28 protein-coding genes, 1 tRNA gene and 2 pseudogenes are annotated in these 40,897 nt (G+C 45.2%); 14 read left to right on the forward strand and 17 right to left on the reverse strand.

What is annotated here, in order from left to right:
• Window positions 1-57: 57 nt before the first annotated feature.
• Genes ACLGGO_RS24385 through ACLGGO_RS24400 form a run of 4 tightly spaced genes read right to left on the reverse strand, consistent with a single transcriptional unit; the run spans window position 58 to window position 3,530 of the window.
• Window positions 58-1,218 (reverse strand): restriction endonuclease subunit S, encoded by a 1,161-nt coding sequence (locus tag ACLGGO_RS24385; protein WP_446421235.1) that lies wholly within the window; start codon window positions 1,216-1,218, stop codon window positions 58-60.
• Between the two features lie 3 nt (window positions 1,219-1,221).
• The gene (locus ACLGGO_RS24390; RefSeq protein ID WP_446421236.1) at window positions 1,222-1,665 is read right to left on the reverse strand and encodes a PIN domain-containing protein; all 444 of its coding nucleotides are present in this window, start codon (window positions 1,663-1,665) and stop codon (window positions 1,222-1,224) included.
• Window positions 1,658-1,870, reverse strand: a complete 213-nt coding sequence (locus ACLGGO_RS24395) for a hypothetical protein (protein ID WP_446334223.1) — start codon at window positions 1,868-1,870, stop codon at window positions 1,658-1,660. The genes ACLGGO_RS24390 and ACLGGO_RS24395 overlap by 8 nt, the downstream gene beginning before the upstream one ends.
• Before the next feature lie 46 nt (window positions 1,871-1,916).
• Window positions 1,917-3,530, reverse strand: coding sequence for a type I restriction-modification system subunit M (locus tag ACLGGO_RS24400; protein ID WP_446421237.1), 1,614 nt, complete (start codon window positions 3,528-3,530; stop codon window positions 1,917-1,919).
• Window positions 3,531-3,700: 170 nt separating this feature from the next.
• Here ACLGGO_RS24400 and ACLGGO_RS24405 point away from each other — a divergent pair.
• Window positions 3,701-3,835: pseudogene (locus ACLGGO_RS24405) on the forward strand (phage integrase N-terminal SAM-like domain-containing protein); the annotation flags it as partial.
• A gap of 89 nt (window positions 3,836-3,924) precedes the next feature.
• Here ACLGGO_RS24405 and ACLGGO_RS24410 read toward each other — a convergent pair.
• The 4 genes from ACLGGO_RS24410 to ACLGGO_RS24425 all read right to left on the reverse strand — a co-directional run bounded on the left by ACLGGO_RS24410 (window position 3,925) and on the right by ACLGGO_RS24425 (window position 7,142).
• Window positions 3,925-3,997, reverse strand: a tRNA-Ala gene (locus ACLGGO_RS24410).
• A 41-nt stretch (window positions 3,998-4,038) separates the two neighbouring features.
• The gene (locus tag ACLGGO_RS24415) at window positions 4,039-4,746 is read right to left on the reverse strand and encodes an HAD family hydrolase (RefSeq protein WP_446334241.1); all 708 of its coding nucleotides are present in this window, start codon (window positions 4,744-4,746) and stop codon (window positions 4,039-4,041) included.
• Between the two features lie 148 nt (window positions 4,747-4,894).
• Window positions 4,895-6,115, reverse strand: coding sequence for an RNA-guided endonuclease InsQ/TnpB family protein (locus tag ACLGGO_RS24420; protein WP_446334224.1), 1,221 nt, complete (start codon window positions 6,113-6,115; stop codon window positions 4,895-4,897).
• A 148-nt stretch (window positions 6,116-6,263) separates the two neighbouring features.
• Complete coding sequence (locus ACLGGO_RS24425) at window positions 6,264-7,142, reverse strand: class I SAM-dependent methyltransferase (protein ID WP_446421238.1); 879 nt, start codon at window positions 7,140-7,142, stop codon at window positions 6,264-6,266.
• 583 nt (window positions 7,143-7,725) lie between these two features.
• On the opposite strand from ACLGGO_RS24425, the gene ACLGGO_RS24430 reads away from it, so the two are divergent.
• On the forward strand, window positions 7,726-7,977 hold the full coding sequence (locus ACLGGO_RS24430) for a hypothetical protein (RefSeq protein WP_446421239.1): 252 nt from the start codon (window positions 7,726-7,728) through the stop codon (window positions 7,975-7,977).
• A 67-nt stretch (window positions 7,978-8,044) separates the two neighbouring features.
• Here ACLGGO_RS24430 and ACLGGO_RS24435 read toward each other — a convergent pair whose 3' ends face one another.
• Window positions 8,045-8,227: a CheR family methyltransferase gene (locus ACLGGO_RS24435; RefSeq protein ID WP_446421240.1), complete on the reverse strand. Its 183-nt coding sequence runs from the start codon at window positions 8,225-8,227 to the stop codon at window positions 8,045-8,047.
• Between the two features lie 189 nt (window positions 8,228-8,416).
• On the opposite strand from ACLGGO_RS24435, the gene ACLGGO_RS24440 reads away from it, so the two are divergent.
• The 7 genes from ACLGGO_RS24440 to ACLGGO_RS24470 all read left to right on the forward strand — a co-directional run bounded on the left by ACLGGO_RS24440 (window position 8,417) and on the right by ACLGGO_RS24470 (window position 16,606).
• Window positions 8,417-8,776, forward strand: coding sequence for a helix-turn-helix domain-containing protein (locus tag ACLGGO_RS24440; RefSeq protein WP_446421241.1), 360 nt, complete (start codon window positions 8,417-8,419; stop codon window positions 8,774-8,776).
• 11 nt (window positions 8,777-8,787) lie between these two features.
• The gene (locus ACLGGO_RS24445; RefSeq protein ID WP_446421242.1) at window positions 8,788-10,095 is read left to right on the forward strand and encodes a hypothetical protein; all 1,308 of its coding nucleotides are present in this window, start codon (window positions 8,788-8,790) and stop codon (window positions 10,093-10,095) included.
• Window positions 10,083-10,526, forward strand: coding sequence for a type II toxin-antitoxin system VapC family toxin (locus ACLGGO_RS24450; protein ID WP_446421243.1), 444 nt, complete (start codon window positions 10,083-10,085; stop codon window positions 10,524-10,526). The genes ACLGGO_RS24445 and ACLGGO_RS24450 overlap by 13 nt, the downstream gene beginning before the upstream one ends.
• 362 nt (window positions 10,527-10,888) lie before the next feature.
• Window positions 10,889-13,237 carry a phosphoribosylformylglycinamidine synthase subunit PurL gene (gene purL / locus ACLGGO_RS24455; protein ID WP_446421244.1) on the forward strand — a complete coding sequence of 783 codons (2,349 nt, stop codon included), beginning with the start codon at window positions 10,889-10,891 and terminating at the stop codon, window positions 13,235-13,237.
• A 48-nt stretch (window positions 13,238-13,285) separates the two neighbouring features.
• On the forward strand, window positions 13,286-13,459 hold the full coding sequence (locus tag ACLGGO_RS24460; RefSeq protein ID WP_446334229.1) for a hypothetical protein: 174 nt from the start codon (window positions 13,286-13,288) through the stop codon (window positions 13,457-13,459).
• A complete protein-coding gene (gene purF / locus ACLGGO_RS24465) occupies window positions 13,410-14,903 on the forward strand; it encodes an amidophosphoribosyltransferase (protein WP_446334230.1) in 1,494 nt (497 codons plus the stop codon). Before ACLGGO_RS24460 ends, purF begins: the two co-directional genes overlap by 50 nt.
• 473 nt (window positions 14,904-15,376) lie before the next feature.
• Complete coding sequence (locus tag ACLGGO_RS24470; protein ID WP_446421245.1) at window positions 15,377-16,606, forward strand: hypothetical protein; 1,230 nt, start codon at window positions 15,377-15,379, stop codon at window positions 16,604-16,606.
• Window positions 16,607-17,003: 397 nt separating this feature from the next.
• On the opposite strand, the gene ACLGGO_RS24475 is transcribed toward ACLGGO_RS24470, so the two are convergent.
• The 8 genes and pseudogenes from ACLGGO_RS24475 to ACLGGO_RS24510 all read right to left on the reverse strand — a co-directional run.
• Window positions 17,004-17,519: a peptidoglycan-binding domain-containing protein gene (locus tag ACLGGO_RS24475; RefSeq protein ID WP_446421246.1), complete on the reverse strand. Its 516-nt coding sequence runs from the start codon at window positions 17,517-17,519 to the stop codon at window positions 17,004-17,006.
• Between the two features lie 231 nt (window positions 17,520-17,750).
• The gene (locus ACLGGO_RS24480; RefSeq protein WP_446421247.1) at window positions 17,751-21,800 is read right to left on the reverse strand and encodes an amino acid adenylation domain-containing protein; all 4,050 of its coding nucleotides are present in this window, start codon (window positions 21,798-21,800) and stop codon (window positions 17,751-17,753) included.
• Window positions 21,801-22,021: 221 nt separating this feature from the next.
• Window positions 22,022-23,422, reverse strand: coding sequence for a sodium/proline symporter (locus ACLGGO_RS24485; protein ID WP_446421248.1), 1,401 nt, complete (start codon window positions 23,420-23,422; stop codon window positions 22,022-22,024).
• 170 nt (window positions 23,423-23,592) lie between these two features.
• The gene (locus ACLGGO_RS24490; protein ID WP_446421249.1) at window positions 23,593-24,939 is read right to left on the reverse strand and encodes an ATP-grasp domain-containing protein; all 1,347 of its coding nucleotides are present in this window, start codon (window positions 24,937-24,939) and stop codon (window positions 23,593-23,595) included.
• Between the two features lie 149 nt (window positions 24,940-25,088).
• Entirely contained in the window at window positions 25,089-25,916 is an 828-nt protein-coding gene (locus tag ACLGGO_RS24495; RefSeq protein ID WP_446421250.1) for an O-methyltransferase, read from the reverse strand.
• A 76-nt stretch (window positions 25,917-25,992) separates the two neighbouring features.
• Window positions 25,993-27,354 carry a sedoheptulose 7-phosphate cyclase gene (locus tag ACLGGO_RS24500; RefSeq protein WP_446334237.1) on the reverse strand — a complete coding sequence of 454 codons (1,362 nt, stop codon included), beginning with the start codon at window positions 27,352-27,354 and terminating at the stop codon, window positions 25,993-25,995.
• A 146-nt stretch (window positions 27,355-27,500) separates the two neighbouring features.
• On the reverse strand, window positions 27,501-27,668 hold the full coding sequence (locus ACLGGO_RS24505; RefSeq protein ID WP_446421251.1) for a hypothetical protein: 168 nt from the start codon (window positions 27,666-27,668) through the stop codon (window positions 27,501-27,503).
• 792 nt (window positions 27,669-28,460) lie between these two features.
• Window positions 28,461-28,559: pseudogene (locus ACLGGO_RS24510) on the reverse strand (alpha-amylase family glycosyl hydrolase); the annotation flags it as partial.
• Window positions 28,560-28,902: 343 nt separating this feature from the next.
• Here ACLGGO_RS24510 and ACLGGO_RS24515 point away from each other — a divergent pair.
• From ACLGGO_RS24515 to ACLGGO_RS24535, 5 genes are all read left to right on the forward strand, one after another.
• Window positions 28,903-30,864: an alpha-1,4-glucan--maltose-1-phosphate maltosyltransferase gene (locus ACLGGO_RS24515; RefSeq protein ID WP_446421252.1), complete on the forward strand. Its 1,962-nt coding sequence runs from the start codon at window positions 28,903-28,905 to the stop codon at window positions 30,862-30,864.
• Window positions 30,865-30,978: 114 nt separating this feature from the next.
• Window positions 30,979-34,365: a maltose alpha-D-glucosyltransferase gene (treS, locus tag ACLGGO_RS24520; protein ID WP_446334242.1), complete on the forward strand. Its 3,387-nt coding sequence runs from the start codon at window positions 30,979-30,981 to the stop codon at window positions 34,363-34,365.
• 204 nt (window positions 34,366-34,569) lie between these two features.
• Complete coding sequence (locus ACLGGO_RS24525) at window positions 34,570-37,335, forward strand: CHAT domain-containing protein (protein ID WP_446421253.1); 2,766 nt, start codon at window positions 34,570-34,572, stop codon at window positions 37,333-37,335.
• Window positions 37,336-38,135: 800 nt separating this feature from the next.
• A complete protein-coding gene (locus ACLGGO_RS24530) occupies window positions 38,136-39,005 on the forward strand; it encodes a DUF928 domain-containing protein (protein WP_446421254.1) in 870 nt (289 codons plus the stop codon).
• Between the two features lie 476 nt (window positions 39,006-39,481).
• Window positions 39,482-40,897 (forward strand): filamentous hemagglutinin N-terminal domain-containing protein (locus ACLGGO_RS24535; protein WP_446421255.1); only part of this gene is annotated, 1,416 nt, incomplete at its 3' end.

The raw sequence follows: 40,897 nt of genomic DNA on the forward strand, positions 1-40,897 counted from the left end.
ATGGTTTCAAACCGATGAACCCTCTGAGAGCAAAAGTCCTACCCTAAATGTACCTCATCAGCGTGGGAAACGCTGTATAAGATTAATTTTCTGATTTAATGCCGCAATTTTTTTGTCAATTTTATTCAGAAAGGAAACAACTTTTAATTGTTCCGCTGGAGTAGGGAAGGGCAAAGGTAAAGCCATAAAGTTAGATGTTGATATATTCATGCGGTCATACCTTGCTCCGTAATTTGCAACGCTGCACATGTACTTGTGCCATAGCGACGTCTGAAAAAAGTATTCATAAAATATATTGTCTCTACTCTTGAAGCGAAATACTGTATATAGGGGAGACATTACGCCTTGCCCAAGATTATTTTTCTTGACCGGACCAACAGGTGCGCTTACCGAAATTCGAGGATTGTAAACATAATCACCCAGCTCAAGAATATAGTAGCCAGCTAAGTTTTCAGAATTAGCAATATCCTTATTAAAATATTCTTTTTGATCCACAATTCCTTGTGAGGCTGAGTTCGTTAAGACCCGAGTTATAGATTGATCGTCGTTTTTCCTGGTTTGTCTAGTTGCAAGTTGTCCTAACTTTTTCTTTTCCCAGTCAGGGAAGGGGGAGCCGTCGTCTTGTTTGAAGCGGATTTTTTTGCAAAAGAGTTTTTGCATTACGCCCCGTTTATAGGTTTGTAATAGCTCGTGCTTGCGGCGGAGTTGGTCTAGTCGAGTGGCGATCGCCCCCAAAAAACTAGCAATCTTTTCTTGTTCTTCAATTTTTGGAATTCTGACAATTATTTTTTTACACACATCTGCATTCAACTTAGGTTGTGCAGTACCAGTGTTATAGCTTTCATATCTCAGATTTTCCAGATATTCTGCAAGAAAAGAATCAGACTCTCTCGACTTAAGAACATGTGCGTGATTGTTTACCCAAAATTTTCCCTCAGCAAGGAAGGCAATCGGTGTACTTCTGTTAAGAATGTTTGCGCCATCTTCCGCTAAAAGAATATATACTCCATCAAAAATATATTCATTTATATAATCAATGATTCCTGATGCGCCATAGTAAGGATAAATACCTTGTTTTTGCTGTCTTTCTTCAAAACTCAAGGGTATCCTGGATTTATCATAAAAGATACTGACTTTTCCTAAGGTTGATTCCGTCCAATCACCCTCAAACTCAGGAAACCGCAACTCAGGCACTCTTTTCTTTACTTTCTTACTCATTCCCTAATTCCCCAGTTCTACAAACGGATTGAGAATAGTTAAGCTATCTCCAATCAACAAACCGTGTTGCATATCTTCTGAATACAGAACCTTAGCCTGAGACTTTAGAGCAGTCGCAATTATCAGACTATCCCAATAATAAAAATAATAGTTTGATCTTAACAGACAAGCTTTTTTAATCTCAGCAGTTGTCAAATTGACAATTTCACACTGGGCTTCAAATTCTTCAACCAACTCTAAAATGTCCTGATCAATAATGTTGGTTTTCCTTTTTAGCACAGCACAAGTTTCAGTAATCACTTGGGTGCTAATCACAAGACTACCATCGACAGGTTGAGTTAAACTAATCGCCATGAGCCTTTTTGACTCATATTGTTGAGGATCTACTTTGGGATCGATGAGAAACCGATAAAGCCAAATATTAGAGTCAATGAATTTTTTATCCATTGCCTCGCTCATGAATCTCATCTCTTGACAAATCACGCCAGCCCACTGCTATTAAAGGTTGCTCGGCAAGACGATCCATCAGTCGAGATGACTTAGGCTTGATAGTTACTTCAACTACATCGTTGCCAACTATACCCATATATTCATCAGGAATAACGATTTTGCCTTGCACCACTTTAGCGGTAAATTGAATCATTGCATTCATTAATTAAATCTCCTTTAGGGAATGCCTTTATTATATTTCCCATCCCCTAAAACGGTGCCTCAATCCCCAACTCCTTACAAAACCCCCGAATCAGTCGATCCGTCCCCGCCATTTCCTTGTCAACTGCCCGGATCTCCTGCACCACCGCATCTAAATCAATCGGCTCCTCCTCCTCAAACGTATCCACATAGCGCGGAATATTTAAATTAAAATCATTCTCCGCAATCTCCGCCAGCGGTGCCCGATAACTATACTTGTCCTCCTCCAACCGTCGCCGATAGGTCAATATAATCTTATCAACATCCCCATCCCGCAAATAGTTCTGGTTCTTCGCCTTCTCAAAATAGGCACTCGCATCAATAAACAGCACATCTTCCGGCTGCTCTCGACACTTCTTAAACACCAAAACGCACGTCGGAATACTCGTCCCATAAAAAATATTCGCAGGCAACCCAATCACCGCATCCAACCAATTGCGCTCCTTGATCACATACTGACGAATCGCCCCCTCCGCCCCGCCGCGAAACAACACCCCATGGGGCAACACCACCGCCATCGCCCCGTTTTCATCCAGGTGATGCAGCATGTGCTGCACAAAGGCAAAATCCGCCTTTGATGACGGAGCCAGCCGCCCATACTGACTAAAGCGGTCATCGGACTCAAACAGCTTATTCGCACTCCACTTCGCCGAAAACGGCGGATTCGCCACCACCGCCTCAAACCGCCTCCCCTCATGCTGCGGATGCTCCAGCGTATCCTCTTGCCGCAAATCAAAATTGCGATAATGCACCCCATGCAAAATCATATTCATCCGCGCCAGGTTATAGGTGGTGCGGTTCATCTCTTGCCCATAAAAATCCCCCACCGACTCCACTTCTCGCGCCACCCGCAGCAGCAAAGAGCCAGAACCACAGGTGGGGTCATACACCGACTTCAGCCGCTCCTTCCCCGTCGTCACAATTTTCGCCAACACCTTACTCACCTGCTGCGGCGTGTAAAATTCCCCTGCCTTCTTGCCCGCACCACTAGCAAACTGCCCAATCAGATACTCGTAGGCATCCCCCAGCACATCGCTCTCGGTGTCCTCTAACCGAAAATCAATTTTATCCAGATGCACCAAAATCTTAGCGATTAGCGCATTCTTCGCCTTTGGGGTGCGACCTAGCTTCGTGGAAGTTAGATCCAGATCCTCAAACAGGCGATCAAAATCCTCCTCGCTTTCCTTACCCATAGTGGAGCGCTCAATGCTATTGAGTACCTGGGTCAGGTCATCCAAAATGAATACAGAACTTTTTTCTAGCTCCTCGTCGCTAATTTCTTCGCCATTTTCTTCAGCTTTCTTATTGCCCGGTGCCCGCTTCGCTAACGAACTAAACAATTCAGACGGCTTGAGGAAATACCCTAACTGAGCAATGGACTCCTCTTTGAGAGCCTCTAAATATTCCTGCCCGTCTTCCGAGTCTTCGTCAATGTCTAGAAAATCTATTTCATCCTCAGCCAAGATTTCATTGGCGTAAAGGTGCTGACGCTCAGAGAGGTACTTATAGAAAATAAATCCTAGACAATAATCCCGAAACTCATCGGCATTCATCTTGCCCCGTAGCTGGTCGGCAATATTCCACAACTGAGTTTCGAGCTTTTTCTTCTGATCGTTTGTCATTCGATAGCCTATATCCAGACAATAGCCGTTATCATCGACAGTCTTTAATCATAACTAAACATTTAGCGAGTCGCTAGTGCAACGTTAAAGCAAAAAATTAGGATCAAGATTTTCTGGAAGGCATAGCCAATAATGCCTCCCAAAGAGGGCAAACCTAAAATCTAGTCTTGTATATCTTTTACCATACCAAAAAGCATCCCCGTGAGATGGGGGTGCTGGAAATTCAAGATTTTTTAACCCATCTTGCCGTTGATCGTCAAGTTGCAGCTTCTACTCAAAATCAAGCCTTGAGTGCTTTGCTATTTTCGCCACTCATTGCAGTTAAATGACATTCAATTTGTCAAGATGACACTAATCTGACAACAATGACAAATAATGTGGCAATCGACAAAAATGGAGAATACCGGATTTGAACCGGTGACCTCTGCGGTGCGATCGCAGCGCTCTACCAACTGAGCTAATTCCCCAGACTACATTTACTTATTTTAACACTTATGGCTCATGGTTACTAACCCACAACTTGAGCATAGACTTCCTGCACGCGCTCAAGTTCAAGCTGATGGAGATAATCAACCGTCCAGTCAGCTTGACGCTGAAGCATGTGGAAAGGATAGGTATTAGCAACGCCGACGACTTCCATCCCAGCTCGTTTTGCCGCTTCAATGCCAGCAGGTGTATCCTCTATGGCAAGACAATCCGAGGATTTTGCATTAAGTTCTGGAAACTGCTGATTGAGGCGTTCCACAGCTAACAGATAGCCATCCGGTTCAGGTTTACTCACCTTAATGTCATCACCTGCCACAATAACCGGAAAATATTGCAATAGTTTAGCCCGATCCAAGACTAACTCAACTTCCGATCGCAAAGCACCACTCACCACTCCCATGGGTAACTGAGCCACGCGGATTTTGTAAATTAAATCTTCGACTCCCGGATATATGGGTAATTTAGATAGAGTTTCCAGTTGACGGCGGTAGGCGTCGGCTTTTCGGGAGATCAAACGGGTTAAGTAGTCATCATCAACCATCCGACCTCGCTTTTCCAATAATACTTTTAGACAGGCGCGATCGCTACGCCCCAAACAATCCTCCCAGTAATCCGCCGCCGAGGAACGCAGATTTTCGCCCAGCATAATTTCTTCGATGAGTTGCTGGTGAATCGACTCATCGTTAATAATCACGCCGTTGAAATCAAACAGAACTGCCTTTAAACTCATAAGCTGTTCAGTATTTAGATTAGGATACTTAAATTCCGCAAAGGGAATGGGGAACAGGTAATAACCCATTTAAACGCACATTAGCTGACCCCATTCGTCACTATGCTGGAGATGGAATAGTTCCTAATTTTGCGGAAAAACGCGGAAATTAGTTTGTCAGAGTAATCTTGACTGGGTGAACTACTACACCCTCTATCCCATTGCCAAAAGCATCTGGGACTACTTTGCGAATGATGTTGTAACTGCCGTTGATGTCGGCGTTGAATTTGATGCCGATTTTTGATTTGTACAACCCACGCTTAACACGACGACCGCTAAATTTTACGGCTTTAGCCTCTGGGCTTCCGTGAACAGGAATAAAATCTCCATCCAGGAAACTAGCAACCGACGTATAAGATTCTTCGGTGATGATGACTTTTATACCAACCCGTTCAGCTTTATAGGTCAACATCTCGATAAATCTTGCATGGGGAACACTAGTAAAATTCTGATTATTAGCCTTACCTATACGGATTACCTGCTTCCAGTTCTCGTTTTTGCCAATCACAAGAGTTGATATATTTTTCTCAACCAACTGGTTGATAATAAACCGACTGGATTTATGGAGATAGTCGTCAATCTTGAATCCTCGCTTGGTTGATAAACGCTGAATTCTATTTGACGTTTTTCTGTTTCCTTTGAGTTGAGATTGCCCTTCGGCTTTTTTCTTGTTGTAGTAATTGTTAACCGCCTTAACCGGTCTGCCGTTAATCAGGAAAGGGTTGAATCCTTTTTGATTTGAAGTTACAGCCGCTAAGTTGTTCAGTCCAATATCTATACCGGCTACCGCTTCACCGCTAACCAATTGCTGAATGGGTTGCTCATAAATCACCTCAACCACGTAGTAATTCAGGCGGGGAACAATTCTTACTTCATTGATATCCTGCTTGTTGCTAGATATCATAAGCTTTGTTCCCGATGGCTTAATCCATCCTTTTTTCAACTCTTTCGAGCTAATAGCCTGGATGGTGTAAACCAGCAGATTACGCCCCTTCTCTTTATCTTTATACTTGGGAAGCTTGGGCTTGCCCAAGAATAAGACAGGGTTTTTATTGTATGCCTTATTAGCTTCTTTCCATGCTTTCCAGTTCCTGTCCAAGCACCGCAGGACTTGTTGAGAGACTTTGCGAGGTAAGGCACAATAAGACTCCTCTAGTCGCATCCGAGATGCCATCTCGTTGTAGGAGAGGATTTGGTTGGTTTTAAAGAAGTGTTGACGAATTTCGTAATTGGCTCGGTTGTAAAGATTTTTAGACTTGAATGCCAAATCATCAATCTCTTTCCATTCTCGACTTCCTTTACGAACTACGTGCTTCTCAACAAGTCTCATTGTCTTCCTATGATTGCAGCTCGTTAATGACTTTTTCCGTCTTACGCTAACTGACGCCTTGTGATGAGAGCGTAATCCGATAATTTCATGCGGTAATCTTATCGACTTATGTATATAGTACCGCAGATTACCGCAATTTTCCGTATTCTTAATAAATGAAAACAATACCTTGGGAACTGAAGTCGTCTATTGTACGGCGTTGAGTCCGTTGGTACACTTGTCCTTTTACCGGGAGAGGTTTCATTCCCTGGGTAACCTGATTCAGCCACCACACGTCTTGAGTTTGCACCGCTTCAAAGCCGGCTGAACCCATCCAGGCGTCTACGCTATCGGTGGCGTAAGCTTTAATATAGGGTTCTTCAAACACCTCCGTTAACCAGTTTACTTGACGCAAGGTTCGCTGATTGGCATTGAGAATCAGAACTTGTCCGCCTCCCTTGAGGAGTCGGAAGCTTTCCCGCAGAATCGACTTTGCCACGGCTGGGGGGGTTTCGTGGAATAATAGGGAGGCGGTTACCAGGTCAAAAGACGCCTCTGGCAAACCTGTCTCTTCCGCTTTGCCATGACGCCATTGAATCTCTACCCCGGCGGCTTTCGCTTTGCGTTCTGCCATGACTAACATATAAGGTGATAAATCTAAACCGATTACCTCAGCTTGAGGAAATGCCTGTTTTAACAGTAGGGTAGTTGAACCCGTACCGCAGCCTAAATCCAGAATCCGTCGCGGTGTTCCCTGGATGCGATCGATTAACCCCTGGCGTACCCAGGTTTCATTGGGAGGTAAAGCGTATTGAGTTATCGGATCATAGCTGGTTGCTGCACCACCATTCAGGTAACCCCCTTCAATACCGTGGAAGTTCTGACTCTTGTAGTAATCAGGGTAAACCAACTCAGGTGTCGAGACGCGATCGCTCTCTTGTTCCCAGTCAATACTCTCATAAAGCTGGCGCAGTTGCTCTCCGTCGATCAATACGCCAACGATGGGTTGTAAGAATCGCTCCCAAAGCGTGTCTTTGCGACTTACCATAAGTTTAATCTCTAATGCTACTTGTTTAACTTATTGTAATAATTTTGGCGCTTCTGAGCAGAACATCCCGATTTGGGTATGTCTTAGACCACCAATTCAGTACTTGGTCTTGACAAAGGCAACGTTTTGTGAATATTAACATCCCCACTAGAAAAAGAGCAAGTAAGTACCTGGACATAAATTTTGTTAACTAAGTTAAGAATTGTAAAACCCCTCAATCTCTTACTATGCCCTGTGAAGAGTTCCCCCATCTCAACCGTCAAGTTGAATTTTGTCGGACTACTTATGAATAATGATACCTAACTAATAATTGCAGTTAGGCAGTTTTTCTCCGGAAAAAGAATGGTTTCCCACCACGATGTTGGTGATTTAAATCACTTTATTAAGTTGATCGATTTCATCAAATTAATACTACATGGCTCACCCTCAGAGCGGATTATAATCAAAACTCTAGATGATTTAACTCTCTATAAAGAGTGGAATATATCGGTAAAGTTATAAGTGGGAATCAAGAAAAGGTTTATCTCTCAACCTTCAGGTTCTCCATCTATTTAATTCCTCGAAATCAGGACACCAGCCGATAATGATTACCTTTTCCCTCGAACCCAATTCTGTGTCTGCATCTAAGCCCTGGAAGCTGCAAATCTGGCTCTCGCCTAAATCCCAGGCGATTTACTACCTGCATGACCCCCAACAAGCACAGTCAATACTCGAATTTATTCTTGCCAAGAACAATTCTCAAATCAAAGAACAAGGGGAGTTATCCTTTGCTGGCTTAATTCCCCGTTCATTAGCATCTCATCAGCCTTTCCAAGCTAACGCTTGTGTTTGTTAAAGTCTTTTGAGAAATTCCCATAACCCGTCAACCGTCAACCATCAATCGTCAACCCTAACCAAAATCATCATTCTTTCTGATAAACTCCTAACCGAATTGCTTGGAGATGCCGCAATTTTTCAGGTAAATATTCATGGCTGCCAACAACAAATACTCCTCCAGGAATCAATTGCTTTAGCATATCTGATAACACTTTTTGTTGTAAGTCCGCATCGAAATATGTTAATACTAGGTTCCGACACAATATCAAATGATTTGAATATTAGCGTCTAAGACTAACTCAACTGTTAAATTCAGTGGCTAATTATGTAAACGTAAAGGCTAAAATACTGTATAATATCCTCAGTAGAGTTGTGGTTCCTTAGAGGAATACGATGACGAGACTGGCTCATGACAAGCCAGGTTGGTCGTTATAGCCCTATCTCATTGAGGAAGAACTATGTCTGTAAAATGGCGATTGAATGTGCTGATGGCTGAGCGATACCTGAAAAATAAAGACTTGACGGAAGCAACGGGAATGCATCCTGTCACCATCTCTAAGTTGAAGAATTCTCAGGAGATGCCAGAACGATTAGAACGGGCAACCCTGGAAAAGCTCTGTGCGGCTCTTAACTGCCAACCCGGAGATCTAATGTTATGGGAACCTGACTTGAAAACAGTAGAAACGTCTGACTCGACTCATCAGCAGAGTAAGAACAAACATCAAGGAGCGTCACCGTCAGAGCTACGTCGGGGACTAAGTACAGAAAAACCTCCCCAAACCTCCACAAGCGAAACAACGGTTGAGTATCAGAAGTAGGAGTAGTAGCAGTGATGCGAGTTCTGGTTTCTTATCATCTTATCCACGAAGTTTTGCTGAATCGTCCGGGATTTGTTGAAGAAGCTGATCAATTATGGGAGTTAATGCGTTCGGGACAGATTCAGGGTTACATGACCCAACAGGGTTTAGATATTATTTACATTGATCTTCTCGATTCAGAAGGTGAAGATAATGCTGAGGAAAAAGTCTCCAAAATCAAAGAAGTTGTGGGTATCTGCCCTGTTAATCGAACAATCCGAGAACAAGCACGAGCGACCCGCCTTTCTGACGGAAAAGCTATATCAATATCTTCTGTTAATAGCACAATTAGAGAGCAAGCACGAGTAAGTCACCTGGATTACGAATCCGCAATAGAGTTGGTTTGTGCCATTGCAAATGGATTTGATGCCATTGTTACCCAGCATCCTCAAAATTTTAATGGGGATGATTTGGTGATAACAGTTACAGAGCTTTTGGATCAACAAAGTGAATCTACTTTCTTAGCAATCATCCAACAACTGAATGATGCTTATTACAACAATAAACCACTACCACTCGTTCAATTTCACCCGTTGGAAGTAAATCGTTATTTAACCTATCGAATCCGTAGCTCAATTACTACAGCACTTAAAGTATTTGAGACAATAAAAGAAAAAGGAAGCAGCGGAATAGATTCTACAGAGTTAGCCACTAAAGCAGGACTGTCTGAAAAAACAACCAATAGTATTGTTTTAGATTTGCAAAATTTTCATATAATCTTTCGGCAGGACGGAAAAATATTAGTAAAACCATCTTTGTTGAATTGGAGCCATGAAAAAATTACTGACTACTTAGCTGAAACATTAAAATATCACGTAGTTACACAAGAGGTTTATAAACAGTTGAGTCCTGGTGAACTCATTACGCGGTGGCGTTTGCAGGAATTGATTGCTGATGTATCTCCCCAGGAAAAGTCGGTAATTCCCAAATCATCAAGGGACTATATCAGTAGAATGCTTCCCTGGTTTTTCTTTACAGGATTACTGGAAGATCGAGGAAATGGAATAATTGCTAGACCAATTGGAGTGGGTAAGCAAAAAGGAAAATTAAAAGAAGACAGTGAAGTACAACAGTTAGAACTTTTTGCAGAAGACTGGAACTCTGACCCAGATTTAGTAGAAGCTAATGCGGCAGGGGCATCCATAATTCCACCAAAAACCTCATCCCACCACCGTTCTACTATAGACTTGCTAGATGAATTGCCTGGTCAAAGACTATTTAAAACACCAGAAGCAGTTGATCAGTATCTCCAGGAGGAACGTGATTCGTGGGACAACTGATACTGCCAGCATCTAGCCTTGTCTACGTAGATACTCAAATTCTTATCTATAGTGTAGAAAAACATGAGCCTTACTGGTCAATCCTGCGACCGATGTGGCAACGTTCTGCCAAGGCTGACATTCAAATCATTAGCAGTGAACTGGCATTATTAGAAACTTTAGTGGCTCCTTTGAAAAATGCTGACTTTGTTCTTATTAATGCTTATGAGACGCTGCTTCTGTCTACAGAAATGCAACTGATGCCGATTACAAGAGCAATTTTGAGAGAGGCGGCACAAATGCGTACTCAGAAAAACTTAAAAACGCCAGATGCTATTCATTCAGCAACAGCAATAGCTCATAGCTGTAGTATTTTTTTAACCAATGATTATGGTTTCCGCCGTGTTCCCAATCTGCCCCTCACTGTCCTGAATGACATTGTAGATCCTTAAATCAATTGAGCAATCCTTACCATCGCATATCACTCTCTTGATTTTTCTAATAATTTCCATGAGAATAACTAGAAGACACTGATAGGTTGAAGCGGTTTATTCATGCTTTTGAGGGAACTTGTCAAACCTGTTTTAATGACCAGTTTCAGCCAATCCCTCGCCCAGGTGGGGCGCTGTGAATCCATCCGTGTCAACTATCCGCCAAGCCACGTTTGTTGGGGCGGGTTTAGTCACATCTGGGTCAACAAAGAAAGGATAGCAGTAAAACCCGCCCCTACAGTCTGTGACTTAAAACTATCTTGTACTAGCCAGACCCCCATTAATCGATACAATTATCCCTGTGCCATTTGTACAAGGGTTCCATGTCTACTCTATCCTCTGCCCCCTTTTCCCCCGAAGAAATCGCCGCTGAAGGTATCAAGCCGGACGAATATGCGGAAATCGTTAAACGCCTAGGGCGTCATCCCAATAAAGCTGAACTGGGGATGTTCGGCGTCATGTGGTCGGAACATTGCTGCTATAAGAACTCCCGCCCTCTCCTCAAACAATTCCCCACCACCGGAAAACGTATCCTCGTTGGTCCTGGGGAAAATGCTGGCGTGGTAGACTTAGGCGAAGGACTCCAACTCGCCTTTAAAATCGAATCCCATAACCACCCCTCCGCTGTGGAACCTTATCAAGGCGCAGCTACAGGTGTTGGCGGCATTCTGCGGGATATCTTTACCATGGGGGCGCGTCCCATTGCGGTTTTGAATTCCCTGCGCTTCGGTTCCCTTGATAATCCCCGCACCCGACGATTATTTACGGGTGTCGTGGCGGGTATTTCTGGGTATGGCAACTCCGTCGGTGTTCCCACTGTTGGCGGTGAGGTTTACTTTGACCCCGCGTATACCGGGAATCCCCTAGTCAATGTGATGGCGCTGGGATTGATGGAAACCCCAGAAATCGTTAAATCTGGAGCGTCAGGAATTGGTAATCCCGTGCTATATGTGGGTTCCACCACAGGTCGAGATGGCATGGGTGGTGCCAGTTTTGCCAGTGCAGAACTCACTGATAAATCCATGGATGACCGCCCAGCGGTGCAGGTGGGAGACCCCTTCTTAGAAAAATGCCTGATTGAAGCCTGTCTAGAAGCCTTTAAAACCGGGGCGGTAGTCGCCGCACAGGATATGGGGGCGGCGGGGATTACCTGTTCCACCTCGGAAATGGCAGCAAAGGGGGGTGTGGGGATTGAATTGGATTTAGATTTAATCCCAGTCCGAGAAACGGGAATGGTTCCCTATGAATATTTACTCTCGGAATCCCAGGAACGGATGCTATTTGTGGCACATAAGGGACGAGAACAGGAGTTAATTGATATTTTCCACCGTTGGGAACTGCAGGCGGTTGTCGCGGGTAAGGTGATTGCAGAACCGATTGTGCGGATTCTGTTTCAGGGTGAAGTGGCGGCGGAAATCCCAGCCACGGCGTTATCGGATAATACGCCGATTTATTATCGAGATGTTTTGACCGAAGCGCCGGAGTATGCTAAGAAAGCTTGGCAATGGACTGTTGATACATTACCCAGTTGTACCAGTACGGGAATCGAATGTTCTGGTGAGGCTAAATCCTGGAGTGATATTCTCCTACAACTCCTGGATACACCAACCATCGCCTCAAAACGCTGGGTCTATCGTCAGTATGACCATCAGGTGCAAAATAACACAGTGATGCTTCCCGGTGGTGCAGATGCGGCAATCATCCGATTACGTTCTCCGGAATCGAGGCGACATTCCCAATCCGGTGTCGCGGCTACGGTAGATTGTAATTCTCGCTATGTTTATCTTGACCCTTATGAAGGGGCAAAGGCGGTGGTTGCAGAAGCGGCACGAAATTTAAGCTGTGTGGGTGCAGAACCTATCGCCGTCACCGATAATCTGAATTTTGGTTCACCAGAAAAGCCGATAGGATACTGGCAACTGGCATCGGCTTGTCAGGGTATCGCCGAGGCTTGTACAGAATTAGCGACGCCCGTAACGGGGGGAAATGTCTCTCTGTATAACGAAACCTTGGATAGCCAGGGAACTCCCCAACCGATTTATCCTACGCCGGTGATTGGTATGGTGGGGATGATTCCGGATTTGAGTCAGATTTGTGCTCAAGGATGGCACAATGAAGGCGATTTAATTTATTTATTGGGATTACCGTTAACTGTAACCACGCCTCATCTCAGCTTAGGGGCTTCAGAATACTTGAGTGCGATTCATGGGGTTGTGGCGGGGAAACCCCCCATCGTGGATTTTGAGTTAGAACGTCGGGTGCAAGCCGCTTGTCGTCAGGGAATTCGGGGGACTTTCCTGCGTTCGGCACATGATTGTGCTGAGGGAGGATTGGCGGTGGCGCTAGCGGAATGTTGTATTTCTGGAGGATTGGGGGCAGAGATTGAATTAGGACTAGCTGAGGCGTCTCTAGAACGGCGTTGGGATGAGATACTATTTGGAGAAAGTGCCAGTCGGATTCTGGTGTCGGTGAAGCCAGAAGCCCAAGCTGATTGGGAGGCTTACCTAAAGGACTATTTAGGGGAATCTGCCCAGGGTTGGCAACGGTTGGGGACGGTTAAATCTCTCTCTCAAGGATTAAAAATTTCTATCCCCAACCATCCTCCCCTAATTAACGCTACGATCGCAGATATGAGCGATCGCTTCTTTAATGCCCTAGAACGTCGCTTGTAGTCGTGTTGAGCCAGTCGCGGCTGACTAATGACCAATGATTAATGAGGCATGAGCCATGACTCACAAATTAATGGTATCGTTAAGGAATCGTTAAGTTTAATTAACGATTCCCGATTAATTTGCATTAATACAAGTCGAACTGACTGCCACTATCAGGAGTACGCCAATACCCATGATTCTCCAGCCACCCCACTCCTCTATCCCCAATTCTGCCCAATCTGATGAGATTGTCAGCCAACGCCCCGACAAACCTGAAGAAGCTTGCGGGGTTTTTGGTATCTATGCACCGGAAGAAGATGTCGCGAAGCTAACTTATTTTGGTTTGTTTGCCCTGCAACATCGGGGTCAAGAATCAGCGGGGATTGCCACCTTTGAGGGAGAACAGGTGCATCTCTATAAGAATATGGGACTTGTCTCCCAAGTCTTTAACGAAGAGATTTTGAACCAAATGCCCGGAACAATAGCGGTGGGTCATACCCGTTACTCGACAACCGGGTCGAGTCGGGTTGTCAATGCCCAACCGGCTGTGGTGAATACCCGCTTAGGTTCTTTAGCTTTAGCACATAATGGTAACTTAGTCAATACCAGCGAGTTGCGAACAAATTTACAAAACCGCAACTATGATGAGTTTGTCACCACGACAGATTCTGAAATGATTGCCATTGCAATCGGTGCTGAAGTAGATCAAGGTAAGGAGTGGCTAGACGGGGCGATTAGTGCGTTTAACCTCTGTCAAGGTGCCTATAGTTTGGTGATTGGTACACCAGAGGGGATGATGGGAGTGCGTGACCCCCATGGCGTGCGTCCTTTAGTGATTGGTACCTTAGGTACGAATCCGGTGCGCTATGTTTTAGCCTCAGAAACCTGTGGGTTAGATATTATTGGTGCAGAATACTTGCGGGATGTCGAACCCGGAGAATTAGTTTGGATTACCGAAGCGGGGATGGCGTCGTTCCACTGGAGTCGTAAGCCAGAACGCAAGCTGTGTATTTTTGAAATGATTTATTTTGCCCGACCGGATAGCGTGATGCAGGATGAAAGCATCTATAGCTATCGGCTGCGTTTGGGGCGTCAATTGGCAAAAGAAGCACCAACTGAGGCAGATATGGTGATTGCGGTGCCGGATTCGGGTGTACCAGCGGCGATTGGCTTTTCCCAGGAGTCAGGAATTCCCTACGCCGAGGGGTTGATTAAAAATCGCTATGTGGGTCGCACCTTTATCCAACCGACGCAAACTATGCGAGAGGCGGGGATTCGGATGAAACTGAATCCTTTGAAAGATGTTCTTATGGGTAAGCGAGTGATTATTGTGGACGATTCGATTGTCCGGGGAACCACGAGTCGGAAGATTGTCAAAGCGTTACGGGATGCGGGTGCTACTGAGGTTCACATGCGCGTTTCTGCACCACCGGTGACTCATCCGTGTTTCTATGGAATTGATACCGATTCTCAAGACCAGCTTATCGCGGCAACCAAGTCTGTTGATGAAATCGCTGCACAAATTGGTGTGGATTCCTTGGCGTATGTGAGTTGGGATGGTATGATGCTGGCGACTCAAGACAATGCTAATACCTTCTGTTCGGCTTGTTTCACCGGAGATTATCCGATTCCGGTTCCAGAACAGCTTAAGCGGTCTAAGTTGATACTGGAAGAAGCGAAGGTTTAAGCAAATCACGAAGAAAATTTCTTGCTTTTTGCTATAAATCGGGCGCACGCTCCGTCATTGGTGTTAACTTAAGCTTAAAACGAAAGCAATACCTTGATGCTAACCCCTCCCTAACCCTCCCCTTTGTAAGGGGAGGGAACAGGGGGTAAGGAGGAAACGAAGAAATCAAATGGCTTTGATTTCCCCCCTTAGCAAGGGGGGATTAAGGGGGGTTATTTTTAAAGCCGCGAGATTCTTTCGTCTCACTTAGCTTGTGTTTCCTCTTAAGTTGACACGGATGACGCTCCGTGCGCCTCTATTGTTTTCGGGCGTGAGGGTCATTATCCGTTAAGCCTCAAAGATTAACAACCAACGATTGGAGACTTAGACCTGGTTACTTGTGTGAAGGGGGATCTGATTTTGAATCAGTTCACATTTTGTTGGGTCGGTTTTTAGCGGATCGGCATTCAGAAGATCCCTTGCCTGACATATCCATGACGATGGAAAACGAAGGCTTTGAATGGGGCAAAGGATTGCCGTTGGAAAAGGTGATTAATTCTCAGGATGATTTGGAATTCTTGATGAAGCACCCGAATTTATTCCGCAATGCGATCGCGGTTATCGAACCCTGGGAACATGTCGGATGTAATCCAATGGGAGAAGAGGTGCGGGCTTCGCTGAATGTGGCGTATCTGGCGCAAAAAATCGCCGATTGTGATTCGATTCTGTTCCCGTTTTGGTCGTCGGGTGTGCTTGATCCAGAGTTAGTTGTGCCGATCATAACGTCAGGGTTAGCGGTGGTTGTGGAAGGTGGTAATCCGTCGGTACGCGATGCTAGCACCTTTGACGATGCCAAATGTTCCCTGGAGGAGCTTCATACATTCACAGATAAACTACTGCTGTCGCGATCGCCTACCAGTGCGCCAGCTTTATTTATCTGTTTGGGACATCAATTGGCGGCACAATCTCACATTCGTTTAATTAAACGAGCAGTGGATGAGGTATCCAGCCTAAAGTATCTGGCACGCGATCGCAATGGTAAAGCGCTAAAGTCATTGAAAAAAGTCTGCCAGCATATTCAACAGGTGGGTTGTACTCTATCAGTGAAGAAGAAAAACGGACACCTGATTGCCAAAAACTGGGATGATCCAGAATTTGCCGTGGGTCCCAATGAAAAGAAAGAGGTTGGCTATCGTCAGTTATGGCATTATCAATCTCCTGATAGCGACACGTCTAATATTCCCGAAGACTTGATTATCGCCCATGAGGTGACGGCTGATGAATTTGAAGGGGTGATCGATACCTCCATTGAATATGAACATGAATTGAATATTTCCATGTTTCACTCTGATGAAGTGAATGAGGAAGCGATTCTCTTTGCCAACTGGGCATATCGACTGCTTCATGATGCGATTATTTCACATCGGCATATTTTAGCCGGGAGTCCCTTATCCTGGTTAATGCAGCTTCCCTTTGCTGTGGAAATCCTTTGTTCAACGGCTGACGAAACGGAAGTAGTGACAGAATGTTCAGCAACCTGTATTAACTACAAAGATTTCGAGAGTAAATTGATCCGTCGTTCGTTTACCTGTCAATTCCATCCAGAACTCCTCCAAGATCTACGGGATATTAGTCATCGTCATCCTCCGACTTATGATGAGTTAAAGCATGATGATGGCGCTCGTTTATTTGCCCGACTATTGTATTCTGGAATGCAGGAATAAGGGCATGATGAAGGGAAGCTGGGGGAGCTTCCCTGAAAATTATGACCCGACGAGCGCGATCGCGCCTTCTGTGACGCTTGTCGCCAAAATCTTTGTCTTGACTTGATCCTAGGCTCAGGTAAGTTGTTTGCGATCGCGTGGCGGACATCATAATTAATCCTGGTTGCCCTAATTTTCTCTCATCACAATGAATTAGTCCTGCCCTTGCTAAGGGGGGAAATGTTCCCTCCCCTTGATCAGGGGAGGGTTAGGGTGGGGTTAGCATCAAGATATTGCTTTCGTTTTAAGCTTAAATTGACACCAATGCACGTCTGTACGCCCCTACTATGAATCGTGAAAGGTTACATGATGATTACCCTTTTGTCATTAGCAACCCTTCCTCTTCTGCAAATTCGTATTACTCGACTCCCAATTCAGGAGCAGTTTCTGATTCAAAATCGGACTCTGTGCCTCGAAGTTCGTTATCAGTCTCCGCTTCAAAATCGGACTCTGTGCCTCGAACTTCGTTATCAGTCTCTTCAAAACCGGATTCTCCGCCTTGAAGTTCGTTGCCCATTTCCGATTCAAAATCAGTCATAGCATCCCAGGTTTGATTTCCAATGATGCCATCTCCAAATAAGCCCTGATCCTCTTGGAATGTTCTAACGGCTTCACGATTTCTTGAACCATAAACGCCGTCAACTTGACCATTATAATACCCTTGCTCTCTTAAGAAGCTTTGTACATCGGCAACGGTTTCTCCTGAATTACCATAGCCTAGGATGGGTGTTTGATTTTCATATTCCTCTAGATCAGTAGCAGCCTCAGGGACTTGTGCATTTACGGGTGCGCCAGCTAAGCCTATAGAGGCTAGAGAAATTACAGACACCACACCGAGAGATGCAAAACTGGATGGAAAAAATCTGGTACTCATGATTATAATCTCCTTACAAAATGGAATATTTAACTTTTTGAGTCTTGATGACTAATCAGTCTAAATGAATCTTGAACGAAAATTGGGATTAAATACTTGCCCACTAAAATTTGTTTTTGTCCAATTTTTTTAAACTGGCTATACTTCTAAGCTATATAAAATTTTGAGAAGTAACATTGATCTTAAGTCAGACTTATAAGTTACGTCTTGTCAATCCTGAGTAAGGAGCGATTAGGTCAAGAAAGCAGCAAGACGCTCTGCCAAAACGCGCACATGAGGTTCCAAAATAAACGAATAGTGATGTCCTGGAACTGGAATCACGTCAATCTCTTTCGCATCTAAAATAGCAAACAATTCCACCCAAACTAATTGAGGATCAGGGGCGTGTAAATGCTTCTCCTGCGCCCGGAAAACGGTAACTTTTCTGGGATAGGGCTGACGTTTATAGGCATAGGTGGCTTTTAGTGTTCCCACCAATACATCCAAAATTCGCCGATTTTGTTCCTGATTGCCTTCAGTGGGAAAAACTCCAACCTGTTGCGCTTTAGCGAGAATGTAGTCGATTTGTTCGGGAACTGTTAATCCTTTTAATTCATCGGGGGAAACTAAATTATCTTGACCAAACATACCCCCAAACACACGGGAACAAACCCCCACTAAGTAATGATCATCAATCTTTTTCCCTTGATCCAGTATAATCGGTACCCAAGAGTCTAAAATAGCCAGCCGACTAACCTCTTGACCCTGTTTCTGTAACTGCTGGGCAACCTCATAAGCCACCACTCCACCAAAAGACCAACCACCAATTTGATAGGGTCCTTCGGGTTGCACCTCTCGGATGGCTTTGACATAGAGATGTGCCATATCTTCAACCCGAGTTAATGCCTCTTCCCCCTGATTAAACCCTTGGGATTGTAAACCATAAAAGGGTTGGTCTGTACCTAGATAATCCGATAACTTCAGATAACATAGTACATTTCCGCCAGCAGGATGGACACAGAAAAATGGGGGTTTGGTTCCCTGAGTCTGAATGGGTACGATTGGAGAATAGGACTGAACCTCGGAACGGCTGATAACATTAGCTAATTCGGCAATCGTGGGACTCATAAACAGAGTGGTTAATGGTAATGTTTGACCAAACTGTTGCTGAATTTTTCCCATTAATTTCAGGGCTAATAGGGAATGACCACCATGTTCAAAGAAGTTGTCATTGATGCCGATTTGGTCGATGTCCAGTAAGTCTGACCAAATTTTGGCTAATTGTTGTTCCTGATAATTTCGAGGGGCGATAAATGTCGTTTCTCCACCAAAACTGGCGGGGTCAGGTGCAGGAAAGGCGCGACGATTGACCTTACCATTTGGCGTTAGCGGTAAAGAGTCTAAGCTGACAAACGCAGCAGGAATCATGTAATCGGGTAGGGTTTCTTTGAGGAAGCTACGTAAGGTACGGGGAGTGGGTTTTTCCTGAGTTGATACTAAATACGCGACTAACTGTTTCCCCCCCGATTTCTCGTTTCTGGCAATGACGACGGCTTCCCGTATTTGCGGATGTTCGGTCAAGGCATTTTCAATTTCTCCGAGTTCGATACGGAAGCCACGAATTTTGACTTGATGGTCAATGCGACGTAGGTATTCAATTGTTCCATCGGGGCGATAGCGGGCTAAATCCCCCGTTTTATAGAGTTTTGACCCAATGCTAGGTGAATAGGGAACCTGGTTTTTCGGGGCGGGTTTGAATGAGTTTTGAAAAGGGTTGGGAATGAATTTTTCTTGGGTTAATTCGGGACGATTCAGATATCCTCTGGCGACTTGTACGCCGCCAATATGAATTTCACCGGGAACGCCAATGGGAACCGGGTGTAAATAGGGATCAAGGATATAAATTTGGGTATTTGCCACCGGATGTCCTATGGGAACGATGCTTGAATTACTGTCTCGTTGACATTGCCAATAGGTGACATCAATAGCGGCTTCGGTGGGACCATATAAATTGTGGAGTTCACAGTCTAACCCAGAAAAGAACCGCTCTTGCAGGTCAAAGGGTAAGGCTTCGCCACTGCAAATCACTCGCTTCAGGGATTGACAACCGTTGACTTTGGGTTCTTCTAAGAAAAGTTGCAGCATTGAGGGGACAAAGTGCAGTGTGGTAATCTGCTGCTGGGTGATTAGATTAACCAAATATAGACTATCTTGATGTCCCCCCGGTTTAGCCACAACTAAACAAGCCCCTGTCATCAATGTCCAGAAGAATTCCCAGACGGAAACATCGAAACTAAAGGGAGTTTTTTGGAGGACAGAATCTTCGGGTGTCAGTTGATAGGTTTGTTGCATCCATAGCAAACGGTTACAAATTCCCTGATGGGTGTTCATCGCCCCTTTGGGTTTACCTGTTGAACCGGAGGTGTAAATAACGTAAGCTAGGTTTTCTGGTTGAATCGTGCTATCAGGATTGTGGTTATTTTCTGCGGCAATATCTTCCCATTGGGTATCTAAACAGATTATTTGGGCGGTGGATTTAGGTAAGTGCGGAACTAAGGGTTCTTGAGTGAGTAATACCGGAACTTGGGAATCTGCCAGCATGTAGGCAATACGGTCAACTGGATAACTCGGATCAATGGGAACATAAGCCCCTCCAGCTTTGAGAATTGCCAAGAGTCCCACAACCATTTCTAGGGAACGTTCGACACAAATACCGACTAAAGATTCGGGTTTTACGCCTAATTTTTGCAGGTAATGGGCGAGTTGATTGGCACGAGTGTTTAACTCTCGATAGGTTAATTGTTCCGATTCAAAGATGACAGCAATAGCATCAGGAGTTTTCTCGACTTGGGCTTCAATGAAGTGGTGCAGACAGCGAGATAAATCATAATCGGTTTTGGTGGCATTCCAATCCTGTAAAATGTGCTGTCGTTCAGTGTCACTCAGCACCGGTAATTGACCCACGGGTTGGTTGGGAGTGGTGATAATTGCGGTCAGTAAATTCTGGTAATGCTGGATAATCTGGGATATTGTATCAGCGTCGAATAAATCGCTGCTGTATTGAAGAGAAATCAGCAAGGAATCAGTTAATTCAATAATTTCTAGGCTGATGTCAAATTCGACGCTGTGCTGAGGGAGTTGAAAGTAGCTAAGTTTTAGTGTACCGCATTGAGTTAGCTGATTATTGCCCCTTGTCTCAAGTAATTGAGAAATTGTTGACGACAATGACTGCCAATTCTGAAACGTAAATGAGGCTTGGCAAATCGGGGAATGACTCAAGTTCGAGGCGGACGCTAATTCTTTGACTAATCGGGGAAAGGGATAGTCTTGATAATCCTTCATTTCAGTCGCTGTCTGATGCACTTGTTGGAGAACTTCAGCGAAGATTTGATTGCCCGAAATTTCATCTCTGGTAACTGTTATGTTACTTAAATCACCAATGATTCTGGCAAATTCCGGTTGAGTTCGGGGACTATTCGGCATGCCGACTAAAATATCAGATTCTCCGGTATAGCGGTAAAGCAATACTTTAAATGCCGTGAGAAGAAGCGTATCCAGAGAAACCTTTGATTGCTGTGCTAGTTGGTTGAGATTTTGGGTTATGTTCTGATCAAGTTTCAATTGGCAAGCGGAACCTTTATAGGTGCGTAATGGGGGACGAGTCGCACGTCCTGGTAAGTCTAATACAGGTAACTCTCCGGCTAATTTGTTGTGCCAATAGGTTTTAAGTTGTTCGGATTGGGAACTATTTAAGCAATTGGTTGTTAGCTGCGTCCAGTTGTTCTCAGACTGATGCAGCGGCGGCAATTCGGTATTGGGGTGAGTATAAAGAGTTATAAATTCATCAGTTAATATAACTAAAGACTCTGCGTCACTGGCTATTTTATGAACTGTTATTAACAAAATATGGTCGGTTTGGGAACGACTCAATAGCCTAACCCGTAACCCTGAACTCTGTTCTAAGTTAAAGGGAACAGTTGCCATCCGTACCAGGGTTGTATTCAAATCCTGCCAACTTTGGTTAGAGACATCGATCGCGCAGAAATCGACCTTCGCTGTATCGCTGATTTCCTGACTCAATTGACCGTCGCGATCGCGGAAGTTACTCCGTAAGCTGGGATGACGATCAATTAATCGTTGAAACGCCCTGACTATGGCGTCTAGATCGACCGGAGATTGAATCCGCAAGCCGATGGATCGTTTATCATGAAGTCCCTGGGAAGCTAACTGATACAGAAACCAATGAGTCTGTTGAATGGGGGACAGGGGAAAGGATTGGCTTTTGCTGAGTAATTGAGTCATTTTTCTCGATTAACTAAAAGGAACAAGGAATAAATAAGGGATTATTTCACTGTATTTTGTTTAACATTTATTTGACTTTTCCTGAGATGGGTATAACCTCTATCCATCCCCCCTTGCCCCCCCTTTGAAAGGGGGGTAAGAGAGAGAAGGCTTTTAACTCCCCCCTTCTATAAAAAAAGTCTGGCGTTGATTTTTGCAGATGGCGTTAAAATCAGACATTTTTAAGCGGTTTTATGGGCGAGAAAAACTTGAGATACTAAGTAGATGAGACCCCCCGCCGCCATACCCGGAAGCACCTCGTAAACCACACCGGATAAATTCAGTCCCAACTTCCAGAACAACGCCGCCGCAATCCCCCCTAACATCATCGCGATCGCGACTGGCGTGGTTACCGATTTTTGCCAAACCCGTACTATCAGCAGTGGTCCCAAACTAGAGGCTAGAACTGACCAGGAAAATGTAATCAAGGCAAAGACATTATCATCTCCGGCTAAGGCAATAATCAAGATAATTACCGTCACCGCTAAGGTTCCCAACTTGGCATAATTATACGAGTGCGCCAATCCCGGAAACAGGTCTTGAGTTAACGCGGCTGAACAGGACAAAATTTGGGAATCCGCTGTCGATATTGTCGCCGCAAAGAGTCCCGCTAGCATCAGTCCAACTAAAATAGGGGGCAATAATTCCAGGGCTAAATAAGGCAGTGCTAATTCTGGATCACCATTGGTTAACAGATCGGGCAAAAGCACCCGCGCCGCCATCCCCACAGCCATCGCTGAAGGCGAGGTTAAAAACGCACAAATCACTTTAATATTCAGGGAAAACCAAATCTTATTCGCCGAATTAATTGCCATTGCCCGAACTAAAATATGAGGTTGACCCACGACACCAAATCCGGCGGCAATCCAGCCAATTAAAAAGGGCAAAAATCCCCACTCCAGATCCCTTGGACTTAAACTGACCAATTCTGGATCAATAGCGTCAAGCTGTGTCCAGAATCCGGTCAATCCGCCACAATTGGCGATCGCTACCACCAATAGCAGCAGTAGGGAACCAATCATAATCGTGGCTTGCACCGCATCTGTCCAAATTGAAGCCCGAATCCCCCCTGAAAAACAGTAAATCACCACGACAATAGCACCAACAATCACACCGAGGGAATAATTCCAATTAAACACCGCATGAAGTGCCTTACCTCCTGCAACTAATTGCGCCGCCGCATAAGAACCCAGAAACGCGATGGTAATTAAAGCCGAAATTGTGGTAATCCAGCGAATTCCTTTAGTTTCTTGACCCAGGAAAGAAGACACGGTATCGGCAGAAATTTCTTCAGAAACCTGTCTTAATCGTTTAAACACAAACCACCAAGCAATATAATCTCCGATCATCCAGCCAATGGTTAACCAAATCGCCGATAATCCAATCGTATAAGCAAAGCCAACCTGACCGATAAATAGTAAACCACTTTGACCCGTCGCCATCGCGGAAAGGGCAGTTAGCCAGGGATTAACATTGCGGCTGGCAAGGAGGTAATCAGTTGTCGTATTTTGCTTTTGGGTTGCCGAGTAAATACCGACTCCGGTAAATAACAAAAGAAATAGGATAAAGGTTACTGCAATCATTACTGAATTATTAACAAATTATGAGTTCAACTCCTCAATATTAAAAGGTGTAATATCGGTTTCTAGTTTTGTACAAAAAATATAGTCACGACAAACTTAAAACTATTTTCTAGCCGAGAGAGAATTCCATACAACAGATGTGACTCGCGCCCGCCCCCATCTCATTTCTCTCAATCTCCCCCCAATTCCACCAACTTACCAATATTAAAATCAATCCTGATCCAGCCCTGCATCCGGCGCAGATTATCCAGCAATAATAAAGGAATTTGCCAATAGTGTACCATCAAAAATGGGAGGGGGTCATCCACCTGAAAAATGGCATCTTTGCCGCCAAAAACTGTCTTAAACCAGCGCCGTATATCCCCAAACGAGCGAATCTCATTCAACCGCCAAACTTCGTGATATAACCAATAGGTTGGCTTACTTTCCGGCAATGGCTGCAAAGGTTCAGGGAAAGGCGTGTCACCCAAATACGCTTCCGCCACTCCGGGATGGTTATAAAACATGGTAATAGCCGAATGAGTGCGCGGATTACACTCGATCGCGTAAACCGTCCCATCCTCTGCCTTGATAAAATCAAAGGAGGCTTGTCCCGTCAGATTCAATCCCTGGACAAAGCGACTCACCCACTGCAAAATATCCGGCTGATCAAGGTTTTCATAATTCACTTGAAACGCCGAAGATTCACAGCAGCAGTGTAGTCGTAATTCCCCATTCCGCACTGTACTATGGGTACAGTATTCCGTTCCCGGAATAAACTCCTGCATAATCCAGGGTTTCTCTTCACTGATGGGCAAACTATTGACAAATGCGGCAGTTTCTGCTGGAGTTTCACAGGGAAGTTTAGTTAAGTTTAAACGCCGCACAGAGTCGTAGGGAATGCTTTTCAGGATATACTTGCGTGTTTCCTGAGAAAAGTCAAAATTAATCACCTGTTGCGGGTCAGTAATTTTAAATGATTTCGGCACCGATAACCCAAATTCTCGTGCTTTTTGGGCAAAAGCAAACTTATCATCCAGCAGTTGGGTAACATCTGGATCAAAGTGGAACACTTCACAACACCCCGATAAAACAGGCTTGGCTAGAGAGTCATAATAACTGGCGACGGGACTACAGACGGGAACATAAACATCCACATTTTCTTGTTTCGCGATCGCGAGTAAGGCTTGAATGTAGCCATCGGGATCTTTGTTGGGGGCGGGAACCGTATAAAAGCGATCAACCGCCCGCGAAAATCGATGTCCCACTAACCAATATTTATGACTTTCCACTAAAATAACCCGATGTCCATCGGCGGAGAAAGACCGCGCCAGTTGCAGCGCTTTGGTCATTTTCCCCCCGGTGAGCATAATAGTTTTCGGATTGGGGTTAGCTATTTTGGGTTTCTGGAAGGGGCGGGTGAGACTATCCCACAACAGCGCCACGACGACAACGGTTAAATTGAATGGAAACGCGATCGCGAGTAATGTTAGTGTTCCCAGGTTTTGCAGTACGGCGAGAATACGTGATGTTGTCATTTGTCATTTGTCAATAGTAGGGGTTTGGTGACCAAACCGATGGCGCTATTTAATCTGGAAATTAAGGGTTGAGTCGGGGCGGGTTTAGTTACATTTTGGTGGGGTAAGAAAGGATAGTTGTGAACCCCGCCCCTACAGATTGTTAGGGTTTAAACCCGCCGGATTAGGGTCAAACCGTCACGCAACGGTAATACAACCTGTTCCACCCTAGGATCATCCGTAACCACCTGATTAAATTTGGCGATGGCGTCTCCATTGGGTGTCCGTTCTTCGGGTGCTAAATAAACCTGTCCTTGAAGTAAGGTATTATCCACACAAATTAACCCATTTGGCGCTAATAACTGGGTATCCAGGAGCATCTGATAATACTCCACATACTCCTTCTTATCCGCATCAATAAATACCAAGTCAAACGACTCTCCCGCTTCCGCTAATTGACGCAGTGTCTCCAAGGCGGGGGCAACTTTTACGGTAATTTTGCGACCATGAGGTGAGGCTTGGAAACAGGTTTGGGCAAAACTAGCCACATATTCATCCACCTCACAAGCAATGACTGATCCATCATCGGGTAACGCCTCAGCCATGGCTAAGGCGGAATAGCCAGTGAACATACCCACTTCCAGGACACGTTTCGCCCCAGTCATCTTGACAAACATCTTTAGGGTTTGTCCTTCAATATGTCCGGATAACATCTCCTGTTCTAACTGGCGCACTGTCTCGCCATCGGAGAATAGTTTACTCCAGTCTTCGGTGCAGGTTTTCTCAACTAAGGCGGTTAAGGTGGGAGAATCGGGAGTGGTATTTTGATTCAGGTAGGGTTCCAGTTTAGCGGCGAGTTGGTACGCTTTTTGTAGAGAACTCGCCAGTTGCGGATGTTGTGCTGCGTCTACTAATTCCAGGGTTTGCTCAAGGTGTTCCACCAGAATCCCTAGGGGAGTAACCGCTCGCTTTGTCGCGTCTTTTGTTATAGTTTGCATGATTTGTTTCCTGAATAATGTGGCAATATGTAGAGACGTTGCATGCAACGTCTCTACAGATGTTGAGGGGATAGAATTATTCCAAACCCAAATCATTGAGATACATTTCTACGCCAGCACCAGCATCAGGTAACGTTGCACAGACGGTTTTATGCTCCCATACCGCCGCTTCCAGTAAATCCGGGGGTACCTCTTGTGCATAATCACAAGCACCGATACCACAGGGTAGAGGTGCCCACAGACCCCCATCTCCCCGCTTACACCGCATATTTTTCTGACCCGCAATCATCAGATTAATGTCTTCGAGGATAGGATGATAGACACTCAACCCCAGAGAGCGAATCAGTGCGATAATGCGATCGCGTTCTGTGGGTTGCAGCCAGCCTAATTTCGTCGCTAAACTAGCGCCGAACGCCATTCCTACCGCTACCGCATGACCATGCATTAACTTGGCGGCGGGTTCATAACGGGGACTCCAGGTGTGACCATAAGCATGAGGGCGATCCTGATACGTCTCGAACATATTGGTTCCCTCATGTTTCATATAAGAGAACAATGCCCGATAAATCACCTCATCAGCAATTTTGGCTAACTCCTCATCGTTTCCTAAGGTAGCGAAGTGAGTTTCAACTAAGCGCGGACCATAGTCTTCGAGCAGTTCAAACAGAACCGGATCATCCGTCACCGCCATTTTAATAATTTCCGCCATGCCATTCCGGATATGACCCGTGGCGAGGGTGCGGAAAAAGGTGCGGTCTACCAAGGTTAGCACGGGCGGATGATAAGCCCCAATACTATTCTTAAATTGTTTGCCATTGGTACAGGTACGGGGACTAGGACCTGCATCAATTGCCGCGACTACAGTCGTACCCACCATAATATAAGGCGTGCGGCGATGTTGTAAGGCACAGGCTAATCCCGCCACATCACTGAGAACACCCCCACCAATCACTAATACGGGTTCATTGCGGGAAACATCACAGCCGTCTTTTCCGAGAAATTCCAGCAGGCGATGCACCGTTTCCGGGGTTTTATCGGCTTCCCAGGCGCGACAGACATTCATCTGGAGGGGGATTTCGTGGGTGTCAAAATACTTACGCACCGATTCCCCATACAAACTATCTACCGTTTGGTCGATAATGGCAACACAGCGACCTCGACTATTATAGATTTCAGCCAAGGTTGGGTTAGATGGGTCGAAGACGCCCTCAATTAACTTAACTTGCGCTTTTAGGGTAAAGGTTGCAGTGACTTCAAAGGAGCGAGTATCATTCCCCGGAACGATTTCTCCAGACCCAGTGTACCATTCCGAGGTGCGATACTTGGCTCCATGTTTTACCCCAATATTTTGGGCTTCTCTAGTTGGGAATGAGTCGATTAAATCGTCCTGAAGGGTTTCCGTCAGTTCGGTTTGAGGAAGGGTTGTTTGCAGAGTCATTGTCGTTTGGTTTTTCCTGTACTTAATGATTCAGTCACGTTTGATGTGACAGGGTGTTGTCCATTTTTGAAATTATTGGCAGCGAAAATTAACCCGATTCCGGGGGAAACACTGTGGCAAAATTTGGCAAGTAATACTAGAGAAGCCTAATCGCAGTGACTTAAAATAGGTTCGTTGTCAGCCTTTGAATGCCAGACGCGATCGCATGGCTGACTACAACCACTTAATGAGAGCGGCATTCTAGTTATCTCTTCTCTTTGACCCAAAAACCAGGAGTCCTGGCTGATTGGATTCCGTTCAACCAAGGTAGACATCAGGGTTTATCCTGATTTATATTTTTCCAATGGGATTGACGTTGGAAAAAAGGACAGAAAACTAACTCCTAAATAACTAACCCGAAAGCGTTGACGCCAAGTGATGAGAATAAATAATCAATCACTTGACTGGCTTGGCAGATAATCCTGACAAGCTTATCTAGTCTTCAATCAGCAGGTTTTTGGTTAAATAATGTTCTTCATAGACCGTTGGCAAAACGGTGAACAAACTGATTTTTTCAAAGGGTCTTACGTAGACAAACTTGGCTTGAAGCCTATCTTACACCTCACTGGCGCTGTTGTTGCCAACCAATAGTCTGTTTGGTCGGCAGGCTTCAATTTTAAGTTACACCCGTGATTAATTTGCTGATCCGGGTTCAGCGGTTTGGTGGTAATATCCATCCTTATTGCTGCTCGAAATTTTTCATCAATCATGAGTGTCTTAATGATGAATTCACTGATAATCAATCTGCCCATTTAGACCAAACAGTTTGGCTAAAGGAAATTATCTCTGACCAGAAACAATTGTCGGCAGGTAAGGGAGGTTGCCCTCATTACAAAATTTAATGCACGTTTGTTAGTTTAACGCTTTACGTTTCTTCTTCTTTCGTACATTTAATAAATTTATAGGTTTTTAATTATGTATAGAAAAAGCTTATTAAGCATGGAGTAAAAAAAATAAATGAAGTCCTATTTGTCAATAAGTAAAAATACTGATGATGCCTAGAATGGGAAATTAATTAACAGGAAAACGGCTAAAAATGATTGACCCTGGCGTGAATGGTGAAGCGCGATCGCACAGTAGTCAGAAATATCATAACCGCCGTCTTTCATCGGTGACGGGAAAAACGGGGAAATCCAAACCGCGTCAACCCCCAGGGATGCAATGTGACGCCACCAATCCTGGGTAGTCATATCAGGGTTCGATCAAGAGGTTTCTCTCTTTAGTCAGATGAAATACTTGAGAGTTTACTATACGCTACTAGCCGTAAACCTTTTGAGTATATCCTTATTTATTAACATTTCGCATAAAAATCTTGACATTAATTCGTCAAGTTAACTAAGGTAGCAGTCGGACAGGTTTATCGAAACGCTTTACATTGAGGTAGTTACACCAACTTCAGTCCCCTAGCGAGAGCCAGAGGAACAGTAGTAAGGGCTGAAGGATAAAGCGGTATGACACAAGGGGCACCTGCGACTGTTTTAGAAGCCAAAGCTAAAGGACATTAGATTCATGCTGCCATTGCCAGAGGAAGGTCGGAGACGAGTACAAATAGAGGGTGTACGGCCCGAAATTGACGGGGGTCGTTTTGCCATCAAGCGGACAGTTGGGGAACGAGTCTATGTCGAAGTGGATATGTTCTGTGACAGTCATGATGCCGTTTCTGGTGTCATTTTGTACCGTCCCCAAAAGTCCCAAACCTGGTTTGAGGTTCCCCTGTCACCAACGATTAACGATCGCTGGCAGGGAGAATTCACTGTATCAGAGATAGGCGATTATGTCTATACCATTATGGGTTGGGCTGACCACTTTAAATCCTGGCAACGGGACATGACCAAGAAATTGGCAGCCGAACAGGATCTGTCGGTTGACTTACTGATTGGGGCAAACTTGGTTGAAGACGCGGTTAAACGTGCCAGTGGGGATGATGCGGCACAGTTAAAAACCTGGGTAGCGACGCTGCGATCGCAAGATATCGCTACACCGATTTTAGGTGATAAAGCCATTTCTCCGGAACTGGCGCAACTGATGGCAAAATACCCCGATCGCAAATTTGCCAGCACCTACCACAAACAACTCAAAATTATTGTAGACCGAGAACGCGCTCGGTTTAGCACCTGGTACGAAATATTTCCCCGTTCCTGCGGGGAACCGGGCAAACATGGCACATTCAAAGACGCCCAAGCCCGCTTACCCTATATTGCCAGCATGGGGTTCGATGTCCTGTACTTACCCCCCATTCACCCCATTGGCAAGGCATTCCGCAAAGGCAAAAATAACACCACTGTTGCTGAATCTGATGATGTGGGCGTACCCTGGGGTATTGGTGCAGCTGAAGGCGGACACAAGGCGGTTCATCCCCAATTGGGCACCATGGCTGACTTTGAGGAATTTGTCGCCCAAGCCGCCGAACATGGACTGGAAATTGCCCTAGACATCGCCTTCCAATGTTCTCCAGATCACCCCTACGTCAAAGAAAATCCCCAGTGGTTCCGTAGCCGCCCTGATGGAACCATTCAATACGCCGAGAATCCGCCGAAAAAATATCAGGACATTTACCCAATTGACTTTGAAACCGCAGACTGGCAAAACCTGTGGGAAGAACTGCGGAGTGTGATCCAATTCTGGATTGAAAAAGGCGTGCGGATTTTTCGAGTCGATAACCCCCATACCAAAGCCTTTGACTTTTGGGAATGGGTGATTGCGGATTTGAGACAAACTCATCCCGATTTAATTTTCCTCTCAGAATCCTTTACTCGTCCTAAGGTGATGTATCGCCTCGCCAAGCTAGGATTTACCCAATCCTACACCTATTTCACTTGGCGTAATAGTAAGTGGGAAATGACCCAATATCTCACCGAACTCACCCAAACCCCTGCCTATGACATCTTTCGCCCTAACTTTTGGCCCAATACCCCCGATATTTTGCATGAGTTTATTCAGCATGGGGGACGCCCTGCCTGTATTATTCGCTTAGTGCTAGCGGCAACCTTAGCGGCAAACTACGGGATTTATGGACCAGCGTTTGAAGTGTGCGAAAATCGGGCGCCGAAACCCGGTAGTGAAGAGTACTTAAACTCAGAGAAATATCAGATTCGGGAATGGGATTTAGATAGTCCCTACAGCATCAAACACTTGATTGCCCGAGTCAATCGCGCCCGTCGGGAACACCCCGCACTGCAAAGTAATAAGAGTTTGCGGTTTCATCACACCGATAATAACCAGATTATCTGTTACAGCAAACAGACCGACGATTTCAAGGATGTGATGCTAATGATGGTCAGTTTTGACCCTCAATGGATGCAAGCGGGCTTCATTGATTTGCCCTTAGAATCCTTAGGAATTGACCCCTATCGGGAATACCATCTCCATGACCTACTCAGTGATACCCACTATACCTGGTTTGGCGGACATAACTATGTAGAACTTAATCCCCAAGCTATTCCGGCACATGTTTTCTGGGTGAGGCAATAGGCAGTAGGGAACAGGGAACAGAGGGAGCAATGTAAGGGTCTTCCCGAATGACAAATGACCAATGACGAGTGACAAATGACAAATCAACAACTAGGGAAAACTACCAACGAAAAAATGCTTAATTCGATTTTGAAAGATGACCCCTTATGGTTTAAAGATGCCATCATCTATGAAGTGCCGATTCGTGCCTTTGCCGATAGCAATGGCGATGGCATAGGTGATTTGCGCGGCTTAACATCAAAGCTGGATTATTTACGAGATTTAGGGGTCACAGCGATTTGGACATTACCCTTTTTCCCCTCTCCCCTGAAAGACGATGGCTACGATATTGCCGAATATAAAAAAATCAATCCTATTTACGGCACAATCGAAGATCTCAAAGAACTGTTAGATGCAGCGCATCAACGGGGAATTCGGGTCATTATTGAGTTAATTGTCAACCATACCTCCGACCAACACCCCTGGTTTCAACGCGCTCGCAAAGCCCCGAAAGGCAGTAGTGAACGGGATTTTTATGTTTGGAGTGATAGTCCGGAAAAATATAAAGATGCCCGGATTATTTTCCAGGACTTTGAACATTCTAACTGGGCGTGGGACCCGGTGGCGAAATCCTATTACTGGCATCGCTTCTACTCCCATCAACCTGACCTCAATTACGAAAATCCGGAAGTGGCTAAAGCCATTTTAGAGGTTGTGGATTTATGGCTAGCCATGGGGGTGGATGGACTGCGGATGGACGCCGTACCATATCTGTATGAACAAGAAGACACAAACTGTGAAAATTTACCCGCCACCCATGCATTCTTGAAACAGTTACGCACCCATGTTGATGCCAAGTTCCCCAATCGGATGCTTTTGGCTGAAGCGAATCAGTGGCCCGAAGATGCAGCGGAGTATTATGGGCAGGGGGATGAATGCCACATGAATTTCCATTTTCCCCTCATGCCGCGCCTGTTCATGTCATTAAAGATGGAGGATAATTTCCCCATCATTGATATTCTCAATCAGACGCCGCAAATTCCCAATAACTGTCAGTGGGCATTGTTTCTGCGGAATCACGACGAACTGACCCTGGAAATGGTCAGCGATGAAGACCGAGACTACATGTATAAAGTGTATGCAGAAGACCCGCAGGCACGGCTCAATTTAGGGATTCGTCGCCGCCTCGCGCCGCTGATGGGGAATAATCGCGACCAAATTCAATTGATGAATGGGTTGCTGCTGTCTCTCCCCGGTACGCCCGTCTTGTACTACGGCGATGAGATTGGTATGGGCGATAATATTTATCTGGGCGATCGCAACGGGGTACGCACACCGATGCAATGGAGTGCTGACCGCAATGCAGGCTTCTCGCGCACGAATCCGCAAAAACTCTATGCCCCGCCGATTGTTGACCCAGAATACCATTACGAAGCGATTAATGTAGAAGCCCAGCAGGGGAATCCCAATTCCCTGTGGTGGTGGATGAAGCGGTTAATTGCCACCCGCCAGCGTTTCCAAGCTTTTGGGCGAGGGACTTTTGAGTTTCTCCATCCGGAGAACCGTAAGGTTTTGGCATTTACCCGAACCTATGCTGGGGAACATATTTTAGTGGTTGCCAACTTGTCACGATTTGTGCAAACTGTGGAATTGGATCTCTCAGGATTCCAAGGAATGGTGCCCGTGGAGATATTTGGACGTACCCAATTCCCAGCGATTGGTTCTTCACCCTATTTCCTCAGCCTCAGTCCTCATGGCTTCTACTGGTTTACCCTCCAGTTGCAAGACACTCTCGCCGAAGTCCCCAGTTCCCACATTCAACCCCCGACACTCAGGGTGAGTGGTAAATGGCAAACGGTGTTTTCTCAACCGATTTTAAAGACAACCTTGGAGTCGATTTTGCCCACTTACCTCTATGGTTGTCGCTGGTTTGGTGGTAAAGCGAGGACGGTGCAATCGGCAGAGATTGTGGAAGTGATTACTGTCTCTTATAAAGAAACCGAGGCGGAGTTACTTTTCCTCAAATTAGATTACACTGAGGGCACCCCAGAAACCTACATTCTGCCCTTGGCTTACGCGCCAGGGACTGAACTGGGTGGTGATGGGTCGAACATTCAGCCCCATCAGGTTATCGCCTATATTCAGGTTGAGGGAAATGAAGACGTTGGCTTATTATTTGACGCGGTAGCTGAACCTGACTTTTTAGCCTTCCCCTTAGATGCCATTCGTCATCAGCATCGGTATAAAGGAAAGGCAGGTACATTGGTAGCTACGGCAACAGACGCCCTGTCTGAACTGATGCAAGAGGCGACTCACCTTGAGCCGCATCTGCTTCGAGGCGAACAAAGTAATACCTCAATGGTCTACGGTGATCGCTTTATTTTAAAGCTGTTCCGCAAGGTTGAGGAAGGGATTAACCCAGACTTAGAAATTGGGCGTTTCCTCACCGATAAAAAAGTCACCGAACATTTTGTTTCCGTGGCGGGGGCGCTGGAGTATCGCGCTGCTAACTCAGACACGATAACCATCGGCGTCTTGCAAGAGTTTGTTCCCAATACCACCGATGCTTGGTCTTATACCTTAGATTCCCTGCGCGGTTACTTTGAACAAGTGATGGTATTGCCCGGATCAGATTTGCAGGAGACGGAACTCTTCTTACCCTCGGCGGTGGAGTCTCTCGATCGAACTGATCCGCCCTTTGGCTACAATCTGATTGTTTCTTATTTGGATACGACGCAACTGTTGGCAAAGCGAACGGCTCAACTGCATATTGCGTTGTCCTCGGATATGGAGAATCCTAACTTTGCCCCGGAACCATTTACGTCGTTCTATCAACGGTCGGTGTATCAGTATATGCGGAACCTGACGGGTCAGGTTTTACTGCTGCTGAAAAAACGGATCGACGTATTACCGGCGGAAATTCAACCCTTAGCCCAAACCATTCTCAACCGCCAAGATCAGATTTTAGGACGCTTTAAAGCCTTAATCAATCAGCCGATTACGTCGATGCGTACCCGCTGTCATGGTGATTTCCATCTGGGACAAGTTTTATATACCGGGAAAGACTTAATCATCATTGACTTTGAGGGAGAACCGGCACGTCCTTTGAGTGAACGACGGATGAAGCGATCGCCCCTGCGGGATGTGGCAGGGATGCTACAATCGTTCCACTATGCGATTACTCTCGGCTTGCGGAATGAAATTGAGAGTGGCATGATCCGACCGGATAATCTTTCGGTGATGGAACAATGGTCGAGTTTCTGGTATTCCTGGGTCAGTGATACGTTCCTGAAAACCTATCTGTCTACAGGTGCGGGACATTCATTTATCCCGCAAACAACTCAGGAGTTGCAAGTGCTGTTGGATGCTTATCTGTTTGAGAAGTCGATTTATGAGTTAGGGTATGAACTCAACAATCGACCGAAGTGGGTAGACATTCCTTTACAGCGTATTCTCCAGTTGCTGGAGTCGGTGCAAGTGACAGGAGAACAAATGAGTTTCCCGACGCCGCCAGCGAGGTAGGGTTTCGGGTTTCGGGTGTGGGGGGTATAATGAACCACCTGTAGGGGCGACCGGCTTGGTATAATTAACAACACCAGTCCATTTAATGGGGTTGGGTCGCCCTTTTCTTAAAAAACCCCCGTAATTCTGGCACTTAGTCGGGGCGGGTTTAGTCATATAGGGGTGAACTAGAAATGATAACCTTCCCTATCTCCACGACAATTGATGAGTGCTAAAGGAAAAAGATTCAGGCAATTCCTAAAGTATCTAAGCTTAGTTGGTTTAACTGCTGTTTTGACGGTGGTGTTGGCGTGGAGAGATTTTCCCAGAGGAATGGGAATTCATGAGGTGAATGCAGCTATTCCCAATACTTCAGCGGTTCAGGTTTCTACCTCCAATTCGGCTGAATTGGTGCAAGGGGGTTTACAAAAATACCAGTCGGGCGAATTTGCCGCTGCTGTAACCGCTTGGAAACAAGCAGCGGATACCTTTGCTACTCAAGGAGATTCCCTGAATCAAGCCATGGTAATGAGCAATCTGGCGCTCGCCTATCAGCAATTGGGACAATGGACGCTAGCGAATCAGGCAATTGGGAATAGTTTACAACGGTTACAAACCGAAAAGGCGAGTCGCGATCGCACGACGATTTTGGCACAGGCGCTGAATACCCAGGGGAAGCTGCAACTGGCACAGGGACAACCGGAACAGGCGCTGAAGACGTGGGAGGAGGCGACAGAAACCTATCAGCAGGTGGAGGATCAAATTGGCGTGGTGCGTAGCTTGATGAATCAGGCGCAAGCCTTGCGAATTCTAGGGTTTTATCCGCGAGTTAGGGCGACATTAGAACAGGTGAACCAACGGTTGCAAAATCAGCCGGATTCGGCGATTAAGGCGGCGGGATTGTTGAGTTTTGGCGATACTTTGCGCTTAGTGGGTGACTTGGACGAATCGGAGACAGTATTACAGAAAAGTTTAGCTATTGCCCAAAATTTAGACTTATCCTCAGGGATAACGGCGGCGTTTTTAAGTTTGGGGAATACGGCTTACAGTCAGGGAAAATTAAAGGCGGCGATTGAGTTTTACCAAAACGCGATCGCGTCTTCTGTTTCACCCACCACAACCCTACAGGCGCAGTTAAATCAACTGCGTCTATTTATAGAACTAGAAAACTGGGCAGAAGCAAAAGCACTAGCCCAGAAAATACAGTCCCAATTTGCTAATTTACCGACAAATCGTAGCAGCATTTATGCCCGAATTAATTTCAGCCAAAGTCTGCTGAAACTATGGCGTCATGAATCAGTGGTTGTAGGGGCGGGTTTTACTTCTAACCTTCCGCAGGAAACCGCTAACGTCACTAAACCCGCCCCATTCCCCATTCTAGGGGGGGGTTTGACTAATAACTTTTTTGGGAAAACCGCTAACGTCACTAAACCCGCCCTGAACCCACAAACGGCGGCTCAAATTCTGACCATCGGAATACAGCAAGCAAAGGAATTAGGCGATCAACGGGCTGAATCCTACACCTTGGGTTATTTGGGTCAGATTTACGAGTATATTCAACAATCGTCTGAAGCGAAAACGCTAACCGAGCAGGCGTTACTATTAGCTCAATCGGTTAATTCTCCCGATATTGCTTATTTGTGGCAATGGCAGTTAGGACGACTCCTGAAAGCCCAAATAGACCGAGGAATTGCCGATGATTCAGCTTATCCTAGTGCCGTTGCTGCTTATCAAGAAGCGATTCATTCTCTCAATTCCCTGCGGAATGATTTAGTAGCGACAAATTTAGAATTACAGTTTTCATTTCGAGAGAGTGTAGAACCGATTTATCGCCAACTTGTTAGTTTACTATTGCAACCGGGGAATAAAGCGGTTAGCCAGGAGAATTTAGTTCAAGCCCGTGAGGTGATTGAATCCTTACAGTTGGCTGAATTAGATAACTTCTTTCGTGAGGCTTGTTTGACGGCTCAACCGGAACCTGTTGACCAAGTTGATGCGAATGCGGCGGTTATTTATCCGATTATTTTACCGGATCGATTGGAGGTAATTGTTTCGATCGCCAACCAACCACTACGACATTATGCGACTCCCTTATCTGAGGCGGAAGTGGAAGACGTATTAAATCAAACCCGCCGTTATCTCAGACGTGTGGCGAGCGATCGCGAACGATTACCCCTGTTTAAACAATTATATAATTGGTTGGTGCAACCCATTGAGGCTGATTTAGCCGCTTCTGAGATTAAAACCTTGGTGTTTGCCTTAGATGGTTCACTCAAGAGTATACCGATGGCAGCATTATATGATGGTCAACAATATCTAATTGAGAACTATAGTGTAGCCCTGACTCCAAGTTTGCAAATCCTGAAACCCCAACCCTTAACCCGCACCCCCATCAAGGTGTTAGTTGGGGGATTGAGTGAAGCCAAACAGAATTTTCCCCCGTTACCCGGTGTGGAGTCGGAGATACAGCAGATTCAGGCGGAGATTCCGGCGCAGGTGCTACTAAATCAGCACTTTACCAGCGCTGCGTTGCAACAAGAGATTAGTGCGGTGTCATTTCCGGTGGTTCATTTAGCCACTCATGGTCAGTTTAGTTCTAATGCTGAAGATACCTTTATTTTGGCGTGGGACGATCGCGTCAGTGTGAAACAATTGGCTGAAGTTCTTCAGGTGCGGGAGGAGAGGGAACGTCAACCCATTGAATTGCTGGTATTGAGTGCTTGTCAAACCGCCGCAGGTGACAAACGGGCGGCGTTGGGGATAGCAGGAGTGGCGGTGCGATCGGGGGCGCGGAGTACGTTGGCGACGTTATGGTCAGTGGATGACCAGTCTACGGCTACGTTGATGGTGAAATTTTATCAGGTATTGGCACAAGCCAATGTCACCAAAGCGGAAGCGTTGCGTCAGGCTCAGTTGGCGTTATTGCAGGAGTCGAGATTCAGACATCCTTACTATTGGGCACCCTTTGTCTTACTGGGAAATTGGCTTTAAATAAGTTTGTAGTAAGAGAACCTTAGCCCTATATTCTGTTGAGTTTCTGGGTGTTAACCCAACCAACAATCCAGAACAAATGCACCATAACGCACCATATTAGTAGATTTGTTACACTTGGCTAACATAAACTGTCACACATTTAAATTGGGAATGGGTAGCGAGCAAGATGCTCGCATTACAGGGATTTCGTCATTATTGACATTAAGGTTTAAATGCCAAACAGCTTACCCGACAGGCTCTAAGCAAGATAACCTAAAAAATAGCGTATAATTCGATACAACAGCAAACAGGATGATACAAAACGATACAGAACGAAGAAGCAGAAAATAGTAAACTTTTATGATATTACCAACAGTTAGGGTATTACCTAGATAAGATAAGGAATCGGATAAAGTAATTTGATGGTGCTTGATCGGATATGGAAGGGTGCATAATTACTTATTCGTATCAACTTAAGGTAAAAGCTAGTTCCAATGATGTTCGCTAGGAAGGCTTGACCTTAGTTTTCTATGAGTAGAGCGACTTAGCCTAAGTTTCCAGCGGGTAGCTGGAATTATTGTCTTTCAAGGGTTTTAGCTGAAATGGATAGGGAGAATGGTTTATCTCCTTTACCCAGGATGAATTTACCCTTCAGGGAATGCATCAATTTAACGATTCGTTCGGATTAACTCTATTGATCAGAGAAAAATATAGTCAGTCGAATAGATAATACGGTGCTGACGCGATAACCATTCAACCTAAAAACAGGCTCAATCTACGACCTCAGTTCATTAATTAATTGTGATTAAGAGATGATTATGGTTTGCACAAAACTCCCTCAATATCTTCTGGTTCTCTCAGCCTCAGTGTTATTAGAACTCGGGATAATTCCAGGTGTCTTCATCGCGGCACAGGCACAAACCCAAACGTCCTCTAATGTTAAGTCAAAACAGGTAATTTTTAAGCCGAACCCCAGTCAACCCGCACCAGAAATCACCACAGGTGGAGGAAGGCGAAATGATGGACAATGTTCGCGGGAGCAAAGTGTGGCGGAAGATACAGTCACTGCATCTCAATCCCTGACGGTGCTTGTCCCCTCTGTTTTGGATGCCCAACCATTAAAAGAGTCGGAGCGATCCCCGGTTGGGGTGAATTTCCAGTTAACAGTATCAGAAAAACCGACATTTCTGGTTTATGTTCCGCCAACGTCTGCTCAAGTCTTAGAACTGAGAATAGAAGATGAGGATGGTCAGCAAATAGGTGAGACGGCTCAGCTTAACTTAACAGAAACTCCAGGAATTTATAGTATTAGTTTATCTGAGACTGCGCCGCCTTTAGCAGTCGATAAAGATTATAAATGGTTAGTGTCAATGACTTGCCAAGTCGGTGATCCCAATGATCCTTTTGTAGAGGGATTAATCCGCCGCGTCTCACCGGATTCAATCTTAACCCGTTCATTTGAGCCAGTGACAGATTTGGAGCAAGTGGCGGTGTATGCTCAGGCTGGAATTTGGCAGGATGCGGTGGTCAATCTGGCTGCACTTCGCCAAACTCAACCGAATAATTCAGAGGTGGTATCGGCGTGGGAAAATTTGTTGCAATATGCTCAGTTGGAAGACATTACTCATGCACCCTTGATATCAAGTTTTGAAGATATACAGGTTAGTGAAAATAATGCCAAGGAGTAACATGGCAATCGAGTGGTGTGGCGCTGCTAATTTTATGAATTAGCCCTGTAGGGGCGCACCGACGTGCATCCGTGTAAACTTAAGCGGAAACCCAAGCAATCCCTTGATTCTACCCCACCCTAACCCTCCCCTTATCAAGGGGAGGGAACATTTCCCCCCTTACCAAGGGGGGATTAAGGGGGGTTAAGACTAAGGTGACGAAATTCAAAGTCTTACAGGGAAAAGTTCTCATATTAAGTTGACACCAATGACTGACGTGCGCCCTCCAAAATACCGATGTGCATTCATGAAATCCGATACGATTTATTCCACAAGTTGAGCTTTGCCACGCCAGGAAAGGGCGAACCGAGCAAATTGAGTAGCTACATTATTAATTTATGCAAGCGGGTCGCCCCTACAAGTTGTTAGGTTAGGATGCACAGTTCACCAAAGGTTTTCTTGCCCGCAATGGAAAACGAAAGCTATAAAGGAAAAGGATGATGAAAAACTGGATAAACCCCTTTTGGATTGGCAGCGTTGTTCTTGGCTTTTGGGCAAATATCACTACAGTATCGGCTCAAGTTGTCCCCGATAATACACTCCCAGTAAATTCTCAGGTGACGGGATGTCCAGTTTGCCTAATTGAGGGAGGAACAGTGCGAGGGGTAAACCTATTCCATAGTTTTGAGGCATTTTCCGTACAGACAGGGGGTGAGGCATTTTTCAATAATGCTTTACAGATTGAGAATATCTTTGGGCGGGTGACGGGTTCTAAGAGTTCAGATATTGATGGGTTAATTCGGGCGAATGGAACAGCAAATCTATTTTTAATCAATCCCAATGGGATTATTTTTGAAGAGAATGCGCGGTTGAATGTTGGCGGTTCCTTTGCCGCGTCCACAGCCAATGCAATTGGTTTTGGCAATCAAGGTGTTTTTAGTGCCGCTGATCCAGAAGCTTTACCCTTACTCACTGTTAATCCAGATGCATTTTTATTTAATCAACTGGCAAATCAAGGAACACATTCAATTGAGGTAAGAGGTTCTCTATCTGTGCCGTCAGGTGAAAGTTTGTTAATTGTGGCCGGAAATATAGCACCGGATGTTACCGCAACAGGCAAACTATTAATTGATGGAGCAACTTTAGAAGCCTTGGGTGGCAGAGTAGAGTTAGCGGGAGTCGGCGCATCGGGAAAAGTGGAATTAGTCACTGATAGTGGTAGTTTGGGGTTGAATTTTCCAGCGGAATTTGCACGGACAGATATTTCAATTTTCGACAGCAATATTTCTGTAAGGGGAGCTGATCAAGGAAATGTTGTTATTTATCCTAATAATTTGTCAATTGTCGAGAGCCAAATTTTGGCTGGAATAGGTTCAGGTTTAGGTTTTGCAGATGCTCAAGCTGGCAATATTACTATTGATGCAACTGGAACAGTAGCATTAGAAGAAGGGATGATTCGTAATGATGTCAAAGCTGGAGCCAGAGGAAGAGGTGGAAATATTAGTATCGCAGCTTCTTCAATTTTCCTAAAAAATGATGCTCAAATTAGTTCTTCTACCTTTGGAGAAGGAAATAAAGGTCAGGTTATAATTCGGGCAACCAATAAAATTTTATTCGATGATAGTAATGTTTTTAGTCAAGTGGAATCAGGAGCCAAAGGTGATTCTCAGGGGGTAGTAATTGAGACTGGCTCTTTAACTTTAACTAATGGTGCTAGGATTTCTGCCTCTACCTTTGGAGAAGGAGATGCGGGTCAGGTGGTGATTCGGGCAAGCGATAAAATTTTATTCGATGATGGTGATGTTTTTAGTCAAGTAGAATCAGGAGCCAAGGGTAATTCTCAGGGGGTAGTAATTGAGACTGGCTCTTTAACTTTAACTAATGGTGCTAGGATTTCTGCCTCTACCTTTGGA

This window comes from Coleofasciculus sp., from assembly GCF_046565525.1.
Taxonomy (GTDB): domain Bacteria; phylum Cyanobacteriota; class Cyanobacteriia; order Cyanobacteriales; family Coleofasciculaceae; genus Coleofasciculus.

Bases quoted from the DNA above. Each gene is read 5' to 3' on its own strand.
- ACLGGO_RS24385 (WP_446421235.1), bottom strand. From the start codon at position 1,218: ATGAGTAAGAAAGTAAAGAAAAGAGTGCCTGAGTTGCGGTTTCCTGAG.
- ACLGGO_RS24390 (WP_446421236.1), bottom strand. From the start codon at position 1,665: ATGGATAAAAAATTCATTGACTCTAATATTTGGCTTTATCGGTTTCTC.
- ACLGGO_RS24395 (WP_446334223.1), bottom strand. From the start codon at position 1,870: ATGAATGCAATGATTCAATTTACCGCTAAAGTGGTGCAAGGCAAAATC.
- ACLGGO_RS24400 (WP_446421237.1), bottom strand. From the start codon at position 3,530: ATGACAAACGATCAGAAGAAAAAGCTCGAAACTCAGTTGTGGAATATT.
- ACLGGO_RS24415 (WP_446334241.1), bottom strand. From the start codon at position 4,746: ATGAGTTTAAAGGCAGTTCTGTTTGATTTCAACGGCGTGATTATTAAC.
- ACLGGO_RS24420 (WP_446334224.1), bottom strand. From the start codon at position 6,115: ATGAGACTTGTTGAGAAGCACGTAGTTCGTAAAGGAAGTCGAGAATGG.
- ACLGGO_RS24425 (WP_446421238.1), bottom strand. From the start codon at position 7,142: ATGGTAAGTCGCAAAGACACGCTTTGGGAGCGATTCTTACAACCCATC.
- ACLGGO_RS24430 (WP_446421239.1), top strand. From the start codon at position 7,726: ATGATTACCTTTTCCCTCGAACCCAATTCTGTGTCTGCATCTAAGCCC.
- ACLGGO_RS24440 (WP_446421241.1), top strand. From the start codon at position 8,417: ATGTCTGTAAAATGGCGATTGAATGTGCTGATGGCTGAGCGATACCTG.
- purL (WP_446421244.1), top strand. From the start codon at position 10,889: ATGTCTACTCTATCCTCTGCCCCCTTTTCCCCCGAAGAAATCGCCGCT.
- ACLGGO_RS24460 (WP_446334229.1), top strand. From the start codon at position 13,286: ATGAGCCATGACTCACAAATTAATGGTATCGTTAAGGAATCGTTAAGT.
- purF (WP_446334230.1), top strand. From the start codon at position 13,410: ATGATTCTCCAGCCACCCCACTCCTCTATCCCCAATTCTGCCCAATCT.
- ACLGGO_RS24470 (WP_446421245.1), top strand. From the start codon at position 15,377: ATGACGATGGAAAACGAAGGCTTTGAATGGGGCAAAGGATTGCCGTTG.
- ACLGGO_RS24475 (WP_446421246.1), bottom strand. From the start codon at position 17,519: ATGAGTACCAGATTTTTTCCATCCAGTTTTGCATCTCTCGGTGTGGTG.
- ACLGGO_RS24480 (WP_446421247.1), bottom strand. From the start codon at position 21,800: ATGACTCAATTACTCAGCAAAAGCCAATCCTTTCCCCTGTCCCCCATT.
- ACLGGO_RS24485 (WP_446421248.1), bottom strand. From the start codon at position 23,422: ATGATTGCAGTAACCTTTATCCTATTTCTTTTGTTATTTACCGGAGTC.
- ACLGGO_RS24490 (WP_446421249.1), bottom strand. From the start codon at position 24,939: ATGACAACATCACGTATTCTCGCCGTACTGCAAAACCTGGGAACACTA.
- ACLGGO_RS24495 (WP_446421250.1), bottom strand. From the start codon at position 25,916: ATGCAAACTATAACAAAAGACGCGACAAAGCGAGCGGTTACTCCCCTA.
- ACLGGO_RS24500 (WP_446334237.1), bottom strand. From the start codon at position 27,354: ATGACTCTGCAAACAACCCTTCCTCAAACCGAACTGACGGAAACCCTT.
- ACLGGO_RS24505 (WP_446421251.1), bottom strand. From the start codon at position 27,668: ATGTCTACCTTGGTTGAACGGAATCCAATCAGCCAGGACTCCTGGTTT.
- ACLGGO_RS24515 (WP_446421252.1), top strand. From the start codon at position 28,903: ATGCTGCCATTGCCAGAGGAAGGTCGGAGACGAGTACAAATAGAGGGT.
- treS (WP_446334242.1), top strand. From the start codon at position 30,979: ATGCTTAATTCGATTTTGAAAGATGACCCCTTATGGTTTAAAGATGCC.
- ACLGGO_RS24525 (WP_446421253.1), top strand. From the start codon at position 34,570: ATGAGTGCTAAAGGAAAAAGATTCAGGCAATTCCTAAAGTATCTAAGC.
- ACLGGO_RS24530 (WP_446421254.1), top strand. From the start codon at position 38,136: ATGGTTTGCACAAAACTCCCTCAATATCTTCTGGTTCTCTCAGCCTCA.